Below are 57,671 nucleotides of genomic sequence, written 5' to 3'. Positions count from 1 at the left end.
CTGCCAGATCGAGGCGAACCGCCTCGTGATCCAGAACGATCCGGTGATCGCTCATATGCTGGAGCATCTGGGTGCCAGCATGACATCGGCCCGCGCGCCCTTCACCCCCGAAGGTGGCGCATATGGCCACGGGCGCACCCACGGGCATGACCACGGGGCCAGCGCACATGCCCATTGACCCCGGCCTCTTGACGCTGTCGCAATGGCTGTCGCCAAGCTATCCGCTTGGAAGCTTCGCGTATTCGCACGGGCTTGAAACCGCGATGACGCAAGGGGCGGTGCATGACGCCGGCAGCCTGCAGCTCTGGATGGAGGATGTGCTGGCTCACGGCTCGGGGCGGGCTGACGCCGGGTTTCTCTGGCGGGCTTATCGCGCCGAAAAGTGTGCGGATATCCTCAGGCTTGATGCGGAAGCGCGCGCCTTCGCGTGCTCGCAGGAACGACAGCGCGAAGCGCAGCGACAAGGCTCGGCCTTTGTGCGTACGACCAATGCGGTCTGGGGCCTGACCCTGCCGGATGTGGTGCTGCCCGTAGCGGTGGGGCGTGCGGCAGCACTCCAAGGGATCGACGGATATGATGCGGCGGCTCTTTATCTGCAGAGCTTCGCTGCGAACCTGATCCTTGCGGCGGTGCGGATATGTCCACTGGGTCAGACCGAAGGACAAGCCGTGCTCGCAGCCCTGTCCCCCCTCTGCCAGAGGATCGCGCAAGAGACAGCCGAGGCCGAGGCACGCGACCTTTATAGCAATGCATTCCTGTCGGATATCGCATCCCTGCTTCACGAAACCCAGCAACCGAGGCTTTTTCAGTCATGACCACTCTCAATGGCCCTCTGCGCATCGGGATCGGCGGCCCTGTCGGCGCGGGCAAGACAACACTCACCGCGCGCCTTGCCGAGACCCTGAAAACGCGCTTTTCCATCGCCGTCATCACCAATGATATCTACACGCAGGAAGATGCCGAGGCGCTGATGCGGATGCAGATACTGCCCGCCGATCGGGTGCTGGGGGTCGAAACCGGCGGTTGCCCGCATACCGCGATCCGCGAGGATGCCTCGATCAATCTGGCAGCCGTGGCCGAGATGCAGGCACGGCATGCCGATCTCGATATCATCCTGATCGAATCCGGCGGCGACAACCTGTCCGCCACCTTCAGTCCGGAACTGGCCGATTTGACGATCTATGTGATCGACGTGGCCGCGGGCGAAGACATTCCGCGCAAAGGTGGCCCGGCGCTGACACGATCCGACATTCTCATCATCAACAAGATCGATCTGGCCCCGCATGTCGGCGCGTCGCTTGACGCGATGCAGCGCGACGCAATGGCAATGCGCGGTGGCAGGCCATTTTTCATGACATCTCTTCGCAAGGGAACAGGTGTCGATGACGTGGTGGATGAAATCCTCCATCAATCCGGGCTGGACACGGCATCGCTCGAACAGAGTGTCGCAGATTAGCGTCATGTGGCGTGGCGGCAGGGCACTTTGCCCTGTCGGCAGCGGCAGGCACCACACGGATGGTAGGCGCAAAGATCCGTGTAACAGAGCCATGGGCTTGGTCACCCGGCATTTTACGAAGTCGAGCAGGATGCACATGCTACGCGGCAGCGCGCTCTGCCCTGATTGGAAGATATTCAAGGAGACGCTTAGAAAATGGCGGAGAGACAGGGAGCAAAACCATTTAAGAAAGAACGGAGTTTTCAACTACTTATCTAGGGGTAGAAGCCATTTAAGTTCATTTAATACAATTGGTTATTTTGAAGGCTCACGTCATGTGGTTGCATGTTGTGTCACTAAATGGCAGGATATTTATGTATCCATGATGTATCTGTATCTCCATGCCCAGCCTCCCTCTTTCATCCGATGTTGCAATTCGAAAATGGCGTCCATCCAAAGATGGCGAGGCCAGGAGCACCGGTGGTCGCGATGGGCTCTACATCAGAGGTTGGCGCTCGGGCAGCAAGGTTTTCTACTTTCGAACCGAGACGTGGCTTAAGATCGGCGAATACCCCAACACAAGCCTCGCCAAGGCTCGGGAGCTTGCCATCGTTGCAAAGCGGCTCAAGAAGGAAGGCTTTGGGAAGGCCGCATTGGTGCGCGGCTTTGCTAACGCAAAAACGGCGAGTGATCTTGATGGTATCGTGCGTGGGGAAATCCTTTCCGGTCTGGCGTCTGGCGAACTGGTTAGGGTTCTAACCTATGATGAAATGTGGCAGCAGTGGTTCGCGGATGTCGAGCCTACGCTGCAAGCAGGTCCAAGCCGCCGCCGCCCCCGAGCGATACATGAGCAGCACGTCAGCCCAGTCATTGGGACCAGACCTTTGACAGAAATCCGGCGACGAGAGATTTTTGATCTGCTCGCGCCACTTTTCCGTTCAATTCCAGTAACGGCGGGACACGCCCTGGGGCATATCAACAAGGTTTTCGAACTCGCAATTGTTAAAGAGCTATGTGAGGCGAACCCGACCCCACCGCGTGCCAGCTTTCCCAAGCGGATAACGAAGAAAAAGCATCATGGCACATTACCGGCCTCCAAAATGCCTGAACTCTGGGAATGGCTGCAAACCACGAACACCAGCGAGGCTCTCAAGGCTGCCGTTCTCACCGCGATGGTCACGGGGCACCGCATTAGTGTCATCGTCAACGCTGAGTGGGCACATATCGACATGCAAACTGGTGTATGGACGGTTCCGGAGCGCGATGACAAATCGACCCAAGGTCGCATGAAATCTGGGCGCGCCTATTCCTTGAGGTTACCGCAGGCTCTTCTGGACAAGATTTTGTCCCTGAAACCGCAGGAAGACGACTCTCACGCTGCCAAAACAAAATATGTCTTTGCCAGCCCTATGGGCCGTGGCGGGTTGACACCAAACGCTGTTCTGAAATCGCTCAAGCGATTTGATCCAAGCCTGACTACTCACGGCTTTCGAAACGCCATCAAAGAGTTCTGCCGGATCACCGACCCGCCCATCCCTGACCATATTGCCGATGCCTTCTGCGATCATTCACTCAAAGGCCTAGACGCAAGTTATCGGCGGCGTGACACGTCAGAAGAGCGAGCGCAGTTGGCTGAGCGCCTCATGGCATATGTGACGGCAAAATCTTCGCTGGAGTAAACCATGCCTCAATCTGTCGTAACTAAAGAGCGGTATGATGCAGTTGTTGCTATCCTTGAGAAGCAGGCGCGACACCTTCTTGCGCGCGAGGGTCACTTAGGCTCTGGAACGCGGTTTTCAGGTAAATCGCGCATGTCCGATAATGAAGTGTTGGAGCGAGTGCAAAAGTTGCAGAAATCTTTTGCTGAATTGAAAGATGCGATGGTCACCATTATACGCAGGCGACCCAGTCTTTTCCAAAATCACGAAATATGGCCTCAAATAATCGAGATTGAAATAGCCCTTAGTCATGACAGCTTTTTTAAGCTTGCTAATGATGATGTGGAAGCGCGGCTTCTAAGATCACATGATGGGTTCAAAACCATACGGTCTCAGCTAGAGTCTATTTTGCAAAAAGAAGCGGATTGGATCGACCCGACGCTATCCCGGCTCACCAAAGAAGAGATCAAGATCTTAGCCGATACGACCAGTGAGGATCTTGGAGAAGATGGGGATTTTGGAACATACTCCAAAGACCATCTCTATCTTATTGCCCTTCTGACAGGTCTGATCGATCTATCTGACGTCTTATCGTCAGAGGCTCGTTATGTGCTGACTGGCCGCTTTGCCCCGTCGGAAGGGCCAGGCAGACCTACGGCACTCCGTGGCCAAAGATTGACCGTATTTTTATTGGGCATCGCTGAGAGTTTAGGCGCAGATGAGAAAATGAACCTACGGCTTAGCCGCAAGACAAACAGCCCACGACGTAGCGCGGCAGATGCTGTTGCAGAAGCCTTGGCGCGCTGCATGGATGTAAAAAACCCGGTCTCGCGCGCTATCTTGGAGGAGGCCCCCAAGACCTATAATGTGATCGTCCGACGCTTAATTGGCGAAATCAAAAAATCTGAAATATTGCTTAAAGACAGAGAGTTAGGGCAGCGTTTCGCGCGTCGCCTTGAAGGTCGGACATAATTCAATTGGATGCAGAAGAGGGATAATCGTTCGTTTTAGGCTGGTGTCACATCATGGAGTGACACCGCATGAACAACATTCCCGAAAGCCCCGTCGAGAAGGTTTTTGGCCAAGATAAGGCACTGGCGTTTGCGTTGGACATTTCGCCCAGCTCCGTGTGGCGCTTGGTCAAGAAGGGTATCATCCCGCCCCCCGTCAAAGTGAATGGGCTCACACGCTTTGACATGAAGAAATCAGTCGCAGCGTTTCGCGCGGCTGGCGAAGCCAATCAAGGATCTAACCAGTCTCCCGATTGGTCCAGCCTCCAGAATGGGGGCGGATCGTGAGCATGGCTGCGATCGCGCCCGCAAAGTCACCGCACTCAGATGATCTGCCGGTCAAAGGTCGTCCATTTAGTCAATTTTCTGTCTCGCGCTCAACAAGAGAGAACGAATCTAAAGGAGCAGTCGAATGATCGAGATTTCGAAAATCCGCACCGACGGGGGCACGCAGTCTCGCGCGGAAATGAACGAGGATACCGTCGCTGAATACGCCGAGGCTTTGGCGGACCCGGATACCGTTTTTCCGCCTATTGTCGTCTACTACGATGGCAAAGACTATTGGCTGGCCGATGGGTTCCACCGTGTCGAGGCGTGGAAGCGTGTTGGCAGGAAAGAGGTCCCCGCCGATGTGCGCCAGGGCGACCGCCGCCGGGCGATCCTGCACTCCTGCGGTGCAAACTCGACTCATGGCCTTCGCCGTACCAACGCTGACAAGCGCCGAGCGGTTATGACCCTTCTGGAGGATGGAGAGTGGTCACAATGGTCGGACCGTGAAATTGCCCGTCAGTGTGGGGTTTCGCCGCCAACTGTGGCCAAATATCGCGGAGAGATCAGTCGCGCACATCTGTCAAAATTTACAGATAGCGACGAGCGCAAGGTCGAACGCGGCGGGAAAACCTACACCCAGAACACCGCCAACATCGGTAAAAAGTCTAAATCTGACGAAGATCGCGACACCTTGCAAGACCCGAAGCCTGAGGGCATCGGCGCCGACGCGGAAGCTGACGCGGTGGCTGAGAAGGCCAAAGAGCCTGACCCCGCCCCACCGGCCGCAGACCCAGAGCCACCAGCAGAAAAAGAGCCAGAGCATATTCAAAAGCTGCGTCGTGAATTTCGCAAGCTGACAGATAAGGCTCAAGAAGATGATTGGGTGGCACTGCGTCTTTCACACATAGAAATGAAACACGAATTGAAGAAGTGGCAGGAGAAATATAAGGCCCTGTCTGCTGAATATAAGGACATGGCTGAAAGCCGTGATCTTGGCCCAAAGGTCAGCCAGCAGCTCCAGCAGATAGCCACGATCAAAGGCGCACGCGATACCGCCTTGGCCAATGCAGCGAAGTTGCAGCGCCGGGTCAACTTCCAGAGCGACGAAATCAAGAAGCTCCGCCGCCAGCTTGAAATGCAAGAGACGCCGTTGAACTGATGGCGATCTTGTCCCGGATAAAAGCCCATGGCGGCGACGTAATCCAGGACGGGTATCGGTTCCGTCTGCGCAATGGGCGTTTGTCGCCTGATGCGATCGCATGGATCCGTCGGAACTGGCGGAAGGTATGCGCGGAAGTCTGGCCGTTACTTCCCGATTGGGAGGAACGCGCCGCAATCCGAGAGTTTGAAGGACACCAGCCCCGCGAGGTGGCGGAGCGTGAAGCCTACAGGGAGGTTATGGACCGCCATGTATGATTTGTTTCAGCCTCAGAGTTTCAAGGAAATCCGTCTGCGGGATTATCAGGCGCAAGCTATCGAGGCCCTTCGAGACGGGATCCGACGCAAGCTGCGGAGGCAAATCCTTTGCGCCACTACAGGCGCGGGCAAGACCCTGACAAGCGCGCACATGCTGCGCGAGGCCGCCGAACGGGGCTCATACACGCTTTTCATTGTTGATCGGCTGGCGTTGGTGGACCAGACCAGCGCGGTTTTTGATGAATACGGCATACCGCATGGTGTTGTTCAGGGCGATCATCCTAGATGGGCGCCCCGTGAGAACGTCCAGGTGTGCAGCGCCCAGACCTTGGCCCGTCGAAGCCTCCCGCGTGATCCTGATCTTATCATCGTCGATGAATGCCATGTCCTCTACAAAAACACGCGTGAATTTATCGAGGCCAACTCGAAAGCGGTTGTTATCGGGCTGACCGCGACGCCGTTTACCAAGGGCATAGGGAAGCAATACGACGGGATTGTGAACGTCATCCCGACGCGGCAATTGATCGAGCAAGAACACTTGATAGAGCCGACGATCTACGTTGCCAAGTCGCCCGAAGATGCCGCTTTTGGGCTGAACAGCTATGGCGAATTCAGTGATGAAGGGGCCACCAGCGCCGGGATCGAGATCATTGGGGACGTGGTTTCGGAATGGGAGGCCAAGACGCACGAGCATTTCGGCGGGCCGGTCAAGACCATCGTTTTTAGCCCTACCGTGGAGCATGGGCGCAAGCTGTGCGAAGCGTTTGCAGCGGCGGGCTACAATTTCCAGCAGGTCAGCTACATGGACCGCACCGATGAAGAGCAGCGCGAGAAGATTGGCAAGTTTCGGCGCCCAGACAGCACAATACAGGGGCTCGTATCCTGCGGGGTGCTGACGCGCGGTTTTGACGTGCCAGAGGTGCGGATCGGCATATCCTGCAAGCCCTACCGCAAGAGCCTCAGCAGCCACATGCAAGAAATGGGGCGGGTGATGCGCACCCATGCCGAAAGCGGAAAGGACAAGGCTTTGTGGCTCGACCACAGCGGCAACGTCGAACGGTTTGCGCTGGATGTTTACGAGGTCTGGGAGCATGGCGTCGGCGATCTGGATAAGTCCGAAAAGCAGGACAGTAAGCCTCGCGAGCGCAATGAGCAGACGCGCGAAAAGGTGGTTTGCCAGGAATGCAGCGGCGCGCTGAGGGGGAATGTTTGCATGGCGTGCGGCTGGGAAAAGCCGGCACGGTCGAACGTGGTCGTAAAGGATGGCGAGCTGCAAGCCTTCGATATGGCAGCGGCGGCGATGCAGCCCCGCGATGGCCTGCGCGCTGACTGCCTCAAGGAGCCGCGCCGAGTATGGGAAGCTCCATTGCGTTACACCATGGCCAGCACACGCAAGGGCGAGGAGCACGCACGCAAGTGGGCTTATGGGGTATTCCGGGGGGTGTATCCGAATAACAAGCTGCCCGCCGGCTGGTTCCATTCTCCGGTAAACCCGGCCCTTGATCCTCACGCTGACGCGCTGATTGATCGTGAAATCAAGCGCTTCCGTAAGAAGGGGCGTGCAAGATGACCGCGCAGACCCGGATCACCACGCCACAAAGAGCAGATCAAGAGGCGTCGATGCTGGCCATGCGCCGCGCCCTTATGGCTGCGATCGACGCCGCGGATCGTGTGCCTGGCGGGCAAGCGGCCTTGGGCGAGGCATTGTGCGCGGCACTGGATACCGTGGGTGGTGGAGCCCCTGGCTATGCCGCGTTCGGCAACATGCGCGAGGACGCCGCCTTTTGGGCGGACGTGGCCACGCCCATGGAGCTTGAGATATTCGGGGCGGCCGCCTTGAAGCGGATCCAGCGTGCGACCTTCGCACACCGCGCCAGAAAGCGGGTGTTCATGGCCCTTTGGGAGACATTCACCGAGGCTGAGCGCAAGGCGTTCATTCAAAAAGTCACCGCCAGCGCCAAGCCGCCCTGACGGGATCAGCGCCCGGCGCGTCGTCCGGGCACACTCAGGCCATAAGCGTGTTGTGGCGGCCTGAGCGGCATGGGGATGGCAAGGCCCCGACGCAGCGCCGAAAGCCTGCAACATAGGCTCCCCACAGTAGCCCCCGGACGGTGACGGACGGAAGCGAACGAGCAACACGACGCCAGATGCCTTGCCCACACGAGACCCGAGGCATGCGCCCGCATCGCCGTAAAGAATATCGGACCCATCGGAATGTTGCTGCGCTGGCACCCGATGGCCCCGTGAGATGGAAGCGCCGGCGAAGGGGTAGAAGGCTCACCATGCCCCGCTCAAGAACAGAGCTATCCGGTAGCGCAGTGTGTGTATGTCCCAAGCCCGGCGACGGTCGGCAGGATAGCACGCTTCTCCCGACGACGGGGGAAGTGTGCTTTGAACCCAGCCCCCAACCATCGGCAGGATGGCGGCAGAGACAACAGCAGAGAGGAAGACAGATGATAGAGGCAATGAAGGGTTCGCGAGGTCAGGAACTAGCGCGATGCACGTGCGATGACTGCGGTACGATCAAGGATGTACGCGCTGCGCACGGGAGGACGCCATACGGGCCGGGCAAGCGCAAGGCCACTGCGGGTCAGCGTTGGCCCCATGATTGCGCCGCCGAGCGTGATGCGATCCCGCCTGACAAGTTGCGGACCATGCTGAGCGAGGCAATCGAAGGCCATTTGCCAGTCTATGAGCTGGCACGGTTGAAGCAGATTAAGGTCGTCGAACGCAAGACACTGATGCAGCTTATAGGAGCGCCGCAATGAGCATTACCGCGCTGCAAAACGCCTTCGACGCGATCCGCCAGCACAAGATGAGCAATTCAGCCAAGTTGGTGCTCTTGTGCTTGGCAAACCGCCACAACCAAGAAACCGGGCGCTGCGATCCGTCGATCCCGACCATCGCGACTGACATGAAAATATCAGAGCGCGCCGCCCGGGATGGGCTGCGAGAGCTTGAGCGACTCGGGCTCGTCAAAACAATCCGCCGCACGGTGCGCACTGGCCTTGGAAAGCGAAACATGAGCAATCGATACAACCTGAGAGGTGGGGCAAAATATGCCGGCGGTATGGGGCAGAATTTGCCGGGAAAACAGGAATATAAACGAACGTCGGTTTTTGATGATCTGGCGATGCTCTTGGAAAGCCAGCCGAAGGCCGATTTTGGCGAAGCTGGTCGCATCAATTCGAAACCTTGGCCCTCTGCAAGCGCCGGATTTGCTGAGAAGGGGAGCGAGGGCTGCCACGTTGCGCCCTTTCTCAGCCCCAGAGGCAACCTCGGAGACGGCACTGCGCCGGATCAAGAACAGCCCAACAGCCCGGAAGAAGAATGAAGACGAATGGCATTACATCACAGAATGACCTGATCGCATATGGCCGGTGTTCCCGTACGGTATCACAAGCAACGACGGCGTTATCACCTGTGATCACAATCATTTCTACGCTAGCGACGGTTTCCGGCGCACACGCCCATGGTGGCGAGGTTATTCGCGACGGTTGCAGTGTCGGTGTTTTGGCTGATCTTTCCTAGCCGGATTCTTCCGGTGCTTCTACGGTGCGTTTTTTAACAGTGCGTCAGACGAAGGCCGACATTCGGATGCTTGGCAAAGAACAATTTTCGAAAGTGGCGAGAGGAGCACGGGAAAACTGATCCGCCTCCCCAGCCCATCTGCCACATGGCCTACAGTGACCTGCCGACAGGAGGGGATGCCACAAGCCGCGCTGCTGAGGCCAGCCTTGCAGACAAGTTCGGCGGGCTTTGCTTTACGCTCCGCAATAGTGAAACCTTTCACCGCGGCACAACATGTAGTATATATATCAATATTAAACTCCTTAATGAGCAACATGTGGATTTCGGACAATGAGCGCGCAGGGTAATGCCAGCAATCAGACCAAGCTGACGGCGAAGCAGGAGCGCTTTGTTGAGGAATACCTGATCGATCTCAACGCAACACAGGCCGCTATTCGGGCTGGGTACAGCAAGAAGACTGCCCGACAGGTCGGTGCCGAAAACTTGTCAAAACCTGACATTGCAGATGCTATCGCAACCGCCAAAGCAGAGCGCGCAGAAAGAACCGAAATCAATGCCGATTGGGTGCTGCGCCGCCTTGCGGATGAGGTCACCGCAGACCTGGCGGATCTGTACGATAAGGCCGGTGCAATCAAGACCATACATGAATGGCCTTTGATCTGGCGCCAAGGACTGATTGCCGGGCATGACGTCTACGAAAACACCATAGAGGGTGAAAAGGTTGGGGAGACGGTCAAGCTGAGGCTGTCCGATCGGATCAAGCGGCTGGAACTTATTGCCAAGCATGTCGATGTTCAGGCGTTCGTCGAGCGCAAAGAGCACACCGGTAAGGACGGTGGGCCGATCCAGACCGAAGGCAATGTGAATGTGCTCATCGTTCCTCAGCGTAAGGCAAAAGAAGTCTTCACCCGCGATATGACGCCGGAAGAAATCATCACTTATCTGGGCGATGAATCTGATGCTTGATGGCTCGACCCATACCATCAACCCAGTCTGGGCCCCATCCGAAAAGCAGTCGGAATTTTTGTCGTGTTCAGACTTTGAGGTCTTGTATGGTGGCGCGGCAGGAGGCGGCAAGTCGGACGCTCTTTTGATCGACGCTTTATGCGCGCAAGAGGGCGGCTATGAAAACAGCAACCATCGCGCAATACTGTTTCGCCGTAGCTTCCCCGAGCTGCGCGACCTGATCTCAAGATCGCAAGAAATATACCCGGATATCGCTCACGGCGCGTCTTTCAATCAGACCGAGAAAATCTGGACATTCCCATCCGGCGCCAAGATCGAGTTTGGCTACCTGCAAAACGATGCGGATCGCCTCAAGTATCGCGGCCGCGCCTGGAACTATATCGGCTTTGATGAGCTGACGCTTTGGCCCACGGATGTGTGTTACCTCTACCTGTTCTCACGCTGCCGATCCACCGATCCGACGCTTCCCCGTCTGATCCGTGCCACCACCAACCCTGATGGACCGGGCCAAGGCTGGGTGATGGAGCGTTGGGGGATCAAGGAGGACGGTCAAGCCACCCGCGTGCCCATTGATACTGTTGACGCTGAGATGCGCCGTATCACGACCTCCTATCGCACATTCATCCCGGCCCGCCTGTCCGAGAACCCGCACCTGAGTGAGACCGGCTATCGCGAGGCCCTGTTGCAGCTGCCCCCAGACGAGCGTGACGCGCTTCTCATGGGCTTGTGGCGCCAAGGCAGGGTGCATGGGGCCTACTACGCCAACGAAATGGCTGAGATGCGGAACCGCGGCGGCATCCGCTCGGTGCCCTATGATCCGTCGGAGCCTGTCAACACGTTCTGGGATCTCGGCTGGAACGACACCACGGCAATCTGGTTTCATCAACAGATCGCCGGCGAGCATCGCTTCATTCGTGCATACGAGAACAGTGGCGAGAGCCTCGACCACTATGCCACGTACCTCCAGAACTCAGGCTTCAACGTAATGGGCGGCCGCCACTACCTGCCGCATGACGCGCAGAACAAGAGCTTGCAGACCGGCAAGAGCGCGCTGGAGATTTTGCAGGAGATGTTGCCGAACCTGCACTTCGAGGTGGTGCCTCGCATCCAGAACGTCTTGACTGGCATCAACCAGACGCGCCTGGCCATGCGCGGCAAGGTGTTCATGGACGCCACCGAGTGCGCCGATGGCATCGCGGCCCTCGACAACTATCGCAAGGCCTACAACGAGCGCCACGACGTGTTCACCGAGCGCCCGTTGCACGACCGTTATTCCAACTTCGCCGACGCTTTCCGCCAATGGGGCCAAGCCCTAGAAGAAGGCCTGACAGGCCCACGAAAGCGGTTCCGTCGCAAGCCCAAGCCTCCCGGGGCTATGTGGATATGAGCAACATCACTAAAACACCTGGCGGGCTGATCCTGCGCGGAGGTAACGAGCATAAAAAGCCTGGCGCTGAGCAACTGATCTTTCACAAGGTGTAAGCAACCGTTGAGATTGACGGACCATCATATGATCTAAATGCAATTGGGCGCGAGAGCGCCTATGGCAAGTATCATTACGACGTGACAATGGATGATGGTGCCGAGGCTTTGTTGTCGGTGGCGGCTGATCGAGTAAGCGAAGCCCGGAGCGGCCCAGCCGACAGCCTCGGCCAGATCACCCTAGATTTTGCGGAAAACACTGTCAATCGACGTGATGGGGCCAAGCAACCGCAGGGTTCACAACCAGAGGCCTCTGCTTCGTTGAGAGCCGGGGCGAAACCCGGTTCAGTTCGGCGTTGGAAGGCGACCCCGAGACTGCAAAAGTAGAAAACAAAGGCGGTGAACTCAACCTGGATGTATCCGTCCGGTGGAGGCGCGGTTTCAGTTTTCGGCCTGCCATTTCCACGACATGAGTTCGTCGATACGGTTGATCTTGTGATCAGGTAGGCGCTGGAGGACCCATGTCAGCCATGCTTCGGGATCGACATCGTTCATCTTTGCGGTCTCGATGAGCGTGTAGGCGATGGCGGCTGCTTTTCCGCCGCCGATTGACCCCATGAACAGGTAATTCTTACGGCCGAGGGCAATGGGGCGGATCGACCGCTCGCAGGTGTTGTTGTCGAGTTCGAGGCGGCCGTCGTCGAGATAGCCGCGGGCTTTGGGCATGCGGTTCAGGGCATAGCGGATGGCTTCGGCCAGTTTGGTCTTGCCAGAGATCTTGCGCAGCTGCGCGTGTAGCCAAAGCTCCAACTCGTCGAAGATCGGCTTGGCCTTGGCCTGTCGCAGGGCCACCCGCTCTTCCGGGCCCTTCCCACGTGCCTCCGTCTCGACAGCGTAGAGCTCTGCGATTTGCTTGATCGCGTGTTGGGCGATGGGCGAGCCAGTGCGCTCCACCTCGTCGACGAACTTGCGGCGCACATGGACCATGCAGGCCTGCTCGTCCGCTTTACCCTTGCCAAACAGGCCATTGAACCCGGCAAAGCCATCGGCATGGACCGTGCCGGTATAGCCCGTGAGATGGTTGGCCGGGTGCTCGCCCTTCCGATCGACGCTGAACTGGTACCAGGCGCAAGGCGGCGCGGTCCCGCACCACGGTCGCTCGTCTCGTACGTAACTCCAGAGCCGCGCGGTTTTGGTCTTCGTCGTATTGGCGCGCACCTGCAGTTTTACGGGGGTGTCGTCCGCAAACAGCGCGGGACCCGCGCGCACCAGTTTGCCGATGTGCTCGGCCAGCGGTTCCAGCAAGGCCGTGGTACGCCCGACCCAGTCGCTCAGCGCGGAGCGATGCAGATCGACGCCTTCACGGGCGTAGATCCGGGACTGCCGATCGAGTGGCAGGTGATCGCAATATTTGCCGACCAGGACGTGCGCGACGAGGCCGGGGCCCGGCCGTCCGCGCTCGATCAGACGGGACGGCAACGGAGCCTGGGCGAAGGCTTCACAACAGGTGCAGGCCATGCGGGGGCGGATGAACCGCCGCACCACGAAGTGACCGGGGATATAATCCAGCTCCTCTGTGATGTCCTCGCCCACCTGGCGAAGGGCGCCGCCGCATCCCACGCATGCCTCACCAGGCGACAGGACCTCATCTTCCCGATCCAGGTGGTCGGGTAGTGGCTTGCGGCTGTGCTGACGCTTAGCGCGCGTGGCCGCGCCCTCAGTGTCGCCTGGCACCGCCGCGGCGGTCTGATCTTCTGCGGCTTGCGCGATCTCGTCATCTTCCGACAGGTCCAGCGCCAGCTGATCCATGCGCTCTGACTTCGACCCGAAGCGCGCCTTGCGATGTCCGTGAAGCTCGGCCTTCAGCTTCTCGATCTGGTAGGCCTGAGACTGGATGTGCCGGGCCATCTGCTCGCTGACGGTTCGCAGCTCGTCAGGGTCTTCAGGCAGGGATTTGAAGGCGTCCAGCATGGGGCAATCTTTACCAGATCAGCCCATCAGAGGGAACGCAAAACTGCGCTCAAGCCCATGTTTTATTGAGCTTTAGGCTTACCCCGTGGCCATGGGGCGCCAAGTCTTTTGCGGTGTTCGCCAGTCGATCCCTTCGAGCAGCATCGACAGTTGCGACGGGCTCAGGCTGACCTTGCCTGCCTTGGCCGCCGGCCAAACAAACCGGCCCCGTTCCAGCCGCTTGGTGAACAGACAAGCCCCTTGGCTATCCCACCAAATGATCTTCAAAAGATCGCCCCGACGACCCCGGAAGACGAACATATGGCCGGAATACGGATCCTCGGCCAGAACCTGTTCGGCCTGCGCGGCCAGCGTGTTGAAGCCACGCCGCATATCCGTCACGCCGGCCGCCAGCCACACCCGCATGTTGCTCGGCACCGGGATCATTGCGCCAGTCCTTCGACCAGCGCCACGATCGCCGAAAGCGCGGTCGGACCCTCCACCAGTATCCGTCGGCCATCCGACAACGTGATATCAACGCGCTGCGCAGTGACGCAACCTGTCGAACGGGTAGCCGAAATGGGGGCCGTTGGAGCGGGGACCACACCCGCAATCTCGACCGGAAGAAACCCTGTGCCCTCAGCCGCGGGCAACTCCACAACCTCGTCAGGTGATGAAAACCGCGGATCGCGGAGCCACTTGTGGATCAGGTTGGTGTTCATCGCGTAGCGCCGTGCAACCTGCGCAACCGAAACCCCGGAAACCCGCGCCTGCGCGCAGATCGAAAGCTTCTCTTCGTCCGACCAGACCCGCTTCTTCTGCCCTTTCTTGCCCGCCATCGCCAACCTCAAGATGTCCACTATCGATGGTGGACATCTAGCAGGCACTCCATAACAACGTCAGAGCAGGGACACCGGACGGATACGGCCTTCTACGACTTCCCGGCTGAGCACTGGAAGCACATCCGGACCACGAACCCGATCGAGAGCGTCTTCGCCACGGTCCGCAATCGCACCCGGAAAACCAAGGGCTGCCTGAACCGCAAAACCGCCCTCGCCATGGTCTTCAGACTGATGATGTCAGCCAAGAAGAAGTGGCGGAAAATCTCAGGGCCAAACCGTCTGCCCGAGGTCATTCAGGGGGTTGTCTTCAAAGACGGCATCAAGCAACTTCAAGTCGCCGCCTGACCAAGGCCGTCACCAACTTTTGGGCATAGCTCCTCTTGATCAGCAAGCGCCTCAAACGTTTCGCGTGCTCTTTGCACCTCCCGGCCAAGCGCTTGACCTGAAAGAGCAATATCGTGCGCCTGCTCAAGCGCCGACTGATAATCGCGCACAGTCATATCCAGATGCTGCTCTACGGCTGCGGACCCAGCCAACGCAGCAGCATTTAACCAGCTCGACATTGCCACAATCGCAAGCGACCCAACAAATGTGGAAACTGTAAGACCGATCAGCCCTGCCGCACTACGCATCGACGGCAATAGCCGCAGCATATAGCTCCAGAAAACAAAAATACCGACTGATACTGCAATCGAATACGAAACAGCAGCAAAAAAGCTCATTGCCCCCGTATCTTCAAGCAGTGACGAAACACCGAGATAAGTGTAAATGCCCGATGCAGTGGCCAGAACGCCCAAAGCGGCAGACGTGAATGTATCGAGCCATGCCAAGTGCCCCTCCAACTCTTTGGCGGTACGCAGCCCTTTTGCTTCATCCGCCGACATGCGCTCTTTTCCCTGAGTCATGCTTTCCTCGCGATGTTTTTCAGTCATTTATTCGAAGCCCTCAAAGATTGATGATTGGAGCCGCATATTGCCATCGCGCCGTATTCAAACGTGCAGGCTACTACACATCAGAGCAGTCCGAGCATCTGTAACGATCAGAAAAATGATGATACATTTGCATCATTGCTGACCCTCCGATAGCGTCTGTTTGATTTTTTTCCTGAGATCTGAGCCTGTTCTTGCGAAACCAAGGATACGTGCCGTAGCAACGACCAGGTCCTCTTGGGGCATGTTTCCGCTTTCCTCGATCACGCGGGCCGCAGCAGCTCGTATCTCAAGAGGCGAAAGAAAATCAGCCATGGTCGGTGAACCTTCTTCCGACCGATCCCGCACGGGACAATTATCGCGTTGGGCACTCGTCATGGAAAAATCTTCATCAATAAAAATTCTGTCGGATCGGGCTGCGCGGTCCAGAGCCTGATCTGACACATTTTGAATGCGCCTTCCGGTCCTGGACTTACCAAATGCTGCCGCAACCCGGCGCGCGACCAGCTCTCTATGGATTGGGCCTTCCGCCGTCACAATCCTGGTCACCAAGTCGACCAAAAGGTGCATCGGTGCTTCATGTGGTTCGACGCTCATGTTCACCGTGAAATTCGATGGCAAATAAGCTGGCGCACTGAGCTCGGGCGGTGGCGGCAAGACCGCCTCTGCCACAGGCTCTGGCGCCGTTTCCGCAACAGGCGCGCGCCGGCCACCCGTATTTGCACCAGAAAATGCCGGTCCTTCGGCAAGAGCGGCAGCCTCAAGAGCCACCCTCAGGCGATCGATTTCCGCCGCACGGCGGTGGAACCAATCGGTGCTCCAGATCCGGTGGAAGCGCCAGCCGAGCCCTTCCAAGACATCCTGACGAAGACGATCACGTTCGCGCGCCCAGAGCGCGGAGTGATAAGTGGCGCCATCACATTCAACAGCGAGGATGTAGCAGCCCTGTTGCTCGGGATGCCGCACGCCCAGATCGATCCGGAAGCCAGCAGCCCCTACCTGATGATCGCAAGGATAGCCAAGACGCTCGATGACATCGGCCACGTCGGACTCGAGCGGGCTGTCAGGCAATTCACCTGTCACTTGCGGCTGAGCAATCTGCCCGCTGCGCGCAAACTCGAGGAATCGCTTGAGAACCCTCGGCCCATCACGGCTGGTCCGACTGGTGTCTATGTCGTTGGGATCAAACGAGCAGAAGACGACACAACGGGTCCTGGCGCGAGAGAAGAGAACGTTCAGGCGCCGCTCGCCGCCCTCGCCATTCACAGGCCCAAATGACATGGACGTAAGTCGCCCATTTGGCTCGGCCGGGCCGTACCCGACCGAAATCAAGATTACATCGCGCTCGTCGCCCTGCACATTCTCGATGTTCTTGACGAAGACATCCTCCGACCGCCCCTCGCGCAGGAATTCGTCGAGGATCTCGTCTTGGCGCCGGGTCACTTCGAGCACCTCCGTCAGCATGTCGGATTGTGCCTTTGAAAAGGCAACCACGCCGAGGGAAAGGTCTGGACGCGTCCGCGCATGCTCGGCAACCGCCTTTGCGACAGCCTCAGCCTCAATCCGATTGGTACCAGGTCGCCCTGTTCCCCTAGACCGGCTGGTGTAAACACCTGGCACGCGCTGAAACGCGAGCCCATAGTCGGGGTCGTTTTGAACCGGCGACGGGGGGAGGATCAAACGGTGATCATAGAACTCCGCGTTGTTGACCATGATGAGCGATGGATCGCGCGACCGATAATGCCATTCGAGCATAGCTGGGTTCAGACCGCGGGCTTCACACAGCGTCAGGACGCTCTCCATCTCCGTCGCAGTCGCAGTACGGACTTCCTCTTCGGCTTCCTCATCCAACTCCGCATCATCAGATCCAGCAATCCGATCAAAAAAGCTCGTGGGCGGAAGCTGTTTCTGATCGCCGACCACAACGATCTGGCGGCACCGCGCAATCGCGCCCAGCGCTTCTTCGGGCCGGACTTGGCTGGCCTCGTCGATCACCAACAGATCGAATTCCGCAGCCCCCGGCGGCAGATATTGGGCAATTGAGATGGGGCTCATGAGAAGGACCGGCTTGATCCTCTGCACCATCTGCCCGGCCGCTTTCATCATTTGGCGGATCGGCCGGTGCCGCCGTTTCTTGGCCATTTCCCCGCGCAAAAAACCCATCTGACCGGCAGCGCCTGTGGGCAGCTGCGCCAGATGTTTCGCACGAACAAGTCGCCGGGTCTCGGCAAGGCGCGCAGCTTCGAGCCCGCGAAAGGCCTCCACCAGCGCGTGCCGATCAAGATAAGCCAGCTCGTTGAGGCGAGGGAGCGCGGCGCGGGCTGCTTCCCAGCGGGCTTCGGCGGTTGCATAGAGGAACTCGTCCACCGCCTTGTCAGGTGAAAGCTCACACGCGTCTAACATCGTGATCAGAGACTCGAGGCCGTTGCTTTCCAATTCACCAGAAAGATGCGTGAGGCGCGCCCACTCGCTGAAACGATCAAGGGCAACGCGCATGGCTTCGATGCGCTGCGCCAGTGTATTGATGGCGATGCCATCACCTTCTGGCCACTTGATCGCAAGCCGTGCCACCAGCGGATCCAACACCAAGGCCAAGCCATCCAAAGCGGCGGTCAATTCCGCCTCGCGATCTGCCGCGGCGCTAATCCGTTCAATGCTCTCAGCATCAGCGGACGGGTCGATTTCTGCCATGTGACCAAGCCATTCAGCCTGGAATGAGAGCGCTTTGAAATGCGTACGTTCGCCACGCCACGCAGCCCCGAGGGCCTCTTTGAGCCAACCTTCCTCATCGGCCAGCTCTCTGCGGCGCCGTTGAACGCCCACCAGTTCGTCGACAAGCTGAAGGCGGTCTTCAGGCGCGCTGGGCAGTGGGCCGGTCAAGACAGTCGCGAGCTCCTTGCTAGCCGCGCGATAAGTCCCGAAGAGCCGTGCCCAGAACGAACCAACCCCAGGTGCCAATCGACCGCGCAACGAATCTGCAGAAATCCCAAACGCCGGCTCTGCAAAACGCGCGTCGGCTGCTTCGCGCGCCTCTGCCCACGCACGCCCTGCGCCAATGGCTTCCTGAAGGCGGGGGTCGCTCGCTCGCGATAGCAGCACCGAGGTCGCGTCTTGGGCATCTTCCGGCCTTTCCGCCGCCGCGCGCAGAAGGTCTCGCAACCTGATGCAGTCAGGCAATGAACTCGGCTCGGATTGGTGCGTTAACGCTGCCACCTGCGAGGCCGTCGTTTGCAGCTGCTTTATCGCCTCTGATACTCGGCTTAATTCGGGTTCTAGCCGCTGCAGGTCGGTTGGCTGCAAGCTCGTTGAGCCAACACCCGCGAATGGATGGCTTTGCCGAGGGCCCGATGTTTCAAGCAGGTCGGCATAGGCTGCCACACGTTCCGCAAGATTTTGCCGGGTGGCATCGTCAAGAGCGGCCAACCCGTCACGCACCAGTCTGGGGGGCGGCAGTTCCTTTCCCACAAACCGTGCAATTTCCGCCATCGCCCGATACGGCGTGAATGCATGGCCAGGGACATGATCATGCAGCAGCGCACTTACACTGTTCAGCTTATCGCGTGCCTCGCGCAGGGCATCTGGCGGTTCCGGTATCTCCTGTGCTGCTCGCCCAGCACTCAAGGTTCGCGCGAGTTCTTCAAGGAATGCCTTCTTGTTGGCGGCACGTGAATGGATCTCGAGGCAGAGGTCACCCAGCCCCACTTTCTGCAGCCGGTCATGCACGACCGACAGCGCGGCCATTTTCTCTGCCACGAAAAGCACAGTCTTACCGTCATGGGCAGCCCCCGCGATGATGTTCGCAATCGTCTGCGACTTGCCTGTTCCCGGCGGCCCTTGGACGACGAGATTGCGCCCCGCACGAACTTCCTCGATCACGCGGGTTTGCGACGCGTCCGCTGGCACAACATGCAGCAGATCAGAAGGGGCTAGCCGAGGATCAAGCGGCTCCTGCGGAGAGAAAAGCGGCTCCGACCGTTCGAACCCACCCCCGAGAAGTCCACCGAGAACCGGGTGATCCTCAAATGCGCTATCTGGCCAGTGTTCTGGCTCGAGGTCTCTCATCATCAAGAGCTTCGAGAACGAGAAGAAGCCAAGCTGCATGCCATCTCGATCGATCGACCAGCGGGTTCGGTTCGCAATGCGCTCGGCCAGATCGTCGAAATAAGCCTCAGGAGCGAATGTTTCGTCCTCGGCAATCTCTGGCAACTCGAACCCGAAATCCGCTCGCAGCCGTTCTTGAAGCGGCAAATTCGTTACGATTTCGGTATCCCGTGCGCGCAGATTGAACGTCGCTCTCCGGTCATCCCGGACCAGCTCGACCGGAAGCAGGATGAGTGGGGACTCTCGAAGGGTCTGCGAGCTATCGCTCTCGTACCAGCGCAGAAAACCCATCGCGAGGTATAGGATGTTGAAACCCTGCTCTTCCTCGGACGTGCGGGCATCTTTGAACAAGCGCAGCAATCGACGCTGCAGGGCCTCCTGACCCAATCGCGTTTCAAGGTATTGGTCCTGGTATCGCGCGGCCCGATCAGCGGAGCCGACGTCATCAACGGATAACAGTAGGCCCTCGCTGTCACCCTCATCGTCAGCGTCTTCTTCATCTCGGGCCAGGAAACGCATCCGCTGTCCCTGCACTCGGAGAATATCGAAGATGTCGGCGGTCCGTTCGCCATCAATGTCCAGCGAATTGGACCGCTTGGCTGAACGGTTCACGTGGATAAGTCGGTTGCGCGTCCCTGTTTCCACAAGGCGACGGCGCGCATCAGCCAGCAGAGCGGATAGACTTATGCTACGGTCACCATCGACAGTTTCTTCAGGCAAATTCACGCGCCAATACCTCTGCTTGTTGAACGACCTTCTTGATCGCGTCAGACTGGAGATCCGGCGGGAAACCGTGCTTGCGCAGAATGCGACGAATACTGACCCGCATCTTCTTCCGGATGTCATCGCGTCGCCACCAGTCAACTCGAGCGTTCTGCTGGACCGTCATGACCAACTCGGTCGCGATGATACGAAGCTCTTCATTTCCCATAAGTTCGACAGCGCTCGCGTTCGTCGCAAGCGCGTCATAGAACGCGACCTCTTCGGGCGAGAGCCCATCCTCCGGCTCCTCTTGAAGCGCCTTCGCGATCGCGATCATCTCCTGGATGACCTGCAGAGCGTCAACGCTGCGATTATGGTACCGGGCCAGCGCCTCCTCCAGACGCTTCGAGAACGCTTCCTTCTTCGTGTTGTTGGTGCGTGTGCGCGTCCGGATTTCGCCGTTCAGGAGTTTCTTCAGCGCCTCGACCGCGAGGCTCTTATGGGGGTTGTTCTTCAGACCGAGAAGGAACTCCTCGCTCAGCACACCGATGTCGGGCCGGTCTATTCCCGCTGCCTCGAGAATATCGATGACCTCGGTCGAGGTGACGGCCCGGTTCAGAAGCTGAGAGATCGCCAGATCGGCCTCGTCCACGCTGCGGCCGGACCGGGAACCAGCGTCCATCTTCCGGATCGCGGCCTGCACGGCGGTGAAGAACCCGACCTCGTCCTTAACCTCATCGGCCTCCGTGGTCCCTGATGCGATCCGGAACGCCTTCACCAGTCCTGCAACGCCCTTCATGAACCGTTTCTTCGACTCGGTCCTGTCCTTGGGGGTCTCCCCATCAACCTTGAGGTTCAGAGCGTGTTCGATCGCGACCGGGAGCATCTTGATCCGCTCCTGCGGGGTCCCCTGAACCGCCGACATGTAGTCTACGCCGTGGAACATGGACCGCATGATGTCGAGCTGGGTCAGGAGGGCATGAACGGCCTCCCCCTGATCGATACCGGTCTGCTTCCGGTCCGCGTTCGAATAATGGTTCAGCGCCGCTTTCAAGTCCGCCGCGAGCCCGATGTAATCGACCACGAGCCCGGAGGGTTTCGCCCCGAACACCCGGTTGATCCGAGTGATCGCCTGCATCAGCCCGTGCCCCTTCATTGGCTTGTCCGTGTAGAGCGTGTGCATGCAGGGTGCGTCGAACCCGGTCAGCCACATGTCCCGGACGATCACCAGCTTGAACGGGTCGGACGGGTCCCGGTAACGGGTCCGGAGCGTCTCAAGCCGCGCCTTCGAGCGGATATGCGGCTGGAACTCCGCCGGGTCCTGCGCCGCCCCGGTCATGACGACCTTCACCTCACCAGCCCCATCGTCATCCGAGTGCCAGTCGGGCCGCGCTGCGATGATCCGGTTATAGACCTCCACGCAGATCCGGCGCGACATGCAGACGATCATCACCTTCCCGCCGTCCATTGCCTCGAACCGCGCGTCGAAATGCTGGAGAATGTCCTCAACCACCTTGTCCAGCCGCGGCGCGGCCCCGACGAGTGCTTCGACCCGGGACCATTTCCGGGTCATCGTCTTCCGGGTCTCCTCGTCCAGGTCTGCGCCGCCGTCCTCCGCGTCCTCGAGGATCTCGTCGTATTCGGCGTCGAGCAGGTCGCCCGCTTCCTCACCGAGCGAAATCTTTGCGACCCTGCCCTCGTAGTAGATCGGCACGGTCGCCCCATCTTCGACCGCTTGCGCAATGTCGTAGACGTCGATGTACTCGCCGAAGACCGCCTGGGTGTCCGCGCCGACCAGGGAGATCGGCGTGCCAGTGAAGCCGACATGGACCGCGTTCGGCAGCGCCTCGCGCAGGTGATGGGCGAACCCGTACCGGGTCTCCCCGGTTTCAGCGTTGAGTTTCGCCTCGAACCCGTACTGGCTCCGGTGCGCCTCATCCGCGAAGACAATCACGTTTGACCGATCCGTTAGCTGACCGAAGCTCGTTTCGCCTTTCTGGGGGCGGAATTTCTGCATCGTGGCAAAGATCACCCCGCCTACCTTCCGATGGTCGAGCTTCCGGCGCAGGTCCGGGACGTCCTCGGCCTGCTCCGGGGCCTCCCCGAACAGCACCTCGCAGCGCCCGAAGGTGGAGTAGAGCTGGTTGTCCAGATCGTTCCGGTCCGTGATGACGACTACGGTCGGGTTCTCCAGATCAGGGTGCCGCATGAGCCGGCCCGCCAGAAACGCCATCAGGAGCGATTTTCCGGAGCCTTGTGTGTGCCACATCACCCCGCCGCGACCGTCGAGGTCTCGAGCCCGGAGAACGGCGCTGACGGCCTTCCTGACCGCGTGGCACTGGTGGTACCCGGCGATCTTCTTGATCGGGCCTTTCCCCTCGTCCTCGAAGACCATGCAGTAGTGCATCAGCTCCAGGATCGTGGCTGGCGCGAGCAGCCCGTGGATCAGGGTTTGCAGAGCCAGATCGGTCCCATCCTCGACCAGCGTCTCCCCGTCAACGGTGCGCCAGCGCATGAACCGGTCCAGGTTCGCCGAGAGCGACCCGTACCGAGCCGTCACGCCCTCGGAGATGACCGAGAAAGCGTTGGTCCGGAACAGGGCGGGGATCTGAGCCTTGTAGGTTTCGATCTGGTTGTAGGCCCCCTTCAGGGTCCCGGTCTCGGTCCCCTTCAGTTCGATCAAGATAAGCGGCATCCCGTTCAGGAAGAGCACGATGTCAGGCCGCCGGGCGGTCTGGCCGACCACCTCGAACTGGTTGACGGCCAGCCAGTCATTCTCCTCGCTCTCCCAGTCGACAAGACGGGCGATCGCGTTCCGCTCCTCGCTCCCCTCGAACCAGGTTACCGGCACCCCGCCCACCAGGATGCCGTGGATGCGCCGGTTCTCCGAGATCAGGTCGCCTGCGTATTCGGTATCGCGGACCCGGTTCAGCACCGTTTGGACCGCCTCAGGAGGAAGTGTCGGGTTCAGGCGCCGGATCGCGGCGTCGAGCCGGGGTAGCAGCAACGTGTCGTGATAACTCTGCCGGACCGGATCCTCTACTTCAGGCGAGAGCTCCAACCCGTGCTGGTAGGTGAACCCGATGCTCTGCAGTTCACTCAGGGCCCACTGTTCCAGGTCATCTTCTGTCGCGAAGGCCATCAGGCGTCCTCCCCTGTCTGGTCATCGTGAATGCGGATCTGGCGATTCAACCGCAAAAGTGGATTGCTGAACGCGGCCGCCAAGCTCCGGATGTAGTCTGACAGCCTTTCCTGAAGGTAGTCCTGCTCGCGTAAGGCGAGGTCGGAAAATCGCGTCTGGACAAGGTGGGACAGGGCATTCTGAGGATGATCAACCAGAGACACAGCAAAGCTCCTCATTATAAATTTTCATGCCAAACGTAATCAGGATCAAATCGTTCTAGATTTCTCATTGTGGCCATTGCGTGAATACTTTCGATAACGTTGTCCCGAATTAAAACGTCATCTCGTACGTTCCCATCCAGTTCGGCGTCTGAGCAAGCGATCGTCAATAATTGCGCTTCCGAATATGGTAAACTCTGAACAGCGTTAATTGTAAGCTCTTCAACGATATCGCTCATTAAGAGAAATTGGTCTGTGGGCCCATTCTGAAGCTCCCAGGAAAAGAGATTCCAAAATGAGCCCATATCCCAGCCATAAGGGTGAACGCCCATCTCAGGCAGTCTTTGAAGGCGATATATGACGGACCTGGCAATCTTCCCCAAACTTTCTTTTGCGTAGAGTTCGATCGCTTGTTGAGTGGATCCCATCAAGCGACCTCCTCTATCTGTTCCCGGGCCTCACCCACGCGGAGTTCGCCAGACATCAGCTTGGGGAGAAGGGTGTCGCGGAGCGCAGCGAGGGTTTGGTTTTCACGGCCAAATGCGTGTATGCGCGCAATCATTGGGGCGGTCTGTTGCCCGAAAGAGGTCAGGACCATCACCGGGGGAACAGCGCATTTCAGCTGTGAAATACTTTTAGCATCTGCTCGCTGCCGACCCGAGGATCCGTTCATTGTTGCGATCGCTTCATCACGGAAATCAGGATCTCGAGCGACGCAGTAGGGCAACGCAGATGGAACACCGGGTTTGCTGCGCATTACGATAAACTCGGTCGATCCCCAGCCGACCTCGGCACCGAGGAGATCATCGACCATCGCAGTCTTGCCGTTCTCGAGGCAAGGCGTGATGCGGGCCAGCAAAGTATCCCCCTCGCGAAACTTAGTGCCGCTTGTGAAGGTTCGTTGATAAGCGGGATCAGCAATCATTCCGGACGTTGGAAGGGCCTTCATGTCGAGGTAAGGAACATCGGCGCCTTTGGTGATCCTTTCGCGAGGGTTAAACTCAATCAGGTCGCCCAAGGTGCCTGCAGTCCAACCCTCCGGCAGCCCGCCCTCCCCGAACCGGTCCGGGAAGAGGGCGGCGGTGGCCTCGTCCATGAAGGCGGGGGCCAGGCCCTCGGCCTTAGCCTTCACCGGGTCGAAATCGACGAACCAGGACCGGTAGAGCGCCCGGGCCATCTCCTCCAGCGTCGCGGCCGTCTGGCGGTTAAGCTCGATCTTGTTGTCGAGCGCGCCGAGGATGGAGGCTATTTCTTCTTGCTCGAAAGGCGAATGATCGGGGACTTCAAGATTGTGCAGTTGATCTTTCGAAACGTTCGGAAATGTCGATCCCGTTGCAGCGTTGAGGAGACCTGAAAGCTGTGCCTCGATTATCCCTCGGATCCAGGGTTGGAACTTCTCGCCCGACTGGTGACGAATAGCGGCCAAGCCCCTTCCAATCGCATAGTCCTGATCGGCCCAGTTCATGCGGCCCGTGGTTGAGCCACGAACGCAGAACAGAAGGTCCCCCTGGGTAGCTTGTCGTTTAGGATCATCAGTCCATTGTGTCGGAATAGGATGATGTGACCCAAACTCCGTAGGACCGTTTAATAATGGGAGGCCGCGTTTAGTTACGTAGCACCGATCACCGCTAGGAGACTGGCCCATCACTATATCAGCAACGTCTTTTAGATAGGCCATTACACCAGCGCCCCAAGCTTCGCCTCGATCTCCGCCTGCAGCCGCCTCCCCTCGGCGAACTGCTCGCGCAGCTCCCCCATCAGCCGGTCGAACTTCTCGACGAAGGGTTCCCCGTCTTCCTCGGCCGCCCAGGCGCCGACATAGCGCCCGGGGGTCAGGACGAAGTTGTGCTGCTCGATCTCATCGATCCGGGCCGCCTTGCAGAAGCCGGGCTCGTCCGCATAGGCGTCATCCCCCAGCTCGCCGCGCCAGGCGTGATAGGCGCCCGCGATCTTGCCGATCTCGTCCTCGGACAGCTTCTTCTGTTTTCGGCTGCCCGGGATCAGCGCGCCCATCTTGCGGGCGTCGATGAACAGAACTTCCTGCCGACGGTCGCGCAGGGTGCGGCCCGCCGCCTGACCGTTCGACTTGTCCTTGGCGAGGATCCACAGGCAGGCAGGGATCTGGGTTCCGAAGAATAGCTGACCCGGCAGCGCCACGATCGCGTCGACCGCGTCCTGCTGGACCATTGCCTTCCGGATCTCCCCTTCGCCTGATTGCATGGAGGACATGGATCCGTTCGCCATGACCACCCCGGCGATCCCGTTCGCCGAGAGGTGGTGATGGACATGCGCCATCCAAGCGAAGTTCGCGTTTCCGACCGGGGGCGTGCCGAACTTCCAGCGGTGATCCTCGCGCAGCTGGTCGCTGTCCCAGTCCGAGATGTTGAAAGGAGGGTTCGCTAGGATGAAATCGAACCGCTCATCCGGGAACGCGTTCCGCTTCAGCGTGCCCTCCTGGTTCCAGCGGATGTCGCCGAGGATTCCCCGGATCGCGAGGTTCATGCGCGCGAGGCGGAAGGTCGTGTGGTTGCGCTCTTGCCCATAGACAGCGATATCGCCGATCCGGCCTTGGTGGGCTTCGATGAATTTCTCGGACTGGACGAAGAAGCCGCCAGTGCCGCAGCAAGGGTCGTAGACCCGGCCTGAAGTGGGTTCGAGCATCTCGACCAGCACGGAGACGACGGACTTCGGGGTGTAGAACTCGCCCCCGCGCTTGCCCTCGGACGAGGCGAACTCGCCGATGAAATATTCGTAGATCCGGCCGATCAGGTCGAAATCCGCGCTGGTGCCGTGCAGCTCCAGGTTTGTGAACATCTCAATCAGGCCCGTCACGATGGACCGGTCCAAGTTGGCGCGCCCATAGACCTTGGGCAGTGCGTCCTGAAGGGTGGGGTTTGCCCGCTCGATCTCGCGCATCGCGTCATCGACCTGAACGCCGATGTCATGCGCCTTGGCGTTCGCGGCGAGCCGGTCCCAGCGGGCGCCTTCAGGAACCCAGAAAACGCTCTCGGCCTGATACTCCTCCGGGTCCTCGAGGTCGATCAGGTCGTCCTCGGCGAACTCGGCCCTTTTCGCCTCGAAGGCGGCGGAGACGTAACGCAGGAACAGCAGGCCAAGGGCGACGTGCTTGTACTCGCCCGGGTCCATCGCACCGCGCATCTTGTCTGCGGCAGAGAACAGGATTTTTTCGATCGGATCAGCCATTTCGTTGCCCCCAGTTTGGAATCTCATTTAACAAAACAATCTGCTGATCTTGCGGCCGACGCGCCGCCGGGTCGGTGTCGAGGCCAAGACGCTTCAGTGCATAGAACAACAGCGCGCGGCGGACCTCGATCTGGGCCCTGCCCTCTTCCATGCCGTAGTCCATCTCAATGGCACGGCGCTGATTGTCAGACAGGTCCGGGTGCGGGCCGATCTCGAGTACGACTTCCGTGTGCCAAGCTTCATCAGCGCTGGTCTCAGCGGTCACAGGCCCCTGCTCGCCAACCTCGACAATCCGCGACAGAAGAAAGTCCTTGAACACCTGGTCGTTCTGGCAAAACGCGCGAGCATGCCAGCGAAACCCGTCAAAGGCCAGCGCATGCGGCTCAATCCAGCGTGCGCTGGGCTCGGGTCGCGACATGGACTGGTAGGTCACCCGCAAGGCAGCCGGCTCGCGGATCGCGGCCAGGAGATCGCGCAGCACCTCTGGGCCAACACCCCGGGCAGGAAATGGTGTGCTTGCATAGCTTGGAAAAACGCTGATCCAGCTGTGATCTTCATCCACCAGACCCTGCTCAACAGCCTGCAGTTGCGCAAAATACTCTGTCGCATCCGGCTCAAGATATCGCGGCTTGAAGTTTTTGCCCCGCCAATACGTCCGGACCTGGCGATCATAGTACAGGTTGGACTTACGGCCCTCGATATAAACATTGAGATCTTTTGACGCTTGCTGCTGCGAAATTCCAAAGGCTTGCATCAGATCTCCACGGTTTATTCGCCCCTGCCAGTATAGGCGGAATTCAATGAATTCGTAGCGGCGTTCAACGCTCCAGTTAAGGCTCTTTTTTCTCGGTCTGCGACTCACCGCGTCACCCCATTTATATGCCCTGCAGCGGAGAGAGTCTATTTTGTTGATTGACTCATAAAAGCGCCCCATCCACGCTGCGGATGATCAATAATGATTCTTAACACAAGATTTAGGGCCCTGACCATGAAAACACGCAACACTATCCTCGCGACAGCATCTCTGCTGCTTGTTGCCAACTGCGCGACGATTACCCGGGGCTCGAAAGACGTTCTTGAAATACGGACCGATCCTGTAGGCGCGGAGGTGCAGACCAGCAACGGATTCAGCTGCGGCAGCACACCATGTGCGATCAAGATGCCGCGTCGTTCTGAATTCGTGGTCGACATCACAAAGCCGGGCTGCAAGCCCATGCGGGTGAACGTGACGCACAAGACGGCTGGCGGTGGCGCCGCAGGGGTAGCCGGAAACGTATTGGTCGGGGGTGTCATCGGTCTGGCCGTTGATGCCGGTACTGGCGCCTCTCAAGACCTTGTGCCGAACCCCGTTGATGTGAAGCTGGAGTGCTAATGCAAATGCACAGATGAGCTATGGCGCGCTTCCATGATGGAATTGTTTCGTTTCGCAATATGGTTCGTGATCGCGTTTTTACTGGTTTGCGGGGCGCTGGCGCTCTTTGGCGTCTGAAAAGCAACGCCTTGGCGGGAGCCAGTTTGAGCCTTTTGCTTTGCAGCGTAGCCACGGCCAATGCTCAAGCCCGCCAAATTGAAGGTCGTGTGACCAAAGTTCGGGACGTTGACACAATCGTAGTTGCTGGCACAGCTGTGCGCCTCAACGGCGTCGATGGCCCTGAAACCTCCAACCGTTACGGTCGCGATGCCCGGGCCTTCATGCGGCGATTGGTCGAGGGAAAGACCGTCACATGCAATCTGAACGGTGCGCGCACTTACGATCGCTGGGTCGGCGTCTGCTACCTTGACGGTCAGGACATCGGAGCAATCGCAATCTATCAAGGGCATGCGTTGGACTGCCCGAGATATTCTGGCGGTGCTTACAGCAGGTTTGAGACACAACCTGCGCGCAGCAGGCTGCCGAGGGCTGGCTATTGCAGTCGGTGAGCCAACCCAATGCGATCGCGGTCTTGAAGTTAATTCTTCTAAGAATCGCTATACGCTTACGCAAAATATGCCCAACATTTACGCCGCAATCCTCGCCCACCAATCGCGCACTTAGACCAAGGATGAGATCATGACCACTATTGGCCAAGTTGAGCGCACCTGTGCGTTATGTGGCAAGACAAGCGAACAAATGACGTTAGGCAGCACCAACGCGATGGGTGCGCCGGACCTCGACCTTCGTCCTCCCGAAATGCAACGTTCCACTATGTACCTCTGGATCGAACACTGCGTGCATTGCGGCTACACGAACAATCGCATTGACCTGGCCGTGGCCGGTGCTGAGGCTGTTTTACCCGCACAAAAGAAACCTGAGCAGGCTCTTTCTTTGATCGATCAATTCTTGACGGCCAGCGGCGTGGCGGAGCTGACAGGTGATATCACGCAGGCCGCAAACTATGCTTTGTGCGCAGCCTGGGCGGCCGATGATAAGGAAGAAACTGATACAGCTGTGCACTGCCGGAGGCGTGCGCTCGTTTGCTTCAATACCGCCATTGATGCTCCTGACGCAGACCCGGATGAACGTCTTCATATGCGCGTTCGAATGGTGGACTTGCTGCGACGCTGCCGGGACTGGGGGACGGCGTCGCAGCTTGCTGAAGAAATAATCACCGAGTGCGCTGACGGTGTAATTGGCGACGTTGTTCGATTTCAGCTTAAGCTTTGCAAGCAAGGCGATGCAAATTGCTACACGGTGGCAGATGTAGAATAGGGCGCAGCCATCTAAACCGGCGAAAATAGATATCGGCACAAATGGCAGCAAAAGCCTATGTCGAGCGAGAAAAGAGGCCAAGAAGGAACAGTAAGAAAATGAAGATGAAAATCATAACCGCGGCAAGTGTGATCATGATGCTTGAGACTGGATTGGCTTTTGCCAGCGATCGTTTCTCAATGGACGGAAACGTGCTCATCTACGACACGACTTTCCCTCCAGAAACTGTGGCAGAAGGTATCTTGCCGGATGACCAATCGCAAAAAAGCGATGACGCAGTGGCTGCGGCCACGTCGGACAAAGAAGACGAAGATAGCGACAGCGTCGAGTATTCTGACGTGACAATATTTCATGAAATTCTCGCCGAGCGCTCCAACATTGAGGCCGTTAAGTTAACCTCGGACGGGGGATCACCGGGCGCAGGCTATCAAATTGGGCGGATCATCAACGACTACGGCCTGGACACAGTTGCGGACCGTGAATGTATAAGCGCATGCACCTTTGTATTTCTCGGTGGCAACAACCGGTCCATGACCAAAGGATCGCGCCTTGGCTTCCACCATCTTGATTGGGGCATTGCCGAAATTACCGAATTTTACGAAAGAATGCGGGACGAAATGGGATGGAACAACCCGTTTGAATTTACCGAATGGGCTTATCGGGAAGGGCAGCGAGACGCCAATATCTTGCTCTCGTACTTTATTGCAGCGGATGTAAGCCCCGATTTTGCCTTGGACATCTTGGAACGTGGTGACGAGCGGATTTGGTATCCTGATCGCAATACACTTGAGACTGCTAATGTCCTCCGGTCGGAGACAAGCGGCGCAAAAGTTGCCCAACAGGATCTTGATCGGAAATAGAATGCTGGCTTGTTTTAAACACCCGATTGCGTGGCGCGCTAGTCTCTTCGCCGGCCTGTTTTCGTACGTTGCTTTCCCGTCAGCCGCGCAGGAAGCTCAAATCTTTGACTACAGGCTTGGGGACCACATCATCGACTACCCTCTGAGCGAGTTGGATGTTGTCAGTTCGGATTTAGACGGCTTTGATGGGCAAGCTTTCATCAAGTTGAATGCGCCAAACGCGACCCACCTCGTGTTGACGTTTCGGCAACCACGCAACACGTTGCAATACCTAGAGCACGATTGGATTGACCGGGACGACACTGCACCAACCGCGCTCCGGCTGCCTGGAGTGTCGGAGTTTACCTTTGGTCAGTCACGCGTGTCAGATGTTCAATCGGCGCTTGGACAACAGGGATTTCACTATGCTTGCCGGCAACTTCAGCCGATTTCAGGCGGATTGCTCACATTTATTTCGTTCGAAATCCCGTCGCGACGTAACGCTGTTTACACATTCGTTGCCGAATATTCCCGAGATCTAGCTGAGCAAGGTCTGGTCGATCTGGAAAACATCGACCTCACCCAAGCGGTGCTGGTAGCAGCGATCGTTTCGCGTCCCGACTATCCTGATGATTTCTGGTGCGACCAACGCATTGAATACACGGCAACGCCCGCTATCCCCGAGCAAAGGGTTCCAGAGAACGAGAGTTTTGAAGATTTCTTGCCGCAGAACTCGGGCATTGCTGAAACTGACCCGTGGGAGTTGATGACCGAGCCGTTCTTGATGGTCGCTAAGAATAGTGCGCTCACGTGGGGTGATCGGCTTTACATCATACCGGACCCAGCAGATTGTTCACGGGCCGAGTTCATGGTCTGGGCTCACACCTATGATGACACCGGTTTACTAGCCCTTGAGGGGCAGGATGTGGACGCCGCTTTCAACCTGCTAATGGTCGAACAAAAGCGTGTTCCTCTTGAAGCACCGGTGCCGCTTACAAACGCGCTCTATGCTCCCATTGATGGTAGGGATTGGCCACCTTTTGCGGTCGGTTCATTTGTGTTTGGTTCCTTTGATTTCGAACGCATCATTGCCGCCGAGGGGGACCCATCAGTCTTCGGTTTTTCTCTTGAGTTCGCAGAGGAAAATGCTGGCATGCGGGACAATTTCTGGTCGCTTGAAGGTCTGTTTGAGGCGGGAAACGCAGCCATACAGCTTTGTCAGGAAACACACGAATGAAAGGGCGCCTTTTAAACTCCGCCCTACTGGCTATGGCTTTGCTTTGCGAGACCGCGGAAGCGCAAAGCCAACCTCGGCAGCTTTCTATCTTGATCAGCGTCAGCGGAGCGTGTTCATCGCTCGTAATGACAGGTGCAGCGCTACCTTGCGAGGATACAGTGCTTCACAGCGAATATGATGACGGTCGCATAGGGTTCTATTTCGTCGCAAGCGGGTCCGAAGGTTCCGTCATTACCTTTTCTGGGAATGTTCGGCATCAAACGGCACCCTCGGACGATACAAGGGTCCAGCCCATCGATGTCGTCATCTTGTCAGATGGACATCAGCGCGTGACCGGCAACTGCTTGTTCGAAAATCCTTTCGCAGGGCCGGCGCGCGTCGAATGCACGGCAAAATCGTCGTCCGGCTCCACCTATGAAGCTCGATTTCTATCGGACGGTGCCGAACCAGAAATCATCTACCAAAAATGAGGCCCGAGTGGGCGATATCGTCAATTCTCAGTAGTGCGGTCAAAAAACCTTGGGAGCAGCCTTGTGCCTTATCCAGGAATCAATTACATTACTTGATGTCAATGACAGGAAGATGTGTTGGAAAAGATTTCCATAGACGACGATCGAGCATGGCAAGGCGATGCTGAAGCTCTGGCAAGCAAGGTTGCTTTCTGGGCGCGACACATGGGGCTTTCGGACACCTCTCGGATCACCGTCCGGCTGATCAGGGATTATGCGCAGCGTGGCATAATCGAAAAACCTCGCCGTGTCGTGAAGTCAGCGATTTACGACTGGGAGCATCTCATCCGGTTGCTAGTTGCCCGCAAGCTTTTGTCCGAGGGGTGGCCGCTGCAGAAGATCGCGGAGCTTTTTCTGATTTCTTCAATTTACGAGATTCGTGCAATGCTGCCGGCCCCGTCGTCGCAATCCACTGCCGCGGCAGAGGACCCAGCGCTGTCTGACCTGCGCAAGATGCGAGAGCGATCCGTACCGGAGGCATGGCCCACGATGCAGCCGCAGAAGAAACAGCCACTTAATCGCATGCGCCAAGCAAGCACAGCACGTTTCTCACTGCACAGTGCCCAGGAAGAGCTGGGCTTTGAGCCGAAGGACATCAAGAGCCAACACATGACACGCATTGAAATTACGCCTGGCGTCGAACTGATGATCGACCAAGGCCGTTTGCGCCGCATGGGGCAGAGCGAAGCGGGAGCCATAGCACGGGCTGTGGAAATCTGTCTGTCCGATCCAAAACTCAGAAGCAACGAGGACGAAGCCGATGATTGAACTCAAAATCACCCCTCAGGTTCCAGCACGTCTGGAAGGGCATGCGAACACGTTGAACGCGCTCATCCGTATCGTTGCCCCGTCTGCCCCTGTAACCGAGACAGAACCTCGGCCACCCTTGAATCTTGCACTCGTACTGGATCGGTCCAGCTCCATGCGCGGGCAACCGCTACATGAGGCAAAGCGGGCAGCGGATCAGATTGTCGCGGGTTTGCGGCCTTCAGACCGACTTGCCATCGTTGCCTTCGACAACGCGACGGAAGTGATGTTTTCAGGCGGTCCCCGCGGAGATGGACAGGCCGCCCGAGCCGCACTCTCCCGCATTCATGCGCGCGGCATGACAGCGCTTCATGACGGCTGGTTGCTTGGCGTCGAACAATCCATTGCAATGCGGGAAGCCGGAACACCGGCCCGGGTTTTCCTTCTTTCTGATGGTGTCGCCAACGTAGGGCTGACGGATGCAAGTGCAATCGCGGCCGACTGCACAAGAATGGCAGAACACGGGATCACGACGTCAACTTGCGGCCTGGGCATGGGCTTTAATGAAGACCTGATGGCTGAGATGGCGCGCGCAGGTCGGGGCAACGCATATTATGGGGAGACTGCAGAGGACCTGCAGGATCCCTTCGAGCAAGAGTTTGACCTGCTGCGCAACATCTGCGCGCGTGGTCTCAGATTAAGGTTGTCGGCTGGTGCAGGCGTTGAGATGCGCGTATTGAATCAATACCCAGAACGGGATGGAGAAGTCCTCTTGCCAGATCTCGCATTTGACGGCGAGGCTTGGGCGATGGTGGAGCTGCAGTTCGACGAAAGCGATGAGCAACCCGGAGATCGTTTGCTCCTGAGCGCAGAGGTCACCGGCCAAACCCCTGATGGTGACGCGATCAGTGATGGCCCAGCATCGCTGCGGCTGCCTCGCCTTCCAGCGTCCGCGTTTGATATGATCACACAGGAGGAGATCGTGCAGGCTCGTGCGAGAGAACTCCGGGCGGCTGATCTTCAGGAGCGAGCGCGTTTGGCAGCACGGCGCCATGACTGGGATCAGGTTCAAACGCTAATCGACGAAGCTCAACGCGAGTCCGGCGAGAACGCTTGGGTCGCAGAGTCACTTGGTACCCTTCGAGAACTGGCGGCGCGTCGCGAACTGGAAGGTTTCTCCAAAGAGGCGATGTATTCGTCACGAGCCATGCGAACGCGGCTTGGTATTGCAGCATTCGAAGACGAGCGAATATGGAACGCCGAAACTGAAAGCGCGAAGCCAAGCTACCTTCGTCGCAAACTTGCGCAGGGCAAGCGGATGCAAACTCGCGACAAGAGGCAAGATTAAAAAAGATGACCCTGCGAGCCCACGAGATGAAAACATTATCCGATTTTAATTTTGGACAGGCCTTTTCGTCTCATTTTGTTAAGCTAACCCAGGTATAGTGATCATGTAATCTCATCATGCAGCAAGGCACTGATTTCTGATGCAATTCGACCCAAAGGACATCGTAGAGCATCTGCGCCACAACCTTGAGCGCTATCCCTACAGGGACGGTTTTCCTGTTTTTCGGGAGCTCCTTCAGAACGCCGATGATGCAGAAGCTGATACAGTCGTATTCCAACTGCTGTCCGGCTGGGGTGAAAAAGCCGAGAACCCGCTCCTCAAAGGTCCAGGTCTTCTACTTACCAACAATGGATACTTCAACGACCGATCCGCCGTGGGCATGCAGACATTTGGTGCAAGCGTGAAGGCGCTCGACGAAACCGCAGTAGGGAGGTTCGGCCTTGGGCAGAAGTCAGTCTTCCATATTTGCGATGCCTTTGTTGTTGCTCCCTTTGGCTACGAGGCAGAAATCACGCCCTTTGTCGTCAACCCTTTTAAGGCCCTCGGGCGAGAAGGCGATGATTGCATTGGCTGGGACAGAATCGATCAAGCCGATGCATGCCTTATTGATTCAGCGGGCCAACCCTTAATATCTTCTTCTAGCAGACTGAACTTCTGGTTCCCCCTGCGGCGTGACAAACTACGCCCAAAGCCGACCAGCAAGGGCATAGTGTCCACAGATATCGCGCCAGAGAGCCTTACGACCCTTGCAGACCGGCAACGTCTCGCTGAAATGCTCGCATCTCTGCGCCATGTGCGCCGGGCGGTTGTGGCGATCAACGGAGAGCGCGTTGAACTTGACCGCGATGCAGCCCCCGGCATGGTTGGCTATAGACTTGATCCAGGTGATCGTAGTTTCGGTGGGGTGCTCGGTCCGGGTATATTTGCCCTCGGCCGCGAGAGGCGTTTATCTGACGACTTCCAAAACGACCTTCGACAGTCGGACAACTGGCCACGCAGCCGCAACGCAAACACCGATGAGGAGGAGCCGCAGACGGCCACACCACACGGCGCTGCAATCCTGCTTATAGAGCCCGACAGCCCTGGGCGGCTCTCTGCCGACTGGTCGGTTCTCCTGCCGGTGACTGAGGCGTTTCGCACCATCCACTACGAAGGGAAGGGGTACCTAAAGCTGCTTCTTCACGGATGTTTTTTCGTCGACAGCGGACGCAAGGGCGTTATCGGAGTTGATAGTGCCGACCCAGAAAACCCCGATCAGAAGACTTCGAACGAGGCTGCGCTCCGTGCCGATTGGAACCGTAGCCTCCGCGACGGGCTTGTTCTACCGCTGATTCCATCTGTCTTCCACGACGCTCTGGTACAAAAGGCGCTCTCGAGCGAGGCGCTGGCAGCCGCAGTGAGAGCGCTGGCGACGAGCAACTTCGGCCGTACTCACCGCGAAGCCATCGCGGCCGACCATATCCTGGCCCGCTGCGTCGACGTCACTCAAGACGGCACCTCGGCGCACTGGCGCCTCGTTCCGTCCGGGATGCCCCTGCGGCCCCTGCCGGCAACCGACGAGCGTGGGTGCGTCGCGCTTGCAGAGTTAATGCCAAATGTCGCCAAGTGGTCTGCGGCGCGCAACCTAACGCTAGTCTGTGGCAAGGATGCACTGTTCTCGCCTGAAGTGCCAAGCTGGGACCCCAACGAGTTGAAGGAATTTCTGACAGGGCTCGAGCCCGAGTGCTTTGCAAGCGAAAGACACACGCGCTTCCTGACCAATTTCCTACTTGTCGCATGCTCTAAAGATGAACTGCGCGTAGCCGCGGCGGAGCTGGTCATCGACCGACTGAGGAAGGCAATCGCCTCGTCGCGAGCGCTTGCACCGCATGCGCGGATCGCTGAGGTTCTCACTGCCGTGGACTGCGCGGACATCGTACCGTTGCCACCCGCCGCCTCCGAGCGCTACGTGTTGCGCAGACTTGCGCAGGCGCAGAATGCGCCGCTTTGTCTCCACGCAGATTGGCTACCCGAGAGCGCAGGGCTAGCAGAGATCAGTTCTCGTAGAGCTGCGCCGTTGCTTGCTGCCCTGGAGCCACTATTGAGCGAGGATCGCAATGCCGACGCGGCGGGTACAGCGGCACTTGCGCTTGTAAAGCTGATGCGCAGGCATCTGCGTGAAGCGCTCAATGACCCCGATGTAGCAACGCTTTCAATACTGAGAGTCGGAGACGGCAGCGGTATTCCGAAGCTGATCAGTTTGCGCGACCTTAGCCAGTCTGCCGTTGAACGACGGCTCTTCAAGAGTAGTCCTAATGTCCAGAAGGCGCTTAGGGTCATGTCAGACGCGGTTCTGAACTCGGGAGCGTTGATCGTAGGCGGTGACGCCGCGCGTCTACTCGAAGAGATCGGGTCGCCGTTTTCATTTTCAGAAGGCACCAAAGAAAATTTTGCAGCACTGGTTTTGCGCACCGACGAGTACGGTGATGCAGAAGCACGCGCAAAGGCGATGGAAGTGATCGTCACGCAGTCTCACGACGCGCGGCGTGGTCTTCGGGTTCTTGCAGTTGGCGATCGACGAGCTGGAAACGAAAGCGCACGTATCTTCGCATTGCCGTACGCTGCAGGACGACTTGATGCACTTGCATTGAAACTGATCGAAGGATCAGAAACCGATTTCCTTATTCCCAGTGCAATCTTGGACGTTCTCAATCCCCCTCAACAGCGTTTTCTCGGCATCGAAACCATGGATGGGCCGAGCCTAGGAAAGCTGCTCAGTGCCAACATAGATGCCCTATCCCGAATGGATCTGGATGACGATATCGTCAACGCGCTCCTTGAATCAGACGTACCAGATGAAGACCTGTGCAGGCTGCCGATATTCCCTACCGAAGACGGATTGAATCTGCCGGCGAACAAGACATGGCGGTCATCAAGCAAATGGCGCGTTCCAGATTCGCTGGCGAGCGTTGTCCATATTTTGAAGCCAACCCGTACTCGTGAAGCGTCCGAGCGCTTGGAGCGCTTGGTGAGAAGTTGGTCACCAGAAGCGCAGATCGAGGCGGCGCTGGCACAATCGCGCCCGCATGAATTCGTCACGGAAATACTCAATGCACTTGAGCGCCTGACCGAGGCGGCTCCGTATCGCCTACAGGGGACGAAGTGGATTCCAGATAACCAAGGACGGGCCTGGACGCCAACTGACGTTCTTGATCTCCCAGATGAGATTTTGGACGCGGCGCGAGCCGTTCTTGGAAGTGGTGATTACGCTGCGTTCGTGCAGCTGTCAGACGTTCGCCGCGAGGTACGTGATCATCCAGGCTTTGAAAAACTGCGCCGCGAACACGTATTGCCTGACCAATCCAACTCTGTGGATGCCTTGCTCTTTATGATTGATGGCGCAGCACCGCGTGCTCGCCTCGGCGAACTCCAAGAACAAGAAGCGAAGGCGGTTGGACAGCTTGCCGAACTCGGGGCCGATCTGGCGCTGCCGGGTTGGCCTCTTCTTTCCGCCCTGATCCGGCACACTGGAAAAGACTCATCCGAACTCTCGAGTCATTTTGGCTTGGTCACCGAAAAGCACTTTTCCGAAGCGATTAGTCACGTCAACGCGCTCGCAAAACTAGCGGAAGAAGGGAAAAAGGCTGCGCGAACCCTCTATGACTCAGCATTTCGGACGATATGTAATTGGCGATCGGAAAAACTCCATGAAGCCATGGGCGGTATCCGTGTTCCTGTTCAATCAGGGGGGTGGCAAATTGGCAGTCAAGTAGCTGCACGAGTACAAGGCATTGCACCAGCACACCGACTGGATGAACGCTTGGACGAATACTGGCCGAAACCACGTATCGAGCTGGACGACCAAAGCCGACAAGGAGAAGAATCTGCGCCTGAGCGTCGGTCTTTGGGCGAACTGTCCAGGGAAGAAAAGCACTGTGCCAACTCGCTTGTCCCGCTGCTCAAACACGCACAGGCAGGAGTGCCGCCCCAGCTCTTGGCACTTCTTGTTGGTGTCGTAAGACGATCAGATCCGTTCAAGAATATAGTTTGCAAGGAACTTGGATTATCAGAGACGGTAATCGATCAGGTTTGGGGCCGCGTTGAGAAGGCACTTGAATCGGCATCAACGCTTAAGACGGTGCTAGTCAATGTCAACTACGTCGAGAGCCATGAGCGCGTCCGGCTGACGTCCCTTTCCAATAAGTTCGTAGAACTCCCCGTTGGCGGGCTTGAACCGCTTCTTGTTATCGGAAACCGGCATCGCAATACGACCGTTGTTCATCAAGGTGGCATCTACAACCACAAAACAATTGATATTGCCGAGCTTGAACAGCAGGTCGATGCAAAGCACGTGCTTCGGCTTCTCCACACGGTTCTGTCAGAGTGCATGGCGTATCGAAGCGAAGTAGTCGAAAAACTCACCCAACTCGCCAACGACTATAAGGAAATTGAGCAAACGACCGTCAGGGATGCTCAAGCGCGCTTGGAAGACCGCCTTCCGCAAATTCTGGCTGAACTGAAGCCCAAGCGCGGCACGGCTCTTCGAGAAGCTCTTGATGAATACGAGAAGAAGGAACAGCAGCTCAAGCCCGGTAGAGAGCGAGAACAAAAGCTTCCAGATTTCAAACGTGAGCTCTGGACCAAGATACAGTCCCCGGAAGAAAGTATTCAGCTGCTTTGTGCGGTACGCAAGCAGATCGAAGACTACGGGTATTCCCCAGATCGTGTTCTATTCGAGCTGTTCCAGAATGCCGATGACGCATCCGAACAGCACGAGCCTCCTGGTCGAGCACGCTTCAGACTCGAGGTTTCGGAGACCGAAGTTCGGGCGCTTCATTGGGGTCGTCTAATCAATCACCCCGGCCCCGATCCTGATAAGGGAGAGCGCGAGGGTTGGCTGCGTGACTTGTTCAACATGCTCCTTATGAATCTCTCGGAGAAACGGGAGGGCGTCACCGGACGCTTTGGACTGGGCTTCAAGAGCGTCCACTTGATTGCAAAAGAGGTTAGTATCGCGAGCGGTTTTGTCGCCTGTAAGGTTCAAGGCGGTATACTGCCCGAGGCATGGCAAGATGGACGTCGGCTCTCCTTAGACAAGGAAGACGACGGCCGCCGTGCGACTGCGATACAACTTTCCATCGATGAAGATCGTCAGGAATCCGCGTTCGCCGCTGTTGAAGCGTTTAGCGAAACGGCACGATGGCTGCCGGCGATGGCACGCTGCATTCGCAGTATCGAACTTGAAGGTGAGATATCTCGCGAATGGCACGCCGAGTATCGTCCACTCTCTGAGGACGTCGACATAGTCGAGCTATCAGGATCAGAACCAGGGCGGTCGCTTGCTTTGGAGTTAGGGGAGGACACGATGCTATTCTTGCCTCTTTCAAGCGACGGCCCGACGCCTGCGAAGGAAGAACTTCCCCGTCTTTGGCTGCTTGCACCTTTGGCAGAGACGCTCAAATCGGGTTGGCTGATGAACGGCCGTCAGTTCCAAGTTGATCCCGGCCGCGGATCGTTAAAGCGTGGTGATGGGGAACCCCAAGGCACTCTAGAGCGTCTGGGCATGGCGCTCGGCGAAAAGCTGATCGCACTGGCCGATTTGATCGAAAATGACTGGGCAAAATTCGCTGCTCAAACGGGCCTCTCTGATCATTCTCCGGAGACTGGGCCAGCCACATTCTGGACGCGGCTTGGTGAGCTATTTGCCCTTGATCTTGATGATCCGCTTGCGTCTCGCCTTCATGGTCCAGACCGAGGATATGGTCGTCTTATTGCAGAACGCCCGGTTTTCCCAACGCGCCTTCCTCGTCCATTCACAGCGCTACTGCGTGCGTCGGAAGCACGACATGCCATGCACGGTCTTTTGTCTGAGCCCTCATTACTGGCCGATCTACGGGACTGGGGCACACTGGACGAGCTCTCAGCGAGTTGCATTGGCCAGCGCGCAGCGGATCAGCTGCAGAAATTGGGTTTCTCTCGTCCTCCAACGATCACATTGCCGGTGATCGTGCGCGAGGAAATTGGAAGCGAAAAACGCATAGATCCGGTCCTTGCCGATCGACTCGGACGCGTACTCACGAAGGACCGCCTCGAAGCACTCGACGGTCGTGAGGAACGACATCTGCTAGAAGTGCTATCGAAGTCGCGCTTCAAAATGGCCGACGATACATGGCGGGAAGCCCGGTATTCGCCACGCAACGCTTCCGACGCGGATGAAGAAGAAACTCGCGTCCTTGGCTTTGCACCTGACGGAGCAGTCGCTAAAAATGAATATCGAGGTGACGCACTGTCTTTGTACCGCCTCGCTATGCGCCAAAGCGGGTTTCAGAGGACTTCGGAGACATTTGCCCATTGGGCGACGGCGATGTCGGATGAGGCGCAGACGAAAGCACTGCTAGATTACGTTCTTGATGGCCGACAAGGTACAGAGGTCGGCAAGAGACTCGCGAAAGTTCGTCCTAGTTGGCTTCCATTGAAAGTTGATGAATTGCGAACAAGCCATCTGGTTTCTGATATCGCCGAGGATGAACTGCCAAGGCTGCTCGGCCTTTTGTATCCGGACGAACAGCGCAAGCGTTGGGCATGGGATTTCGTTGCGGAACCATTCGGGTCTGAAACTGATGAAACGCAAGTCCATATTGATCCGTCAGAATTCCTGGAGGCCGTTCACTCTTGGTGGAAAAAGGAGCACAAAGAGGAAAGACAGCGTGCAAACAGTAGCGCCTATCCTGAGTTCTTTTCACCCGAGACGCTGAGAGATACCTCAGCAGAAGATAACCGCGAAGAGTGGTTCACCTTCTTTGCCCTCGGCATCTTCCGTACGATCGGCAGAACGTTCGATTCCCAACATCGAAGCTTTATTGCCGCAGCGCATCGCGATGGTTGGTGGAAAGAAATGGCTTCGGCCCAACTCCCAAGCGATCCCCAACCTTGGGTGCGACAGCTAGAAGATATGGCCCATGCCAATGCATGGAAGATCGATTTTCCACAATGGCGGCGCTCGCTCTCTGATTTGTACGTATTGGCACGATGGCTACCAGACTACGTCGATGCGTTCAAAACATTGCCAGGCGTCATCCGTCAGGGTGGTCATGTTGCTCTTTCAGAAGCCTGGCGACTTAGCAGTTCTCCGATCTGGCAAAGGCGGGGTCTTGAAGGCGCGCCACTAAGCCAGAGCCTGGGCCTTGGGGCCAACTGGATGATTCGAGAAGCAGTGCGTCATTGCATCTGGACTGACGAAAATGCCATCGCAATGCATCCCTACGGCTGGGCAAGCACCGCAAGAGTAAGACGACTCTTTAACCAATATCTTGATGAGTCCATTGGGGAGAATGGACAGATGGACTTATCGCCAAGAATCTACGCACTCATTCAAGAGCACCTTGGCGATGAGGCGGGTTTCTTTGGTGACCTCGACCTCCCGCTACAGATCTTAGCTGATGAACGGCGCAGCGATAAATTGCAGAAAATTCTGTCGGACTTGGGCAATGCGAATGCCTTTTCGGAAGATTATCTCGATGACGAGGAGGCATATGGATGACAACTTTTGAAGTCGATCAATTTGTGCGGCACACCACGCACGGTGAAGGCCGAGTGGTCAGCGACCTGGGTGATACGGTTGTTGTTCGCTTCGGTGCAGTCATCCAGCAGGTCGAAGCGAACGAGCTCCATTACCTTCGATCCCTTGAGAATGCGCTTCAAGAGAGCCAACTTGATGATCCACTTGCGACGTTGGCACGTGCCCAAGCGCTTGCTGTTCAGTCCATCAACGATCAATGGGGCGTGTTTTCGCGATCACGTGTTCAGCTCCTTCCGCACCAATTGTGGGTCTGCCGTCAGGTTACGAGAACTTGGCCGACACGATGGTTGGTTGCGGACGACGTCGGCCTTGGCAAGACTATAGAATCTGGGCTCATCCTCGAGCCCTTGCTGACATCAGGGCGTGTACGCCGCGTATTGGTACTGACGCCAGCAAGACTAGCTCCGCAGTGGCGCGCAAGGCTCAAAACAATGTTTGACATCCGCCTTCAGGAATATTCAGCGGATTTGGACCGTGGACGCGTCAGTTTCTGGGAGACGGCGCAACAGGTCGTCGCATCCTTTCATACGCTGCGTATGAAGAAGGCAAGGGATAGGCTTCTGACTGCGGAGCCATGGGACTTAGTCATTGTGGATGAGGCCCACCACTTCCAAGCCCAGGAACGCACCAATACGCTGACCTACTCCTTGCTCGAAGAGCTGGAGAATGCCGGAAAGATCGGCTCTTTGGTGCTGTTTACCGGAACACCGCATCGGGGCAAGGACTATGGGTTCTTGGCGTTGATGCAACTTGTACGCCCGGACCTTTTTGATCCAGAAAAGGATATTGCAGAGCAACTTCCCGATCTGCACAAAGCCATGATCAGAAATAACAAGGCGCAAGCGACTGACCTACAGGGCAAGAAGCTATTCAAGCCTGTTTCCACTGAATCAGTCGACTACGCCTACTCGACTGCTGAAGCTGAATTCTACGAAACGATGAGTGAATTCATTCTTGATGGCCGCGCCTATGCACTAAACCTGACAGGGCGCCAGCAGACCGCAAGAATGCTTCTTCTGATCGCCCTACAGAAGCTTGCGGCGTCGTCGATTGCAGCAATAAGCAGTGCGCTGAGGCGTCGTCGTACAACACTGTCCAAGCGCGTAACGGACGTTTCATTGAAGGATGAGGATGAGCCGGAAACGCTCGATGAGGTGGCTGAGGCCGAAGAAAGCCGACCTGATCAGATCGCACTAATGCTCATGCAGGATGAGATCGAACGCTTGGATGAAATCCTGGAGCTTGCTGACAAAGTCGAAAGCGAAACAAAGGTCACCAAACTCGTCGATCTGATAGAAACCCGCCTCGCGCCAGAAGAGCCAGTCCTCTTTTTCACGGAGTACAAAGCCACGCAGGCGCTAGTACACAAAACTCTTGAAGAGAAATTTGGGAAAGGCTGCGTAGGTTTTATCAACGGGGACGAGCGCCTTGTGGTTTCTGGCCCGAACGACCAAGAGACGATCTTACAATACCCTCGAGATAAGGCCGCTGAAGATTTCAACGGCGGCCGGACCCGTTTCCTCATTTCCACAGAAGCAGGTGGTGAAGGTATCGACCTTCAGGATCGCTGCGCGACTTTGGTACATGTCGACCTTCCCTGGAATCCAATGAGACTGCACCAAAGGGTCGGACGATTGAATCGTTATGGGCAGAAACGAGCAGTGCAAGTTTACCTAATGCGAAATCCGGAGACGGTAGAAGCCAGGATATGGGCGCTACTCGAGGAAAAACTCGGACGCATCCAAGCGGCGCTATCGGCTTCCATGGAGGAAGCTGAAGATATTTCACAATTAGTGATCGGAATGACGGGTGGCCATTTCTTTGATGAGCTATTTTCGGAAGGTTCAACGCACCAAACTGACCGTCTTTCCGAATGGTTTGACTCAAGGACAATGCAGTTTGGAGGAGAAGATGCTGTCGACGCAGTCCGAACGATTGTCGGAAATGTAGCACGATATGATTTCCAATCTGCAGGAGGGGATATTCCAAAACTCGATCTTCCTGCCCTAGAGCCCTTCTTCCGAAATGCAATGCACCTCAACAGTAGACGGGTAACAAAACGCGATGACGGGCTTTCGGTAGCAACACCGGAAAAGTGGCGCGGCTCAGTAGACCTTCGCGACAGGTATGACGACCTTGTGTTTGACAGGTCGCTTCCGGCCGATCAGGCAATGATTAAATTGCTAGGCGTAGGACACCCCTTAATCGATAGAGCAATTGCCACGTGCCGTGAACAAGAGGCATTCCTCGCGCGCGTGGAAGGTTTGGATAAACCAATGGTGATCGCTATGGCTGAGGATGAAATAACTGGGACTGGCGCAACGGTTCACAGGATCATCCTCGGCATTAAACTAACAGCGGACGGGAGCCTTGCTTCACTGAGAGACTGGGAGGCATTACAGATCCTAAACGGCGTCCGCCCGACGGACGAGCCTTCAGTAGGCCTTTCTACAAAAGAGGCGACGGCGTTGCAGGGCATCACAAGCAGTCTTGGCTCAGTGGTATCCGGCTTGGCACTGCCATTCAGGCGCACCAAGGTTACACCTTTGCTAGCATTGGTAGGTGCTACCTAGTGTTCGTTATAGGCCAACGGAAAGTGTTCGTGATCGCGATGCAAAACTTCGCACGTGGCGCAGGTCGTCAAAAACTCATTCAAAGGTGCAGCACGAACAAAGCTTCCAATCTGATGCGGATAACCTTTCCGATTTAGCGGAGAAAAGCTTTCGTGGGGGCGCGCGGACAATATCTCGGAAATGTTTGCCAGTGTGCCGGGCAGTCACATGGCATGCAAACTAACTCAGGGATGGCCGACGGCCATTTTGGGACGGTTGAATGTCAGCAGGTACGCGTGAGACGTATGCGAATGCACGCGATTGTGGATGAATGTTGTTTTTCAGGAGCGGTGTTGACGTGGCGTTGATGTAAAACGCAAAAGAGCTAAGCGGAAAACTGGGTGACGGGGTTTGAGAGGGTGGCGTATCGTGGCGGGTGCTGAAGCCTGCCAGAACTTCCAAGAGGAACGATACGCCATGGAGAAGACTACAGACATCATCGCCCTTCGTCAGCCGGAAACTGTCGATGATCCGCTGACTGAGATTGCCCGGGATGGGGCGCGCCGCATGCTGGCTGCCGCGCTGCGGGCAGAGGCCGACGCCTTCGTTGCAGAGTATGCAGAAGACCTCCTGCCGGACGGCCGCCAGCGCGTTGTGCGACAGCTCGAACAGCACGGCGCCGATCAGTCGGATGATTGAGGCCTCGTTTGGGAAGATCCCCACGACGTCTGCGCGGCGCTTGACCTCTTTGTTGAGGCGCTCGATGGTAAGCGTTCGCTGGACAACACTGACGGCTTAGCTTGACGGCTTGAAGTTCCACGGTAGCAAGTCTTCGATATGGTTTTGCGGGTGGCCATTGGCGATCGCTGTGAGGGTTGCCTTGAGATAGGCGAAGGGCTCGACGCCGTTGATTTTGCAGGTTTCGATGAGCGAGGCAATGCGGCCCCAAGCGATGCCGCCCTCGTCGTGACCCGCGAAGAGTGAGTTCTTGCGGTTCAAAGCGATCGGTCGGATCATGTTTTCGACGCGGTTGTTGTCGATCTCGACGCGACCATCAGCCAAGAAGGTCTGCAGCCCGTCCCAGTGATTGTGGATGTAAGTCAGCTTTTCGCCCAAGCGGGATTTGGCAGAGACCTTGCGTCGCTCAGCCTGCAGCCAATCACCGAAGGCCGCGACCAGTGGAGCGCTGTGGGTCTGGCGGGCAGACAATCGCTGGCCGGGGGAGATGCCACGAATGTCAGCTTCTACGGCATAGATCCCGGCGATGCGGCGCAGGCCTTCGGCGGCGATCTCTGATCTATCGCGGTCAAAGACTTCGTTCAGTTTGCGCCGGGCATGGGCCCAGCAATGGGCCACGCGAATGGGATTGCCGCCCTTGCGGGTAGGCTTGGTCAGCCGGTTGTAGCCCTGGTATCCGTCGATCTGAAGGATGCCATCAAAGCCTGTCAGGAATGTTTCGGCATTCTGGCCCGCGCGCCCGGGGGCATAGAAGTAGACCACGCCTGGCGGGTCCTCACCGCCCCATGGTCGGTCATCGCGGGCCAGTGCCCAGAGATACCCGGTTTTGGTTTTGCCGCGCCCTGGGTCCAGCACCGGGGCCGTGGTTTCATCCATGAACAGCTTGCTGGATCGCTTCAGATGGTCGGTCAGCCGGTCGACGACGGGCTTGAGATGGAACGCCGCCTTACCCACCCAATCGGCCAGCACAGCGCGGTGCAGATCAAGACCCGCCCGCGCCAGAATCTGGCTTTGGCGGTATAGTGGCAGGTGGTCGGCATATTTGCTGACCAGCACATGGGCGATGGTCGCCTCGGTCGGCAGGCCGCCCATGATCAGATGCGATGGTGCGGGGGCTTGGGTCACGCCGTCGGTGCAGGTCCGGCAGGCGTATTTCGGGCGCACGGTGACGATGACGCGCAACTGCGCTGGCACGATATCCAGCCGCTCGCTGCGGTCTTCACCGATCTTGTGCATGACGCCACAGCCACAAGGGCAAATCAGGCTCTCGGGTTCGATGACCTCTTCGATGCGGGGCAATGCTGTCGGCAGATTGCCGATGGTGCGCTTCGGCGCAGGCTTGGTTGTCGTCTTGTCACCTGACCTGTCAGCCAGATGTTCCTTCTGCACCTCGACCTCTGCCAGTGCGATGGACAGATCCTCGAACGCCAGCTGTCGCTCATCCTCGGTCAGCTTTTCCGACCGCTTCCCATGCAGGGCATGGTTCAACTCGGCGATCAGGTGCTCTTGCCGTTGGGTTATTTCTGTGAGCGCCGCTACCTTTTCCATCAACGCCAGAACCGCCGCGCGTTGCGCAGCCGGGATAGCGGAAAGATCAAGTTGCGGGGCAGTTTGCATAGGCCATAGCTACCCAGATGCCCCAGTAAAATCACGCAAAAACATATGGTTGATTCACTCTGCCGCAGCAGGGGGGCGCGCCTCTAAGGCTTTAACCTTACGCCAGTCCAGCCCGGCAAACAGCGCCTCGAACTGGGCATGGTTCAACGCCATCACCCCGTCCTTGATCGCAGGCCAGGTGAAGGTTGCCTCCTCCAGTCGCTTGTAAGCCATCACCAGACCGGTGCCGTCCCAGTAAAGAAGCTTCAGCCGATCGGCACGGCGCGATCGGAACACAAACACCGTGCCGGTGAACGGATCCTTGCGCAGCACAGATGACACGATTGCCGCCAGACCATCATGACCTTTCCTGAAGTCCACTGGCTGCGTCGAGACCAGAACCCGCACGCGGTTTGACGGGAACATCATGGCCGCGCCCCGATTGCCCGCACGATCTCGGCAATCCGGTCAGAACTGGTGGTGCCATCGACCCGGATTGTCACACGACCTATCGCAATCTCGATGGGTTTACAGGACAACCCGTCAGGCTTTGTGGGCTGCCCGGCGACAGCCGGCACATCCGCACCGCCGCCACCATCCGACACGACGATCGGTGCAAAACAGAAGCTGTCATCTTCAACCACAGGCAAAACCAACCGGCCATCACGTGCCCGACTACGCCATTCCGATAAATGGTTCGCCCGAAGACCATACCGCGCCGCAACTGCATTCACGCTCACACCTGGCTGCAAACTCTCAGCAACGATCCGAGCCTTTATCTCATCCGGCCAGCGTCGCTGTCCGTTGGTCCTTATGTCCACCCCGTAATCCCGGAGAAACTCCAACGTAGTCGCCATCGCGAAACTCCTGCACCGATCTCCATCGGACATGGCATCGCAGGTCAGACAAGCGGGTAAAAGGTGAGGGCCAGCGACCGCTTACGCTCGATGGGGTTGGTTGAATGCAGCTTGGTGCGGTGCTGGCGGGGGAAGGCCATGTAGGCCAAGACATCGTGCTCGCTTTCGTCCATGAGTTCGGCCAGCTTGGGCCAGCGCGAGCGGAGCTGATCGGCGACACGCCGCCATGTCTCGCCCGCCTGTTTTCGGTCGGGCTGGTCGAAGGCCTGCCGGATCGCGGCGGCGACCACCGTATGCTGGCCACGAGAGATGGGCGAGCGCATTGCGCATCCAGTGCACCCGGCAACGTTGCCATGTGGCGTCAAACACGCGCTCTATCGCTGCTCTGAGGCCACTGTGGGCGTCCGAGATCACCAGCTTGGTGCCGTCGAGCCCGCGAGCTTTCAATCCGCGCAGGAACTCCATCCAGAAGGTCTCGGCCTCTGATGGGCCAAGCCCCAGGCCGATGATTTCACGCCGCCCGTCTGTGTTGGCGGCAACGGCGATTATGGCAGCGACACTGACGATCCTTCCGCCCCGGCGCACTTTGAGATAGGTCGCGTCGAGCCAGACATAGGGCCATTCGCCGGTCAGGGGCCGTTCGAGGAACTCGTTCACCCTTTCGTCGATATCCTTGCACAGCTTAGACACCGTGCTTTTCGAGATGCCACTCAGCCCCATCGCCTGTGCCAGTTCATCGACCCGGCGGGTGGACACACCGCCGATCCATGCCTCCTGAATGACGGCAACGAGGGCCTTCTCCGAGGTCTTGCGCGGCTCGAGAAAGCCGGGGAAATAACTGCCCTGCCGCAGCTTCGGTACCTTCAGGTTCAGTGCGGGGCAATTATCGGTCTGGTGCCCTCTGATGGCGAGATTGGCTGACATTCTGGTCCTGGATCAGGCGGCCATGCCGTTTGGTTTCGGTAATCACGTCCCCGAATGTCGTCAGCCCCTTCCCCTCAAGTAGCGGGATCAGTCTAACCAAAGCTTCTGCCGTCGCCTGCGCATCGCCAAAGGCGGTGTGGCGCAGATTGTCGGGTATGGTAATCGCCAGACGGTCGCAAAGCGCATCAAGAGAATGCTGTTCCGTGGTGCCGAATACCACCGCCGACAAAAGCACCGTATCCAGAACGGGATGGGTCCATTCGACCCCCATCCTGTCGGCAAAGCGGTGCAGGAAGGCCAGATCGAACGGCGCGTTATGGGCCACCAAAACCGCGTCACGGGCAAAATGATGAAAGTTGCGCCCGACGGTGACAAAATCCGAAGCTCCGCGGACATGGCCATCCGTAACACGGTGAATCTCGGTCGAGGCCGGCGGGATCGGTCGGCCGGGGTTCACGTAAGTATCGAGCGTCTCACCGGGAACGACGCGCCCGTTGAGAACACGGACTGCTCCCAGTTGCACAACGTCGTCCGTCTGCGCCGACAGGCCCGTCGTTTCGGTATCGAAGGCCACAAAACAAAGAGAACTTAGCGGCGCGTCGTCAATGGCGGTCGTCCGGATAACGTTCAAAAGGCCGAAATCATAAACAAGAGGGCGCGCAGCCAGCCGGTCCACGCTAGCTGTTTTTGCGTCCAAGATAAGCATGTAAGCCCCGGCATCGAGGGGCTTAAACCTGACTTCGACGACCCGCCGGCCCGAGACATCCGCAAGCGTTGCGGTGCATTCAGACTTGGTCTTGTCCAGCCTGGCCTGGGCCGCGGCGAGACTGTCGGCGTCAAAGTAATCCGCAAGCGGCGCCTTCAGTCGTGGCGGCGCGATCTGCGACAGAAATTCGGCGGCCTGGGAATCGTAGAGCACGATCTCATGGGCCGGGTTGACCAAGATCGTCGCCAGCGGAATTTCCGTCAGAAGGGCCGTCAGGCGCGCGGTTTCCTCGCGTAGCCGTTCGGTCTCGCGGGCAACCTGTCCCGCTCTGTCCATGACATTCGCGCTCAGTGTCGATGACACCGCCTTGGCGGCCGGGGCCAGATCCCCGAGGTACTTGGCACTGTCGGTCTCGACCGCCTTGTCGACACCGGAATGCGCCCGTAGTCGCATCTCGGTGGCCAGTTTCCCGATCGGCTTGGCGACATTTTCATCGAACAACAGCCAGATGGCCGCGATCACCCCGGTGTTGAGAAAGACAAATATGACGAACGCCGTGATGAACGGTGCGGCGGGCAGATCGCTCTCGGCCCGCGACCACCCGAACCACAGCGCGCCCCCCGCCAGCCCCATCGCTCCCACCGCCAGGAGGCAGAAAAACAGGAAAATGCGGATGCGCAGGCTGAGGCGGGTGAACATGTCAGGTCTCGCAGACAAGTCTCAGGATCGGGTCATCAGGCGGCATCGCCCGCCAGTCAGCATCGGCCACCGCCCCATCCTCGGTAAAGGACGCCCCGTCGATCAGAAGCGCCGATCTCCCCGCCTTGCAGTCATAGAGCACTGGCGCCTTGTTCACCGGTGACCAGCGCCCGAAGAAATAGAGATCCGTCATCCTTTGATCGGGCAGGCTATCGTTACGGCGCATGCTTGCAGTATCAACCGCGACGAACCGTTTCGTGTAGGGCCACAGATGTGTCCACGGCCGCGGCCATCCCTTTTCTTCGACGGTCATCGCTATCTCGACCCCCTCGGGTAGGTTTTTGACCGTTCTGTCGAACCAAGTGTATTCGTTAGAGATGGTCAGCGCGATCATCCCAACCCCGGCCGCGACCGGCGTCAGCCAACGCGGCAGAACCCGGCCGCTGGCGATATTGACCAGCATCATCAGCCCTGCGGCCGCGACACCGGCAAAAATGGTGGCGATCAATTCCAAGAACATGGCTCTACCCTAACGCGCCTTTCCCGGATGACACAGAAGATTGCATCGTCTTGACCACGACAAACGCATCCCTGAGATGACTGCGCTCGAAATCGGAAAGTTCCGACGGATCAAGGAAATTGTCGGGTTTGTGGCCGGCCTTGATTTGTTTCGCCTGATGTTCGAGACGCAACGTCGCGATCAGGTCATAGGCATCCAGCAGGTCCGCACCCCCTGATTTCGATAGCAGACCCGCCTTTTGTGCGGCCTCCAGCCGGGCGCGGGTGTTGACCGGTTTGAGACGGCCCTGAAGCGCATAGATGCGGCCCAGGTCGACGATGGGCAAGACGCCGTTATGCTTGAGGTCGAGATGGTTGCGATGCTCGCCCGATCGGATCGTCGCCAGCCCCCGCAATAGGCCGAGCGGCGGCATATGCTTGATCGAGTTGGAAATCATATGCGCCGTGAAGATCGAATTCTTCGACGCCTTGGCAAGCGTATCGGTCAGCAGGTCTTCGTACAGGCCATGCTCGCCGCCAATGGGACGCAGATCAAACATGACCGACGCCAGCATCTGCGCCTCGGGGTTCGGCTTCGCGATCCAGCCGTCGAAATAGCTGCGCCAGACATGCAGCGGCTGACACCAGCGCGGATTGGTCGCCATCATGTCGCCTGGGCAATAGAAATAGCCGCATGCATCCAGACCATCACTGACAAACGTGGCGAGGCGATTGAAATAAGCTATGTCCGCCTCGCTCGCGTCATCGGACAGTATCAGGCAATTGTCCTGATCTGAAACACCGGTCTGTTCCTGCCGCCCTTGTGAGCCACAGGCCAGCCACAGGTAGGGCACCGGCGCAGGGCCAAGACTGTCCTCGGCGAGGGCCAGCAAACGACGTGTCACAGTATCGGCAATATCGGTTATCAGCCGGGTGATCACATCTTGACGGTTGCCCGAACCGACAAGCTGCGCCAGAAGCTGCGGGATCTCGGCGGTCACGCGCGCCATCGCTGCCGCATCCTTGGCTTGCGAAATGCGTCCGACCAGAACACCGGACGACAACGCCTGAACACGGGTCAGGTCAGTTTGCGTGACGATCCCGACGAGAGCCTTGCCCTCCACGATGGGCACATGGCCGATGCCGCGCTCCATCATCAGGTGCAGCACATCTGTGCCGAGGGCGTCTGGGCCAAGCGTCAGTGGGGACGCAGTCATGATCGTGGACACGGGCGCGCCGGTATCAGCATTCTGCGCCACGACCTTGCCGTTCATGTCGCGCACTGTCAGGATGCCCTGCATGCCGGCCTCATCCACGATGCAAATGGACGAGATCCGTTTGTCATGCATCCGCGCGGCCGCCTCCCGGATCGCCGTCTCCGGTGCGCAGGTCAGCGGATTGCGGGTCATCAACTCTTCGACGCGCAGCGTTGTCAGGTCCTTGCGGTCGGCCCGCGCCGGACGGCGGCGGTCAAAGAACCGCGCGACCTTGGGTGAGGCATTCATCAACTCGAACAAGACAGCTGACGGCATTCGGATAAGGGTGGCATCCGATATCGCGGTCGCGGTTCGGCTGGCGGCATCTTCACGCAACAGGGCGCGCTCGCCAAAGGAGTTTCGCGGGCCCAGAAGGGACAGCTGAACGCCGGCATCATCCGTGATCTCGATTTCGCCCGAAACGACGATGAAAAGGCTGTCCACCACTTCCCCAGTGTTGAACACCGTCTGCCCGCCCGAATACGCGGTCTCGACACATTGCGCAGCCAACGCATCAAGCGCCGGACGTTCAAGACTGTCATAGGGATGAACGGAAGCGAGGAACTGTACCAGCGGCGCTGACAAAGTCATGGCGGGACCCCATTTGTAGACTGTCCTGCCCACTGTGACGTGGACAGGACAAGAATTTTATACGCGGGGCAGTGACGCAAGCGCGCGCCCTGACCCAAGCGGCTTCAGTGTCCGTCCACCGCAGCGCCAGCACCGCGCGGGATACGCACGCTCTGCACGAGATCCTTGATCTCCTGCGGGGTTTCCTTGGTCATGCCCGAGACCACGTAGGCTACGGTGAAGTTCACCAAGGCACCGATCGCACCAAAGGAGGTGGATTTGATCGGTCCCAGCAGCGGGTCGGCATCCGTGAACGTGTTGGTGTCCGGGATAAAGAACCAACCCTTGTGCAAGAAGATATAGACCAGCGTGACAACAAGACCGGCCAGCATACCCGCAACCGCTCCAACGTTGTTGATGCGAGTCGAGAAAATCCCCATCATTAGCGCCGGGAAGATCGAGGCCGCCGCCAAGCCAAAGGCCAATGCCACGGTCTGCGCCGCAAAGCCAGGCGGATTGAGGCCAAGCAGAACGGCCACAACTATCGCCGCTGCCATCGAAATTCGCGCTGCCATAAGCTCGGATTTTTCCGACATGTTTGGGGTCAGCTGCCCCTTGAGCAGGTCATGGCTGACCGCCGAGGAAATCGCCAGCAACAGACCAGCCGCCGTGGACAAGGCCGCGGCAAGGCCGCCCGCCGCCACCAAACCGATCACCCAGCCAGGCAGGCTGGCAATCTCGGGGTTGGCCAGAACAAGGATGTCACGGTTGAAGTTGGTAAGCTCGTTGCCTTCCCACCCGTTCGCTTTGGCCTTGGCCTGAAGATCGGCATTGGCATCGTTATAATACTGGATCATGCCGTCGCCGTTCTTGTCTTCCCAGCCCAGAAGACCTGTTTTTTCCCAGGTCGCCATCCAGGCATACTCGGGATCGCTCTCAATCTGCTCGACACTTACGGCGGCGCCGTCGGTGCCGTTGGGCCACATCAGTTCCGAGATGTTGAGCCGTGCCATAGCCCCCACGGCAGGCGCCGTCAGGTAGAGCAGCGCGATGAAGACCAGCGTCCAGCCGGCGGACCAGCGGGCGTCGGACACCTTGGGCACGGTAAAGAAGCGCATGATGACATGCGGCAGGCCCGCGGTCCCGATCATCAGCGAAAGGGTAAAGAGCACCATGTTGATGGTCGAGCCATGCGCGGCGGTATATTCCTTGAAGCCAAGGTCCGTCACGATCTGGTCCAGCTTGGCCAGAAGCGGTTCGCCCGAGGCGCTGTGTTCTCCGAAAAGTCCCAGGGCCGGGATCGGATTGCCGGTCAACTGCAATGAGATGAAGACTGCTGGGATCGTGTAGGCAGTGATCAGGACGCAATACTGCGCGACCTGCGTATACGTCACGCCCTTCATCCCGCCGAACACGGCATAGGCAAACACCACGCAGGCCCCGATCAGCAGACCCCAGAAGGCGTCGATCTCGAGGAACCGGCCAAAGGCGATGCCCACGCCCTGCATCTGGCCGATCACATAGGTGATCGAAGCCACCAGAAGGCAGATCACCGCCACCATGCGTGCGGTCTTGGAATAGAAACGATCACCGATAAACTCCGACACCGTGAACTTGCCGAACTTGCGCAGGTAAGGCGCCAGCAGCAGGGCCAGAAGTACGTATCCACCAGTCCAGCCCATAAGGAAGGACGAGTTATCATAGCCGGTGAAGGCAATCAGGCCCGCCATGGAGATGAACGAGGCGGCCGACATCCAGTCAGCCGCGGTGGCCATCCCGTTAGTAACGGGGTGCACCCCACGCCCGGCGGCGTAGAATTCCGATGTCGAGCCCGCGCGGGCCCAGATCGCGATGCCGATATAAAGCGCGAAGGACGCGCCCACGAACAGCAGGTTGAGTGTAAACTGATCCATTTTCCTATTCCTCGTCCACGCCGTGTTCACGGTCGAGTCTGTTCATCCGCCATGCGTAAAAGAAGATCAGCACCAGAAAGACGACGATTGATCCCTGCTGGGCGAACCAGAAACCAAGATCGGTCCCACCGATCTCCACACCCGACAACGCTGGGCGCAGGATGATCCCGAACCCGAATGAGACCAGCGCCCAGATGACGAGGCTGATCAGGATGAGACGCACATTGGCTTGCCAATACGCGTTGTTGGTGTCGGTCTCTTGAGACATGGAAAAGTCCCTCCTCCTTTATTCATGGCTGTGCCGCACCGCGCGGCCGGGCCGTTTTTTTCGTCATGCCGTCGTTTTTGACACAACGCTGTCCAGTGCGGCGGCGATCTCGTCGATGGCCCCCATCGCGGGTATGCGGGATAGCGCCCCCTTGCCCTGGTAGTGATCGATCAGTGGCGCGGTCTGCGCATGGTATGCCGCAAGACGCTGAGCCACGGTTGCGGCGTTGTCGTCGGCCCGGCGTTTCATATCCGTGCCGCCGCAGGCGTCGCAGATGCCCGGCTTGTCCGTCGGTTTGAAACTGTCGTGATACCCCTCGCCGCAGCCGCCGCAGGTGAACCGGCCCGAGATACGCGTCACCATGGACGCGTCGTCGACCTCCAAGCTGATTGCTGCGTTTATTTTTTGCCCGGTTTCCACCAAAAGCGTATCGAGCGCCTCGGCCTGAACCGTGGTGCGCGGAAAACCGTCGAGGATCACGCCGCGGGCGCAATCGGCCTCGGCAAGGCGGTCGCGCAGGATCGCGATGACGATCTCGTCGCTGACCAGATCACCCGCCTCCATCACGGCTTTGGCGGCCTTGCCCGCTTCAGTGCCCGCGGCAACGGCAGAGCGCAACAGATCGCCGGTGGAAAGCTGCACGAGGCCGTGCTTTTCTTCCAGAAGACGGGCCTGCGTGCCCTTGCCTGCGCCTGGCGGGCCAAGCAGGATCAGGACTGGTGCCGAATTTGGTGTCGATGTTCCGTCCATGATTAAGCCCTCCGGTTCATGCGATTTTCAATCAGGTCGTCGACCACCGACGGATCGGCCAGAGTCGAGGTGTCACCAAGACTGCCGAAATCGTCCTCAGCGATCTTGCGCAGGATGCGGCGCATGATTTTACCTGAGCGCGTCTTGGGCAGGCCGGGGGCCCACTGTATCAGGTCCGGTTTGGCGATCGGGCCGATCTCAGTCCTGACCCAGACCTCAAGCTCTTTGCGCAGCTCATCGGACGGGGTCTGTCCACCCATCAGAGTGACATAGGCGTAGATACCCTGTCCCTTGACGTCATGCGGGTAGCCGACGACGGCGGCCTCGGCGACCTTGGCATGTGCGACCAGTGCGCTTTCCACCTCGGCGGTGCCCATGCGGTGGCCCGAAACGTTGATCACGTCATCTACCCGGCCGGTAATCCAGTAGTCGCCATCCGCGTCCCGGCGACAACCGTCCCCGGAAAAATAGTAGCCCTTGTAGTCGCTGAAATACGTCTTCTCGAAACGCGCGTGGTCACCCCAGACGGTGCGCATCTGGCCGGGCCAACTGTCTTGCATGCACAAGACGCCCTCGACGCCGTTACCTTCGATTTCGATGCCCGTCTGCGGATCGAGAACCACGGGTTGCACCCCGAAGAAGGGCTGTTGCGCCGCGCCGGGTTTCAGCACTGTGGCGCCAGGCAGCGGGGTGAGCATGTGACCGCCCGTTTCGGTCTGCCAGAACGTATCAACGATCGGACACTGACCCTTGCCCACAACGTCATTGTACCAGGTCCATGCCTCGGGATTGATTGGCTCGCCCACGGAGCCGAGTATACGCAGGCTGGACAGGTCGTGTTTTTCAACCCAGTTATTGCCCGCCCCCATCAACGCGCGGATGGCGGTGGGCGCGGTGTAAAACTGGTTGACCTTGTGCTTCGCGCACACCTCCCAGAAGCGGCCGGCATCGGGATAGGTCGGCACGCCTTCGAACATGATGGTCGTGGCGCCATTGGCCAACGGGCCATAGACGATATAGCTGTGGCCGGTGACCCAGCCCACATCGGCGGTACACCAGAAGATGTCCCCGTCGTGGTAATCGAAGGTGTATTGATGCGTCATCGCCGCATAGACCAGATAGCCGCCTGACGTATGCACCACGCCCTTGGGCTGTCCGGTACTGCCACTTGTATAAAGTATGAACAGCGGATCCTCGGCGCCCATTTCCGCCGGCGCGCAGTAATCCGAGGCCTCCAGCATCATTTCGCCGTAATCGAAATCGCGGTCGGTCCATGTGGTTTGCCCGCCCGTGCGCTTCACGACGAGGCATTTGACGCTGTCCTTGCAATGCAAAAGGGCCGCATCGGTATTGGATTTCAGCGGCGTCTCGCGCCCGCCCCGCGGCGCATAATCCGCGGTGATCACCAGCTTGGCGTCACACCCGTTGATCCGCGCGCCGAGCGCGTCGGGCGAGAAGCCCGCGAAGACGATCGAGTGGATGGCACCGATGCGCGCGCAGGCCAACATGGCATAGGCGGCCTCGGGGATCATAGGCAGGTAGAGCACAACGCGGTCGCCCTTACGAACGCCAAGCTCCTCTAGGACATTTGCCATCTTGCATACCGCACGGTGCAACTCTCGGTAGGTGATGTGCTTGGCCTGGTGCGTTGCGGGATCATCGGGCTCCCATATGATCGCGGTCTGGTCCCCGCGCGTCTCAAGATGGCGGTCGATGCAGTTGGCGCTGACATTCAGCGTTCCATCCTCGAACCAACGGATATCGATATTTCCGGGTTCGAAGGATGTGTTTTTGACCTTGGAAAAGGGTTTGATCCAGTCGATCCGCTGCCCTTCACTTGCCCAAAAACCCTCAGGATCAGAGACCGAGGTGGCGTACATCTGCGCGTATCCCTGTGCATCGATATGCGCACGCGCGACTGTCTCTTCGGACGGCGAAAAGCTGATCATACCTGACTGAGGCTGCATTTCCATAGGTCTCCTCCTCCTTGGTCGCGCCTGCGGACTGGCAGATAGGCAGTCCCGTGGGCGGTCGCGCCAGTTATAAGGAGTTCAGTAAAATTTTATAATTACCCGCTGAGAACATTGAGTTTTATTTGTAAAATACTTCCACAAAAATTTAACAAAACAGGCAATTTTTTTACAAACGCAAATTTCCCTTTGTTTCCGGTCATCTATGCCGTGCTTAGATTTACCATCTGTATACTTTAGTATACTATTTTGCTCGACATCAGGCGCGCCCAGATATGCGACATAATGTCTCCCTCTCTTGAGGGCTGGAAACCGGTGCGGGAATCACGCCGTACACCGGCGGCTTGATACGACGACCACCACATGCGAACGCCGCCCCCTTTTTCCCACCGTACACCTCAGCGATGACAACGGTGAAAAAGGCGCGTGGTGCCTATGCCGCCGTATTGCACAGCGACATACCCTGATTGATCGATGGCTCGCTTATCTCCACCGGCGACTGCAGCGAGGCGCTGGCGGCGCTTCTGGGGCCGGATGCCGAGGGGCTGTCGTCTTCGACGATCACGCGCCTGAAGGCGACCTGGTGGGAAGAGTACGAGGTTTGGCGCAAGCGTGATCTGAAGAGCAAGCGCTATGTATACATCTTACACAGCCCAACGGCCCGCGGGC

The 57,671-nt window shown here is 58.1% G+C and carries 43 protein-coding genes and 5 pseudogenes (1 of these 48 running past the window's edge); 26 read left to right on the top strand and 22 right to left on the bottom strand.

Going from position 1 to position 57,671, the window contains the following annotated elements; all coding sequences use genetic code 11:
- From RAZWK3B_RS13080 to RAZWK3B_RS13015, 13 genes are all read left to right on the top strand, one after another.
- On the top strand, positions 1 to 178 hold the 3' portion of the coding sequence (locus RAZWK3B_RS13080; RefSeq protein WP_007815878.1) for an urease accessory protein UreE. The gene continues 296 nt to the left of window position 1, outside the view; the window shows 178 of its 474 coding nt (coding positions 297-474); its start codon lies beyond the left edge, outside the window; it ends in the stop codon at positions 176 to 178.
- A complete protein-coding gene (locus RAZWK3B_RS13075; RefSeq protein WP_007815876.1) occupies positions 168 to 815 on the top strand; it encodes an urease accessory protein UreF in 648 nt (215 codons plus the stop codon). The genes RAZWK3B_RS13080 and RAZWK3B_RS13075 overlap by 11 nt, the downstream gene beginning before the upstream one ends.
- Complete coding sequence (gene ureG, locus RAZWK3B_RS13070; protein ID WP_007815874.1) at positions 812 to 1,456, top strand: urease accessory protein UreG; 645 nt, start codon at positions 812 to 814, stop codon at positions 1,454 to 1,456. The genes RAZWK3B_RS13075 and ureG overlap by 4 nt, the downstream gene beginning before the upstream one ends.
- A gap of 380 nt (positions 1,457 to 1,836) precedes the next feature.
- On the top strand, positions 1,837 to 3,114 hold the full coding sequence (locus tag RAZWK3B_RS13065) for a tyrosine-type recombinase/integrase (RefSeq protein WP_007815872.1): 1,278 nt from the start codon (positions 1,837 to 1,839) through the stop codon (positions 3,112 to 3,114).
- Positions 3,115 to 3,117: 3 nt separating this feature from the next.
- The gene (locus RAZWK3B_RS13060; protein WP_157132255.1) at positions 3,118 to 4,065 is read left to right on the top strand and encodes a hypothetical protein; all 948 of its coding nucleotides are present in this window, start codon (positions 3,118 to 3,120) and stop codon (positions 4,063 to 4,065) included.
- Between the two features lie 68 nt (positions 4,066 to 4,133).
- On the top strand, positions 4,134 to 4,391 hold the full coding sequence (locus tag RAZWK3B_RS13055) for a helix-turn-helix transcriptional regulator (RefSeq protein ID WP_007815868.1): 258 nt from the start codon (positions 4,134 to 4,136) through the stop codon (positions 4,389 to 4,391).
- Between the two features lie 124 nt (positions 4,392 to 4,515).
- A complete protein-coding gene (locus tag RAZWK3B_RS20275; RefSeq protein WP_007815866.1) occupies positions 4,516 to 5,532 on the top strand; it encodes a ParB N-terminal domain-containing protein in 1,017 nt (338 codons plus the stop codon).
- A gap of 249 nt (positions 5,533 to 5,781) precedes the next feature.
- Entirely contained in the window at positions 5,782 to 7,359 is a 1,578-nt protein-coding gene (locus RAZWK3B_RS13040) for a DEAD/DEAH box helicase (protein WP_007815863.1), read from the top strand.
- Complete coding sequence (locus RAZWK3B_RS13035; protein ID WP_007815861.1) at positions 7,356 to 7,760, top strand: hypothetical protein; 405 nt, start codon at positions 7,356 to 7,358, stop codon at positions 7,758 to 7,760. Before RAZWK3B_RS13040 ends, RAZWK3B_RS13035 begins: the two co-directional genes overlap by 4 nt.
- Positions 7,761 to 8,254: 494 nt before the next feature.
- Entirely contained in the window at positions 8,255 to 8,557 is a 303-nt protein-coding gene (locus tag RAZWK3B_RS21470) for a hypothetical protein (RefSeq protein WP_198133289.1), read from the top strand.
- Positions 8,554 to 9,123: a helix-turn-helix domain-containing protein gene (locus RAZWK3B_RS13025; protein WP_007815858.1), complete on the top strand. Its 570-nt coding sequence runs from the start codon at positions 8,554 to 8,556 to the stop codon at positions 9,121 to 9,123. Before RAZWK3B_RS21470 ends, RAZWK3B_RS13025 begins: the two co-directional genes overlap by 4 nt.
- A gap of 527 nt (positions 9,124 to 9,650) precedes the next feature.
- The gene (locus RAZWK3B_RS13020) at positions 9,651 to 10,286 is read left to right on the top strand and encodes a terminase small subunit (protein WP_007815856.1); all 636 of its coding nucleotides are present in this window, start codon (positions 9,651 to 9,653) and stop codon (positions 10,284 to 10,286) included.
- Positions 10,270 to 11,673 carry a terminase large subunit domain-containing protein gene (locus RAZWK3B_RS13015; protein ID WP_007815853.1) on the top strand — a complete coding sequence of 468 codons (1,404 nt, stop codon included), beginning with the start codon at positions 10,270 to 10,272 and terminating at the stop codon, positions 11,671 to 11,673. Before RAZWK3B_RS13020 ends, RAZWK3B_RS13015 begins: the two co-directional genes overlap by 17 nt.
- Positions 11,674 to 12,149: 476 nt before the next feature.
- Here RAZWK3B_RS13015 and tnpC (RAZWK3B_RS13010) read toward each other — a convergent pair whose 3' ends face one another.
- From tnpC (RAZWK3B_RS13010) to tnpA (RAZWK3B_RS13000), 3 genes are all read right to left on the bottom strand, one after another.
- Positions 12,150 to 13,679 carry an IS66 family transposase gene (tnpC, locus tag RAZWK3B_RS13010; RefSeq protein WP_007815851.1) on the bottom strand — a complete coding sequence of 510 codons (1,530 nt, stop codon included), beginning with the start codon at positions 13,677 to 13,679 and terminating at the stop codon, positions 12,150 to 12,152.
- 78 nt (positions 13,680 to 13,757) lie between these two features.
- On the bottom strand, positions 13,758 to 14,105 hold the full coding sequence (gene tnpB, locus RAZWK3B_RS13005) for an IS66 family insertion sequence element accessory protein TnpB (RefSeq protein WP_007815849.1): 348 nt from the start codon (positions 14,103 to 14,105) through the stop codon (positions 13,758 to 13,760).
- Positions 14,102 to 14,497 carry an IS66-like element accessory protein TnpA gene (gene tnpA, locus RAZWK3B_RS13000; RefSeq protein WP_007815847.1) on the bottom strand — a complete coding sequence of 132 codons (396 nt, stop codon included), beginning with the start codon at positions 14,495 to 14,497 and terminating at the stop codon, positions 14,102 to 14,104. The genes tnpB (RAZWK3B_RS13005) and tnpA (RAZWK3B_RS13000) overlap by 4 nt, the downstream gene beginning before the upstream one ends.
- Here tnpA (RAZWK3B_RS13000) and RAZWK3B_RS21690 point away from each other — a divergent pair.
- Positions 14,399 to 14,845: a transposase gene (locus RAZWK3B_RS21690; protein ID WP_232279535.1), complete on the top strand. Its 447-nt coding sequence runs from the start codon at positions 14,399 to 14,401 to the stop codon at positions 14,843 to 14,845. The two genes, tnpA (RAZWK3B_RS13000) and RAZWK3B_RS21690, sit on opposite strands and share 99 nt — an antisense overlap.
- Positions 14,846 to 14,877: 32 nt before the next feature.
- On the opposite strand, the pseudogene RAZWK3B_RS12990 reads toward RAZWK3B_RS21690, so the two are convergent.
- The 7 genes and pseudogenes from RAZWK3B_RS12990 to RAZWK3B_RS12955 form a co-directional block, all read right to left on the bottom strand.
- Positions 14,878 to 15,405: pseudogene (locus RAZWK3B_RS12990) on the bottom strand (hypothetical protein); the annotation flags it as partial.
- A gap of 159 nt (positions 15,406 to 15,564) precedes the next feature.
- Positions 15,565 to 20,256: a DUF3320 domain-containing protein gene (locus RAZWK3B_RS12985; protein ID WP_232279530.1), complete on the bottom strand. Its 4,692-nt coding sequence runs from the start codon at positions 20,254 to 20,256 to the stop codon at positions 15,565 to 15,567.
- A complete protein-coding gene (locus RAZWK3B_RS12980) occupies positions 20,243 to 23,374 on the bottom strand; it encodes a type I restriction endonuclease subunit R (protein ID WP_007815840.1) in 3,132 nt (1,043 codons plus the stop codon). Before RAZWK3B_RS12980 ends, RAZWK3B_RS12985 begins: the two co-directional genes overlap by 14 nt.
- Positions 23,375 to 23,591: 217 nt before the next feature.
- A complete protein-coding gene (locus tag RAZWK3B_RS12970; RefSeq protein WP_007815836.1) occupies positions 23,592 to 24,002 on the bottom strand; it encodes a hypothetical protein in 411 nt (136 codons plus the stop codon).
- Complete coding sequence (locus RAZWK3B_RS12965; protein WP_083799154.1) at positions 24,002 to 25,252, bottom strand: restriction endonuclease subunit S; 1,251 nt, start codon at positions 25,250 to 25,252, stop codon at positions 24,002 to 24,004. Before RAZWK3B_RS12965 ends, RAZWK3B_RS12970 begins: the two co-directional genes overlap by 1 nt.
- Positions 25,252 to 26,778 (bottom strand): type I restriction-modification system subunit M, encoded by a 1,527-nt coding sequence (locus RAZWK3B_RS12960; protein WP_007815832.1) that lies wholly within the window; start codon positions 26,776 to 26,778, stop codon positions 25,252 to 25,254. The genes RAZWK3B_RS12965 and RAZWK3B_RS12960 overlap by 1 nt, the downstream gene beginning before the upstream one ends.
- Positions 26,771 to 27,640 carry a BrxR family helix-turn-helix transcriptional regulator gene (locus RAZWK3B_RS12955; protein WP_037295830.1) on the bottom strand — a complete coding sequence of 290 codons (870 nt, stop codon included), beginning with the start codon at positions 27,638 to 27,640 and terminating at the stop codon, positions 26,771 to 26,773. Before RAZWK3B_RS12955 ends, RAZWK3B_RS12960 begins: the two co-directional genes overlap by 8 nt.
- Before the next feature lie 126 nt (positions 27,641 to 27,766).
- On the opposite strand from RAZWK3B_RS12955, the gene RAZWK3B_RS12950 reads away from it, so the two are divergent.
- From RAZWK3B_RS12950 to RAZWK3B_RS20905, 11 genes and pseudogenes are all read left to right on the top strand, one after another.
- The gene (locus tag RAZWK3B_RS12950) at positions 27,767 to 28,150 is read left to right on the top strand and encodes a PEGA domain-containing protein (protein ID WP_037295829.1); all 384 of its coding nucleotides are present in this window, start codon (positions 27,767 to 27,769) and stop codon (positions 28,148 to 28,150) included.
- Positions 28,151 to 28,170: 20 nt separating this feature from the next.
- Positions 28,171 to 28,698 (top strand): thermonuclease family protein, encoded by a 528-nt coding sequence (locus RAZWK3B_RS20660; RefSeq protein ID WP_353611293.1) that lies wholly within the window; start codon positions 28,171 to 28,173, stop codon positions 28,696 to 28,698.
- Positions 28,699 to 28,828: 130 nt separating this feature from the next.
- The gene (locus RAZWK3B_RS12940; RefSeq protein WP_007815825.1) at positions 28,829 to 29,467 is read left to right on the top strand and encodes a hypothetical protein; all 639 of its coding nucleotides are present in this window, start codon (positions 28,829 to 28,831) and stop codon (positions 29,465 to 29,467) included.
- Between the two features lie 104 nt (positions 29,468 to 29,571).
- Positions 29,572 to 30,327 carry a hypothetical protein gene (locus RAZWK3B_RS20270; RefSeq protein WP_198133288.1) on the top strand — a complete coding sequence of 252 codons (756 nt, stop codon included), beginning with the start codon at positions 29,572 to 29,574 and terminating at the stop codon, positions 30,325 to 30,327.
- Position 30,328: 1 nt separating this feature from the next.
- On the top strand, positions 30,329 to 31,543 hold the full coding sequence (locus tag RAZWK3B_RS12930; RefSeq protein WP_007815821.1) for a hypothetical protein: 1,215 nt from the start codon (positions 30,329 to 30,331) through the stop codon (positions 31,541 to 31,543).
- Positions 31,540 to 32,013 (top strand): hypothetical protein, encoded by a 474-nt coding sequence (locus RAZWK3B_RS12925; RefSeq protein WP_157132252.1) that lies wholly within the window; start codon positions 31,540 to 31,542, stop codon positions 32,011 to 32,013. Before RAZWK3B_RS12930 ends, RAZWK3B_RS12925 begins: the two co-directional genes overlap by 4 nt.
- A 117-nt stretch (positions 32,014 to 32,130) precedes the next feature.
- Positions 32,131 to 32,820, top strand: coding sequence for a MerR family transcriptional regulator (locus RAZWK3B_RS12920; RefSeq protein ID WP_007815817.1), 690 nt, complete (start codon positions 32,131 to 32,133; stop codon positions 32,818 to 32,820).
- Entirely contained in the window at positions 32,813 to 34,147 is a 1,335-nt protein-coding gene (locus RAZWK3B_RS20265) for a vWA domain-containing protein (protein WP_007815816.1), read from the top strand. The genes RAZWK3B_RS12920 and RAZWK3B_RS20265 overlap by 8 nt, the downstream gene beginning before the upstream one ends.
- A 139-nt stretch (positions 34,148 to 34,286) precedes the next feature.
- Positions 34,287 to 41,666 carry a sacsin N-terminal ATP-binding-like domain-containing protein gene (locus RAZWK3B_RS12910; RefSeq protein ID WP_007815814.1) on the top strand — a complete coding sequence of 2,460 codons (7,380 nt, stop codon included), beginning with the start codon at positions 34,287 to 34,289 and terminating at the stop codon, positions 41,664 to 41,666.
- Entirely contained in the window at positions 41,663 to 44,278 is a 2,616-nt protein-coding gene (locus RAZWK3B_RS12905) for a DEAD/DEAH box helicase (protein ID WP_007815809.1), read from the top strand. The genes RAZWK3B_RS12910 and RAZWK3B_RS12905 overlap by 4 nt, the downstream gene beginning before the upstream one ends.
- Positions 44,279 to 44,734: 456 nt before the next feature.
- A pseudogene (locus tag RAZWK3B_RS20905) lies at positions 44,735 to 44,917 on the top strand (IS256 family transposase); the annotation flags it as partial.
- A 3-nt stretch (positions 44,918 to 44,920) separates the two neighbouring features.
- Here RAZWK3B_RS20905 and RAZWK3B_RS20655 read toward each other — a convergent pair.
- The 12 genes and pseudogenes from RAZWK3B_RS20655 to acs all read right to left on the bottom strand — a co-directional run.
- Positions 44,921 to 45,031 (bottom strand): annotated as a pseudogene (locus RAZWK3B_RS20655) (transposase); the annotation flags it as partial.
- A gap of 21 nt (positions 45,032 to 45,052) precedes the next feature.
- Complete coding sequence (tnpC, locus tag RAZWK3B_RS12895; RefSeq protein WP_007813144.1) at positions 45,053 to 46,612, bottom strand: IS66 family transposase; 1,560 nt, start codon at positions 46,610 to 46,612, stop codon at positions 45,053 to 45,055.
- Positions 46,613 to 46,666: 54 nt separating this feature from the next.
- A complete protein-coding gene (tnpB, locus tag RAZWK3B_RS12890) occupies positions 46,667 to 47,020 on the bottom strand; it encodes an IS66 family insertion sequence element accessory protein TnpB (RefSeq protein WP_007812645.1) in 354 nt (117 codons plus the stop codon).
- Positions 47,017 to 47,448, bottom strand: a complete 432-nt coding sequence (gene tnpA, locus RAZWK3B_RS12885) for an IS66-like element accessory protein TnpA (protein WP_007811945.1) — start codon at positions 47,446 to 47,448, stop codon at positions 47,017 to 47,019. Before tnpA (RAZWK3B_RS12885) ends, tnpB (RAZWK3B_RS12890) begins: the two co-directional genes overlap by 4 nt.
- Positions 47,449 to 47,531: 83 nt before the next feature.
- Positions 47,532 to 48,321, bottom strand: a pseudogene (locus RAZWK3B_RS12880) (IS256 family transposase); the annotation flags it as partial.
- Positions 48,322 to 48,331: 10 nt separating this feature from the next.
- Entirely contained in the window at positions 48,332 to 49,777 is a 1,446-nt protein-coding gene (locus RAZWK3B_RS12875; protein WP_007815802.1) for a 3'-5' exonuclease, read from the bottom strand.
- 1 nt (position 49,778) lies between these two features.
- Positions 49,779 to 50,297, bottom strand: coding sequence for a hypothetical protein (locus RAZWK3B_RS12870; protein ID WP_007815801.1), 519 nt, complete (start codon positions 50,295 to 50,297; stop codon positions 49,779 to 49,781).
- Positions 50,298 to 50,301: 4 nt separating this feature from the next.
- Positions 50,302 to 52,122, bottom strand: a complete 1,821-nt coding sequence (locus tag RAZWK3B_RS12865; protein ID WP_007815800.1) for a DUF294 nucleotidyltransferase-like domain-containing protein — start codon at positions 52,120 to 52,122, stop codon at positions 50,302 to 50,304.
- A 104-nt stretch (positions 52,123 to 52,226) separates the two neighbouring features.
- Positions 52,227 to 54,014: a sodium:solute symporter family protein gene (locus RAZWK3B_RS12860; RefSeq protein WP_007815799.1), complete on the bottom strand. Its 1,788-nt coding sequence runs from the start codon at positions 54,012 to 54,014 to the stop codon at positions 52,227 to 52,229.
- A 4-nt stretch (positions 54,015 to 54,018) separates the two neighbouring features.
- Positions 54,019 to 54,282, bottom strand: a complete 264-nt coding sequence (locus tag RAZWK3B_RS12855; RefSeq protein ID WP_007815798.1) for a DUF4212 domain-containing protein — start codon at positions 54,280 to 54,282, stop codon at positions 54,019 to 54,021.
- 63 nt (positions 54,283 to 54,345) lie between these two features.
- Positions 54,346 to 55,032 carry an adenylate kinase gene (locus RAZWK3B_RS12850; RefSeq protein ID WP_007815797.1) on the bottom strand — a complete coding sequence of 229 codons (687 nt, stop codon included), beginning with the start codon at positions 55,030 to 55,032 and terminating at the stop codon, positions 54,346 to 54,348.
- Between the two features lie 2 nt (positions 55,033 to 55,034).
- Positions 55,035 to 57,005 carry an acetate--CoA ligase gene (gene acs, locus RAZWK3B_RS12845; protein ID WP_007815796.1) on the bottom strand — a complete coding sequence of 657 codons (1,971 nt, stop codon included), beginning with the start codon at positions 57,003 to 57,005 and terminating at the stop codon, positions 55,035 to 55,037.
- A gap of 482 nt (positions 57,006 to 57,487) precedes the next feature.
- Between acs and RAZWK3B_RS21685 the strand changes: the two are divergent.
- A pseudogene (locus tag RAZWK3B_RS21685) lies at positions 57,488 to 57,671 on the top strand (hypothetical protein); the annotation flags it as partial.

Origin of the sequence: Roseobacter sp. AzwK-3b, from assembly GCF_000170875.1 — a bacterium.
GTDB lineage: Bacteria > Pseudomonadota > Alphaproteobacteria > Rhodobacterales > Rhodobacteraceae > Roseovarius > Roseovarius litoreus.
This window is presented reverse-complemented; position numbering and strand designations above follow the sequence as displayed.

What these genes read in the sequence shown, in the direction of transcription:
- RAZWK3B_RS13075 (WP_007815876.1), top strand. Translation starts at nt 168, where the DNA reads ATGCCCATTGACCCCGGCCTCTTGACGCTGTCGCAATGGCTGTCGCCA.
- ureG (WP_007815874.1), top strand. Translation starts at nt 812, where the DNA reads ATGACCACTCTCAATGGCCCTCTGCGCATCGGGATCGGCGGCCCTGTC.
- RAZWK3B_RS13065 (WP_007815872.1), top strand. Translation starts at nt 1,837, where the DNA reads ATGCCCAGCCTCCCTCTTTCATCCGATGTTGCAATTCGAAAATGGCGT.
- RAZWK3B_RS13060 (WP_157132255.1), top strand. Translation starts at nt 3,118, where the DNA reads ATGCCTCAATCTGTCGTAACTAAAGAGCGGTATGATGCAGTTGTTGCT.
- RAZWK3B_RS13055 (WP_007815868.1), top strand. Translation starts at nt 4,134, where the DNA reads ATGAACAACATTCCCGAAAGCCCCGTCGAGAAGGTTTTTGGCCAAGAT.
- RAZWK3B_RS20275 (WP_007815866.1), top strand. Translation starts at nt 4,516, where the DNA reads ATGATCGAGATTTCGAAAATCCGCACCGACGGGGGCACGCAGTCTCGC.
- RAZWK3B_RS13040 (WP_007815863.1), top strand. Translation starts at nt 5,782, where the DNA reads ATGTATGATTTGTTTCAGCCTCAGAGTTTCAAGGAAATCCGTCTGCGG.
- RAZWK3B_RS13035 (WP_007815861.1), top strand. Translation starts at nt 7,356, where the DNA reads ATGACCGCGCAGACCCGGATCACCACGCCACAAAGAGCAGATCAAGAG.
- RAZWK3B_RS21470 (WP_198133289.1), top strand. Translation starts at nt 8,255, where the DNA reads ATGAAGGGTTCGCGAGGTCAGGAACTAGCGCGATGCACGTGCGATGAC.
- RAZWK3B_RS13025 (WP_007815858.1), top strand. Translation starts at nt 8,554, where the DNA reads ATGAGCATTACCGCGCTGCAAAACGCCTTCGACGCGATCCGCCAGCAC.
- RAZWK3B_RS13020 (WP_007815856.1), top strand. Translation starts at nt 9,651, where the DNA reads ATGAGCGCGCAGGGTAATGCCAGCAATCAGACCAAGCTGACGGCGAAG.
- RAZWK3B_RS13015 (WP_007815853.1), top strand. Translation starts at nt 10,270, where the DNA reads ATGAATCTGATGCTTGATGGCTCGACCCATACCATCAACCCAGTCTGG.
- tnpC (WP_007815851.1), bottom strand. Translation starts at nt 13,679, where the DNA reads ATGCTGGACGCCTTCAAATCCCTGCCTGAAGACCCTGACGAGCTGCGA.
- tnpB (WP_007815849.1), bottom strand. Translation starts at nt 14,105, where the DNA reads ATGATCCCGGTGCCGAGCAACATGCGGGTGTGGCTGGCGGCCGGCGTG.
- tnpA (WP_007815847.1), bottom strand. Translation starts at nt 14,497, where the DNA reads ATGGCGGGCAAGAAAGGGCAGAAGAAGCGGGTCTGGTCGGACGAAGAG.
- RAZWK3B_RS12980 (WP_007815840.1), bottom strand. Translation starts at nt 23,374, where the DNA reads ATGGCCTTCGCGACAGAAGATGACCTGGAACAGTGGGCCCTGAGTGAA.
- RAZWK3B_RS12970 (WP_007815836.1), bottom strand. Translation starts at nt 24,002, where the DNA reads ATGGGATCCACTCAACAAGCGATCGAACTCTACGCAAAAGAAAGTTTG.
- RAZWK3B_RS12965 (WP_083799154.1), bottom strand. Translation starts at nt 25,252, where the DNA reads ATGGCCTATCTAAAAGACGTTGCTGATATAGTGATGGGCCAGTCTCCT.
- RAZWK3B_RS12960 (WP_007815832.1), bottom strand. Translation starts at nt 26,778, where the DNA reads ATGGCTGATCCGATCGAAAAAATCCTGTTCTCTGCCGCAGACAAGATG.
- RAZWK3B_RS12950 (WP_037295829.1), top strand. Translation starts at nt 27,767, where the DNA reads ATGAAAACACGCAACACTATCCTCGCGACAGCATCTCTGCTGCTTGTT.
- RAZWK3B_RS20660 (WP_353611293.1), top strand. Translation starts at nt 28,171, where the DNA reads ATGGCGCGCTTCCATGATGGAATTGTTTCGTTTCGCAATATGGTTCGT.
- RAZWK3B_RS12940 (WP_007815825.1), top strand. Translation starts at nt 28,829, where the DNA reads ATGACCACTATTGGCCAAGTTGAGCGCACCTGTGCGTTATGTGGCAAG.
- RAZWK3B_RS20270 (WP_198133288.1), top strand. Translation starts at nt 29,572, where the DNA reads ATGAAAATCATAACCGCGGCAAGTGTGATCATGATGCTTGAGACTGGA.
- RAZWK3B_RS12930 (WP_007815821.1), top strand. Translation starts at nt 30,329, where the DNA reads ATGCTGGCTTGTTTTAAACACCCGATTGCGTGGCGCGCTAGTCTCTTC.
- RAZWK3B_RS12925 (WP_157132252.1), top strand. Translation starts at nt 31,540, where the DNA reads ATGAAAGGGCGCCTTTTAAACTCCGCCCTACTGGCTATGGCTTTGCTT.
- RAZWK3B_RS20265 (WP_007815816.1), top strand. Translation starts at nt 32,813, where the DNA reads ATGATTGAACTCAAAATCACCCCTCAGGTTCCAGCACGTCTGGAAGGG.
- RAZWK3B_RS12910 (WP_007815814.1), top strand. Translation starts at nt 34,287, where the DNA reads ATGCAATTCGACCCAAAGGACATCGTAGAGCATCTGCGCCACAACCTT.
- RAZWK3B_RS12905 (WP_007815809.1), top strand. Translation starts at nt 41,663, where the DNA reads ATGACAACTTTTGAAGTCGATCAATTTGTGCGGCACACCACGCACGGT.
- tnpC (WP_007813144.1), bottom strand. Translation starts at nt 46,612, where the DNA reads ATGCAAACTGCCCCGCAACTTGATCTTTCCGCTATCCCGGCTGCGCAA.
- tnpB (WP_007812645.1), bottom strand. Translation starts at nt 47,020, where the DNA reads ATGATGTTCCCGTCAAACCGCGTGCGGGTTCTGGTCTCGACGCAGCCA.
- tnpA (WP_007811945.1), bottom strand. Translation starts at nt 47,448, where the DNA reads ATGGCGACTACGTTGGAGTTTCTCCGGGATTACGGGGTGGACATAAGG.
- RAZWK3B_RS12875 (WP_007815802.1), bottom strand. Translation starts at nt 49,777, where the DNA reads ATGTTCACCCGCCTCAGCCTGCGCATCCGCATTTTCCTGTTTTTCTGC.
- RAZWK3B_RS12870 (WP_007815801.1), bottom strand. Translation starts at nt 50,297, where the DNA reads ATGTTCTTGGAATTGATCGCCACCATTTTTGCCGGTGTCGCGGCCGCA.
- RAZWK3B_RS12865 (WP_007815800.1), bottom strand. Translation starts at nt 52,122, where the DNA reads ATGACTTTGTCAGCGCCGCTGGTACAGTTCCTCGCTTCCGTTCATCCC.
- RAZWK3B_RS12860 (WP_007815799.1), bottom strand. Translation starts at nt 54,014, where the DNA reads ATGGATCAGTTTACACTCAACCTGCTGTTCGTGGGCGCGTCCTTCGCG.
- RAZWK3B_RS12855 (WP_007815798.1), bottom strand. Translation starts at nt 54,282, where the DNA reads ATGTCTCAAGAGACCGACACCAACAACGCGTATTGGCAAGCCAATGTG.
- RAZWK3B_RS12850 (WP_007815797.1), bottom strand. Translation starts at nt 55,032, where the DNA reads ATGGACGGAACATCGACACCAAATTCGGCACCAGTCCTGATCCTGCTT.
- acs (WP_007815796.1), bottom strand. Translation starts at nt 57,005, where the DNA reads ATGGAAATGCAGCCTCAGTCAGGTATGATCAGCTTTTCGCCGTCCGAA.